We start from the raw sequence: 41452 nt of genomic DNA, 5'->3' as shown, positions 1-41452 counted from the left end.
AAGTGATTATTTTCAGAAGTTTTCAAAGTTTCCTTTGTAACTTCAACCACTTGCGCTTCAGATCTCTCATCAGCGGGAGGCGAATTCTACAGCGTTACACGCTGCTGTCAACACCTCTTTTTCAACTTCTTTTTGGCTTCGATGACCTGAAGCAACCCACTGTCGAAAACTGCGTAACTCATTGTTTACCAAGGAGTTTTCCTTTTCGACTGCGCCGGAAGTGGGGCGAATTATAGACATCTATAATCTGCCGTCAAGCACTGATTCGGGTTTTCTATCAATAACCTGCAGAAAGCAGTAAAACGCCCCAAAGGACGCCTATATAGAAGAGCCAGAACGCCCTTCTATATAGAAGAGCTTCCTCATAGGCAGCCACAGCCCATGCCATAGCCAAAAAGCGGGACCACGCGTACAGACGATTAGCCGGCCGCCAAAAAACAAAAAAGCACCCAAGGTGCTTTTTTGTTATCGCTATCAGCTGGACAAGGCCGCCACCCTCGCCCGCGCCATGTGCAGCTTTTTGTAACTGTCGATCAGGCGAAGGTGCCTGTCGAGCCCTTCGAGTTTCATGCTCGTCGGCGTCAGACCATAGAAACGTACGCTGCCATCCACGGACCCTATCGCCGCGTCCATCCGCTCGTTGCCGAACATCCGGCGGAAGTTGACCTCGTAGTCGCCCAGTTCCAGATCATCGTCCAGCTGCATTTCCAGCACGACGTTCACAGCTTGATAAAACAAGCCGCGTTCGACGGTGTTGTCGTTGTATTGCAAGAAGGCTTCCACCAGATCCTTGGCCTGGTCAAACTTCTGCAAGGCAAGATAAATCAGCAGCCTCAGCTCCAGGATCGTCAACTTGCCCCAAGGCGTGTTGTCATCGAACTCGATGCCGATCAAGGTGGTGATGTCGGTGTAATCATCCAGCTCGCTGTTTTCCAGACCCTGGGCCAGCGATCTCAGGCCGACTTTGCTCAGGCTGTGCAGATTGAGGATGTCAGCGCGGAACTGCAGCGCTTTGTTGGTGTTATCCCAGATCAAGTCTTCTACCGGATAAATTTCCGAGTAATCCGGCACCAGAATGCGGCAGGCCTTGGCGCCAATGTGCTCATAGACCGCCATGTACACTTCTTTGCCCATGTCTTCGAGAATGCCGAACAAGGTCGTGGCCTCTTCGGTATTGGAGTTTTCGCCTTGACCGGAGAAATCCCACTCAACGAATTCGAAATCCGGCTTGGCACTGAAGAAACGCCACGAGACCACACCGCTGGAATCGATAAAGTGCTCGACGAAATTGTTCGGTTCAGTCACCGCCTGACCTTCGAAGGTCGGCTGAGGCAGGTCGTTCAGGCCTTCGAAACTGCGGCCTTGCAGCAGTTCCGTCAGGCTGCGCTCCAGCGCCACTTCCAGGCTTGGGTGCGCGCCGAACGAGGCAAACACGCCACCGGTACGCGGGTTCATCAAGGTCACGCACATCACCGGGAACTCCCCGCCCAGCGATGCATCCTTGACCAGCACCGGAAAGCCCTGCTCTTCCAGGGCCTGGATACCGGCCAGGATGCCCGGGTATTTCGCCAGCACTTCCTGCGGCACATCCGGCAGGGCCATTTCGCCTTCGAGGATTTCGCGCTTGACCGCGCGCTCGAAAATCTCCGACAAGCACTGCACCTGGGCTTCGGCCAGCGTGTTGCCGGCGCTCATGCCATTGCTCAGGAACAGGTTTTCGATCAGGTTGGACGGGAAGTACACCACCTCATTGTCCGACTGGCGCACAAACGGCAGTGAACAAATGCCACGCTGGGTGTTGCCTGAGTTGGTGTCGTACAGATGCGAGCCGCGCAACTCGCCATCACGGTCGTAAACCTTCAGGCAGTACTCGTCGAGAATTTCAGTCGGCAGTTCGTCCTTCGGGCCTGGCTTGAACCAGCGCTCGTCCGGGTAATGCACAAACGCCGCGTTGGCGATGTCCTCGCCCCAGAACTGATCGTTGTAGAAGAAGTTGCAGTTCAGTCGCTCGATAAACTCGCCCAGTGCCGATGCCAGCGCGCCTTCTTTGGTCGCGCCCTTGCCGTTGGTAAAACACATCGGCGAGTGCGCATCGCGGATGTGCAGCGACCACACATTGGGAACGATATTGCGCCACGAAGCGATTTCAATCTTCATGCCCAGGTCGGCCAGGATGCCCGACATGTTGGCGATGGTTTGCTCCAGCGGCAGGTCCTTGCCCACGATGTAGGTGCCCGCTTCGCCAGTCGAGTGCGGCATCAGCAGCGCCTGGGCATCGGCGTCGAGGTTTTCGACCTCTTCAATCACAAACTCAGGCCCGGTTTGCACCACCTTCTTTACCGTGCAACGGTCGATGGAGCGCAAGATCCCCTGACGATCCTTGGCGGAGATGTCCGCCGGCAATTCAACCTGAATCTTGAAAATCTGGTTGTAGCGGTTTTCCGGATCAACAATGTTGTTCTGCGACAGGCGGATATTTTCGGTGGGGATATTGCGAGTCTCGCAATACAACTTCACGAAGTACGCCGCACACAACGCCGACGAAGCCAGAAAGTAATCGAACGGTCCCGGCGCCGAGCCATCGCCCTTGTAGCGAATGGGTTGATCGGCAATCACCGTGAAGTCATCGAACTTGGCTTCAAGTCGAAGGTTGTCGAGAAAGTTGACCTTGATTTCCATGTGCGATTACCAGAATAACGAGCTAAACGATTTGGCCGCCATTATCCGGTTTTTCGGCACGGACCGTTAACTTTCCACTATTTATCGATCAACGCCACACCGCGCTCCTCAAGCAAGCGCACAAACATCGTCAGGCTCCGCGACACCGTCCCCCTGCGCCAAACCAGCCAGGTGCGCAGATAGCGGAACGACTCCGACAACGGCCAGACGCTGACCGTCGTGCATCCAGGCATGCTTTCGAGCATGCTGCGGGGCATCAGCGCCAGGCCGGCACCGGCGCTGACGCAGGCCAGCATGCCGTGATAGGACTCCATTTCGAAAATCTTGCCGGGCACCGCCGCACCATTGGCGAACCAGCTTTCGAAATGATGGCGATAGGAGCAGTTGGAGCGGAAGGCATAGATGTTTTCGCCATTCACATCCTTGGCCCGATGAATCGGCTCATGGTTGAGCGGTGCGATCAGGACCATTTCCTCCTCGAAAGCAGGCACGCCCTCCAGCGCCGGATGCAACACCGGACCATCGACGAATGCAGCGGCCAGCCGCCCCGACAGCACCCCGTCGATCATGGTCCCTGAGGGCCCGGTTGACAGGTCCAGTTCGACCTTGGCGTGCTTCTGGTTATAGGCGGCCAACAGCTCTGGAATACGTACCGCTGCAGTACTTTCCAGCGAACCCAGGGCAAAGGCTCCCTGGGGCTCTTCACCCGCCACGGTGGCGCGCGCCTCCTGAACCAGGTCGAGAATACGTCGAGCGTAATCCAGAAAACTCCAGCCGGCCGGCGACAGGCGCAGTCGACTCTTCTCGCGGATAAACAGGTCCACACCCAGGTCCAGTTCAAGCTGCTTGATTCGGGTGGTGAGATTCGATGGCACCCGGTGGATATGCTGGGCGGCCACGCTGATGCTGCCGTGCTCGGCGACAGCCTTGAAGATTTCGAGCTGAACCAGATCCAAGTCATTCTCCAAACGTGAACGTTATGCTCAGTATTATTCAGTTTCCAGAAAACATACAGCCCCATACCCTGAGCACATTCCTACCTCGCAGGACGGTGCCATGACCAACGTATCCAGCCTTACCCATGCCATTTCGATCAACCCCACTACTGGCGAGCAGATCGGCCACTACCCTTTCGAATCCGATTCGGCATTACAGGCCGCGCTGACGCGGGCCGCTACCGGGTTTCGTGCCTGGCGCGGCAAACCGGTTGAACAACGCGCGCAGCTGTTGATCAACCTCGGCCAGGCCTTGCGCAACAATGCCGAGGCCATGGCGAACATGATCACCCAGGAAATGGGCAAGCCGATTGCCCAGGCCCGCGGCGAAATTGAAAAATGTGCGCAACTCTGCGATTGGTACGCCGAACACGGCCCCGCCATGCTGGGCCCGGAACCAACCTTGGTGGAAGGCGGCAAGGCACGCATTGAATATCGCCCCCTGGGCCCGATTCTCGCCGTGATGCCGTGGAATTTCCCCATCTGGCAAGTCCTGCGCGGCGCGGTCCCCACCCTGCTCGCCGGCAATACCTTCGTGCTCAAGCACGCGCCCAACGTCATGGGCAGCGCCTACCTGCTGCTGGAGGCCTTCAAGCAAGCGGACTTCCCCGAAGGTGTTTTCGAGGTCATCAACGTCACCCCGGAAGGAGTATCCAAGGCTATTGCCGATCCACGCATCGCGGCTGTCACCCTCACCGGCAGCGTGCGTGCGGGCATGGCCATCGGTGCTCAGGCCGGAGCCGCACTGAAGAAATGTGTATTGGAGTTGGGTGGCTCCGACCCATTTATCGTGCTCGACGACGCCGACCTCGATGAGGCGGTGAAAGCCGCCGTGATCGGGCGCTATCAAAACACCGGACAAGTCTGCGCCGCCGCCAAACGCCTGATTGTCGAGCAAGGCGTTGTCGAGGAATTTACCCGCAAGTTCGTCGAGGCCACCCAACAGCTGGTTGTCGGTGATCCACTGGCTACCACCACCTATATCGGCCCGATGGCTCGCTTCGACTTGCGCGACGAACTGGATCAACAGGTGCGCGACACACTGGAAGAAGGTGCGACGCTGCTAATGGGTGGAAAGAAGGTTGAAGGCCCTGGCAACTACTATGAGCCCACCGTACTCGGCGACGTGACCGATCAGATGACATCATTCAAACAGGAGTTGTTTGGTCCTGTGGCCTCAATCATCACGGCCCGAGACGCCGCCCATGCGCTGGCGCTGGCCAATGACAGCGAGTTCGGCCTTACAGCCACCCTCTACACGCGCAATGCCGAACTCGCCCGGCAGATGGCCGACGAACTTGAAACCGGCGGCGTGTTCATCAACGGCTATAGCGCCAGCGATCCGCGTGTCAGTTTTGGTGGCGTGAAGAAGAGTGGCTTTGGCCGGGAGCTCTCGCACTTCGGGGTGCGCGAATTCTGTAATGCACAAACGGTTTGGCTGGATCGGCGTTAAGGGCAGCTTAGTGCTCCGGGGTAAAAGAAACGATCTTGATCTCGCCCTCAACAAACCCAACAAATCACCCACAAACAACAACGCGGCTCAATGAGCGGCGTTGTTGCGTATGACGTGGGAAATGAGACTCGCATCAGGCATTCGACCCATTGAAGTCTAGGTTTTTTTGATTCCTGCGCCCCGACCAACTTACAACTTGTCGGTACTGATTGGAAATAGGCACGCCAAGAGCTTCCCTTGCTGCTCTTGCAAACTAGCGCCCATAACTTGGCACACCCGCGACACCCGTCACCTTAACCGAAAAGGTATTATTTGCCCCCACTATGCCTTCAAATACATCAGTCAACTTATTTAATAAATAACCCGGCATCAAACCATCGAAGGCGATCAACACCCACACTCCATCGTGCCGAAAGTTATTTCGGCACGACATATACACCCATTACCCATCATCATATTACACCTCATTGGACAGTCATTATTGGGCACACTCTAACATTCACACTTTCCACGAATAACACAACACCTCAATAACATTCAGGCCAACATCCATAAACCTCGCTGACTTATTATAACATTCGTTGACACTAAGATGCAGGAACCCTACATTAGTGGCACTCTGCCAATGCCAAGACTATGCATCAACTTTACAAGTTAATGGAATGCTGAGTTTCTGAGTTATTTCATTCCTGGTACAACGCATGAAATATGTAGACGATATTGCGAAACTCTTTACACGTTTTGGCGCCAATGCGGAGAGCTACCAGGAAATACAACCGAACTATAAAGATTTCAAGGACGACCCGGTTACACCTGCGCTGGCAGAGCCAGAACCGTCGGCGGCCTTGCCTCCCCCAACACCAACGCCCCCGGTGTTTCTACTGGACGAGCCACAGCCTTCTTTGTTGATTGGCGCGCCGGTCGAGCCCGTGAAGAATGTTGTCCTCTCTCCACCTCCGTCCAAATCCCCTCCCCTGGCCAAGCCACCTGCGGGCCCTGCTACGGGTGACCGTCAGCGATTGAGCGACCTGTTGCGTGAACTCAACCAGGTTCGTCGAGACGGTCTGCCGGAAACGACTCGCAAGCGGACCAAGGCGAAGGTCATCGCTATCGTTTCGGCGAATGGTGGAGTGGGTAAAAGCACCATCGCCGCGGGCCTCGCAAAAACACTTCGCAGCTCTGGCGGGCGAACCATCGCGATTGATCTGGACCCTCAGAACGCGCTGTCCAGCCACTTGGGCATCACCAGGCAGGCTCCCGGGCTGATCCAGCTCAAAGAGCACAACGCAGACTGGGGCGCTTATCGCCTGCCGGGCTTTGGCGACAGCGAGTGCCTGCCCTTCGGTACTGGCGAGGTGAACGATCGCCGATTGCTCAAGCAGTTGATGCTTGAAGATTCTGACTGGTTGAATCGGCACCTGGCGTCAATGAACCTCAGCGAAAACGATACCGTGATCCTGGACACGCCTTCGGGTGCGACCGTGTATTCGCAACAGGCACTCGATGCCGCCGATCTGGTGTTGGTGATGACGGTGGCCGACGCGGCCTCCTACCTGGCACTGGACACCATGACCCAGTGGCTGGAAACCAGCCGACGACGTGCACAGCGGCACCGGTATGTGCTCAACCAACGGGATGACTCGCGTTCGTTCAGCAGGGACATGGGCGTGCTGTTTTTGCGGCGGCTCGGCGCTAACCTGATCGGGACGATTCGCCTCGATCATCAATTCAACGAGTCGCTGGCCTATGGTCGGGACCTGTTGCAGTTCGCACCTGAGAGCATTGGCTGTCAGGACATCCTCTCGCTGTCAGGCGCGGTTCATGCCCTGCTTTTCGCGGATGCTTACAGCCAGCAGGGCACACCATGACCGCCCAGCTGAATCAGCTACCTGCAAAGACGTGGTGGTTGCAGGGGCTGGTGGATACTTTCCTGGCTCGCGTCAGTCGATGGCCCCTGCGTTGCCGCCAGGGCCTGAAGATCTCGGCCGGGCTGAGCGCAGCATTGTTGGTGCTGGGTATCCTCACTGCGCCGCTGAACCTGTATTCCCAGGCCGCGTTTGCCGCCGTCTGTTTTGCCGCCAGCCTGATCATCCGCAAGCAAGCCGGGCGTCTGGCGATCCTGACCCTGATCACCCTCTCGCTGATCGCTTCGCTGCGCTACATGTACTGGCGCCTGACCGACACCCTGGGCTTCGACAACTGGCAGGATGCCGTATTTGGCTACGGGCTGGTGCTGGCCGAACTGTATGCCTTGCTCGTCCTCGTCTTCGGTTACGTACAGACCGCCTGGCCGCTGCACCGCACACCGCAGTTTCTGCAACAGCCGCCCGCGCAATGGCCGACGGTAGATGTCTTCATTCCCACCTATAACGAAGCGTTGGGCATCGTCAAACTGGTAGTGCTTGCCGCCCAGGCCATCGACTGGCCCGAAGGCAAACTGCGGGTGCACATGCTCGACGACGGACGCAGGGAAGAATTCAAGGTTTTCTGTCAGCAGATCGGGGTCAACTACATCACCCGCGACAACAATCAACATGCCAAGGCCGGCAACCTCAACGAGGCACTCAAAGTCACCGATGGCGAGTTCATCGCCATATTCGACGCCGACCACGTGCCCACCCGCTCCTTCCTGCAGATCACCATGGGCTGGTTTTTAAAGGACCCGAACCTGGCGTTGCTGCAAACGCCGCACTTCTTCTATTCACCCGATCCGTTCGAAAAGAACCTCGATACCTTTCGCTCGGTGCCCAATGAGGGTGAGCTGTTCTACGGCCTGGTGCAGGACGGCAACGACCTGTGGAACGCGGCATTCTTCTGTGGCTCCTGCGCGGTCATCCGGCGCACTCACTTGCTGGAAGTCGGCGGCATCGCCACCGAAACCGTGACGGAGGATGCGCACACGGCACTCAAGCTCAATCGCCGTGGTTTCAATACCGCCTACCTCGCCATTCCACAAGCGGCGGGCCTGGCCACCGAAAGCCTTTCCCGCCACATCAGCCAGCGCATACGCTGGGCACGGGGCATGGCGCAGATTTTTCGCACCGACAATCCGTTGTTTGGCAAAGGACTGAACCTGGGGCAGCGCATCTGCTACCTCAACGCCATGATGCATTTTTTCTACAGCCTGCCGCGCCTGGTGTTCTTGACCGCACCCTTGGCCTACCTGATGTTCGACGCGCAGATTTTCCATGCCTCGGCGTTGATGGTCACGGTCTATGTGCTGCCGCATATTCTCCATTCCAGCCTGACCAACTCCGCCATCCAGGGGCGCTTCCGCCATTCCTTCTGGAACGAAGTGTATGAGTCGGTGTTGGCCTGGTACATCATGCGCCCGGTACTGATGGCCCTGATCAGCCCTTCGCTGGGCAAGTTCAACGTGACCGACAAGGGCGGCACCATCGAAAACGACTATTTCGACTGGAAGCTCGCACGGCCTTACATCGTCCTGCTGACCTTGAACATGATCGGTCTGGTGATCGGCGTGGTGAAACTGATCGGGAGTGATTCGGCCCAGGTCACGACCCTGCTGATCAACCTGGCCTGGACCCTGTACAACATCATCATCGTCAGCGCCGCCGTGGCGGTGGCCACTGAGTCTTCTCAGGTGCGCAACGAACCCAGGGTGCCCGCAGATCTGCCCGTGCGCGTCTATCGCGAAGACGGCACCTGGTTCGATTGCAAAACCCAGGACTTCTCGCAAAACGGCGTGGGTCTGGCACTGCCACCGCAAGTTCAGCTCAGCGTCAATGAGAAGCTGCGGCTCTGCATTCTGCGCACGCCTCCCTCAAGCCTCTTTCCCGCAATAACGATCTTCAGCAACGACAACGGGGCGGGCGTGCAATTCGAGGCTTTGACCCTGCGCCAGCAAAGTGAGCTGGTGCGACTGACCTTTTCACGGGCCGACACCTGGGCCAACACCTGGGGTAACGGCCGCCTCGACGCGCCCATGTCGGCGTTGCGCGAGGTCAGCAGCATTGGCTTACGCGCCATCCTGCGCCTGTTCGTTGCAACCCTGAAGGACAGCCGCGCGCTGCTGCGCAAACGCCCGGTCGCTCCATCACCTATCGACTCCACCGCGGACACGCAACGATCTTGAAGCCTTCCACTCGCCGGACCTTTCTTCCACTCATGCTGATTGCCTGCTCGCTAGTGGGCTGGAGCGGCTGTGCCTTGAGTGCTGCCGCCCAAATCAGCGCCACAGACCCGGCTGTGATGCCGGTCGCATCGTTGCCCGAAACCGATGCCCCGGGTAACAGCTATACCCGCACCCTCAAGGAGCTGGGCAAAAGCTATTCGATGACCCTTAAAGGCGTGGAGGCTACCGACAGTGTGAATTTCGATGTGCGCGCCGATGAAGTCGTCACGGCTGCGCAGGTCACGCTGCAGTACAGCTACTCACCGGCGCTGCTGGCCGATCTTTCGCAAATCAACGTGCTGATCAACGATCAAGTGGCCGCCAGCCTGCCCCTCCCGAAGGAAGAGGCCGGTAAATTGCAGACCCGGACCGTGCAGATTCCGCCGCAGACCATCACCGAGTTCAACCGGCTCAGCCTGCAGTTCATCGGTCATTACACGATGCAATGTGAAGACCCTTTGCACTCCAGCCTGTGGGCCAGGATCGGCAACGAGAGTCAGCTGAGCCTCCAGGTGTCATCGATCAGACAGCCCAACGATCTGTCCGCGCTGCCGCTGCCCCTGTTCGATCGTCGAGACGCCTTGCCCCTGAAGCTGCCCTTCGTGTTCGCCACGCGCCCAAGCGGTCCGGAGCTTGAGGCCGCGGGCATCCTGTCTTCCTGGTTCGGCGCACTGGCCAGCTACCGCGGCGCAACCTTTCCCGCCAGCCTCACCAGCCTGCCGGCCAAAGGCAACGCGGTGGTGTTTGTCAGCGGCAGCGAGTCAACGACCTTGAGTGGCTTGCCGATCAAAGTGGCCACCGGGCCGACATTGACCCTCGTGAGCAACCCGAATGATGCTCAGGGCAAACTGTTGATCGTCTCCGGGCGCGATGGCGCCGACCTCAAAGTCGCCGCGACAGCGCTGGCCCTCGGCGGCTCGGCCTTTTCCGGGCAGAGCGTGGTGATCGACCGGATCGACTCGCTCAAGCCACGCCAACCGTACGACGCGCCAAACTGGCTGCCCTCCGATCGCCCGGTTCGCCTGGGTGAACTGGCGAAGCCCGCAGAACTCAATGTGTCGGGTTATAACCCGGGACAAATGACGGTTGCCCTGCGCTTGCCGCCCGATCTGTTCAACTGGCGTGAGCCCGGTGCGCAACTTGACCTGAAGTACCGCTATACGCCGCAACCGGTCTCCACCAATTCTTCGTTGCTGATCAGTTTCAACGACACCTTCATCAAGTCTATCGACCTGCCTTCGATCGAGAAACTCGGCAACAGCGACAGCCTGCTGTCGATGCTCAAGACCGACGACAGCCTGGCCCGCACGTCGCGCATGCTATTGCCGCTCAATTCAGTCGCACTGCAATCGCGCCTGCAATTTCGTTTCATGTATGACTACATCAAACAGGGCGAATGCCGCGACATCATCATCGACAACATGCGCGGTGTGATCGACCCGGACTCGACCCTGGACCTCAGCCAATACGAACATTTCATGGCCATGCCCAACCTCGGGGTGTTCAAGGACAGTGGCTTCCCGTTCACCCGCATGGCCGACCTGTCTGAAACATCGGTGATCCTGCCCAACGAGCCAGGCCCGGCCGATCTGAGCGCCTATCTGACCCTGCTGGGCCGCTTCGGCGACTCCACCGGTTATCCGGCTACCGGCGTGAAGGTGGTCCGCGCCGACCAGGTCGCCGAGCAACGCGACCGGGATTTGCTGGTGCTCGCCTCGGGCAACAATCAGCCGCTGCTGGAGCAATGGCAAAGCCTGCTGCCGGCCAGGGGCGAAGACGCTGCGCAGTACTTTGAACTGTCTGACCTGCCGTTGCGTCTGCGCAACTGGATCAGCCCGGATACGAAAACCAATCTGCGTGAAGCGCGCAGCAGCTTCAGGTTTAGCGCCGAGGACGGCAGTGCTTATCTGACCGGATTCGAATCGCCGCTCAAGAGTGGGCGTAGCGTAGTGTTTATCGCCGGCACAAGGCCCGGCGGCCTGGCCGACGTGACCAACGCCCTGCTCAGCAGCGAAGAAAATGCCAACGAACTGCAAGGCAGTCTGGTGGTGGTCAGGGGCAAGCATGTCGAATCGCTGGTCGCCGAGCAGGATTACTACGTCGGGCGCTTGGGTCCGTTGCGCTATCTGCAGTGGTACCTCTCGCAGAACGTCATCGCGCTCATGCTGTTCACCCTCATCGGGGTCCTGCTGCTTGCTTGCATGGCCTACCTGGCCCTGCGCCTACGGGCCAAACGTCGTCTTGGCCAATGAGTCGCGCGGGCCAGTGTCGTTCATGCCTGCGACGTCCATGAGCAGCCGGGGTATTTCACTGCGCCAGGGCCTGCGCGGTAACGCGCGCAGGTTGAGCGCTGTGCTTGCGATCGCCCTGCTGGCGCCGGCGATAGCGGCCGCACAATCCTGCGAGCCGCCGGCCTGGCCACTGTGGCAAACCTATGCAACACGCTTCGTCCAGGCCGACGGCCGGGTTCTGGAATCGAGCCTTGAAAACAATCACAGCACCTCTGAAGGGCAGTCCTACGGCATGCTCTTCGCACTGATCGGCAACGATCAGCCACGCTTTGACAAACTCTGGCGCTGGACCTCGGCCAACCTCGCAGGCTCCGCCACCGCCACACGCCTGCCGGGCTGGTTATGGGGGCAAGGCAAGGACGGTCAGTGGCGCCTGCAAGACGCCAATTCGGCCGCCGACGCCGACCTGTGGATCGCCTACGCCCTGCTCGAAGCCGCACGCCTGTGGCATCGGCCGGACTATCACCGGGACGCCCTGCAACTAATGGCGACGATCGAAGCGCAATTGGTGGTCAAACTGCCAGGGCTCGGCCCAATGGTCTTGCCCGGACCACAAGGTTTCGTCCAGCCGGGCGCTCTCTGGCGCCTGAACCCCAGCTACCTGCCACTGCCACTGTTACGGCGCCTGGCCAAGGAAGCACCCTCCGGGCCCTGGCAAGCGATTGCCAACAACACCGCGACGATGATTGCCCAATCCAGCCGCCACGGTTTCATCGCTGACTGGGTCGGTTATCAAGGCACTTCAGCGCAATCGGGGGTCTTCGTGAGCGACCCGATCAACGGCGACACGGGCAGCTACGACGCCATTCGCGTGTACCTCTGGCTGGGCATGAGTGATACCTCCGAACCGCTGGCAGCGCTGCTGCTCAAGCGGCTGGACGGTATGGCCCGCAGCACTGTCGCGACGGGCTCCCCCCCGGAAACGGTCCAGGTTCTGCACGGCAGTGTCCAGGGTCAGAGCCCTTACGGATTCTGGGCTGCACTGATTCCCTACCTTGAGGCCAAGGGGCAACCCAAGTTGGCCGATCAGCAACGACGCCGCGTGGAACTCGCCTTGCACGAGGCGCTGGCCAGGCCCGATGCCGACGCCGGTCCACCGCGTTACTACAACTTCATGCTCAGCCTGTTCGCACTCGGCTGGGCAGATAAACATTATCGATTCCGGGAAGACGGAACGCTGAAACTTTCCTGGGAGACCGCATGCACCCGCACCACCGCACGCTAGCCATCGCCGTCATGAGCGCATGGACGGCCGCTGCTGCCCACGCTCAAAGTCCGACGCCACAGACATTACTCGTCGAGCAAGGGCAGTACTGGCAGTTGCACAACAACCCTCAGCGCGCTACGGAAGTCTGGCTGAAAGTCCTGTTGCTGGACCCGGTCCAGGTTGACGCACTGTATGGCCTGGGCTTGATCGGCGTGCAACAGGCCAAGCCACAACAGGCGCAGCAATACCTCGCCCGCTTGCAGGCCATCCAGCCAGCGCCTCGGCAGGCACTGCAATTGGCGCAGGACATCGCCCTGGCGCAACCGCAGAACCAGCAGCGTCTGGAAGAGGCTCGGCGCCTCGTCGATGCCGGTGAACGTGACAAGGCGACCGTGGTGTTTCGCTCGCTGTTCGATGGCCGTCCACCTCAAGGTACGATCGGCCGCGAGTATTACAACAACCTTGCCTTCAATCAGGCTGACTGGACTGAAGCGCGTGGCGGACTTCAGCGCCTGCAACGTGAGATGCCCAACGACTCGATCGTCGCGCTGTTTTACGCCAAGCATCTGGTGCGCCATGAAGACAGCCGTGCCGAGGGCATCCGCGCCCTGGCCGCGCTGACCCAGCGTACCGACATTGCCGGTGATGCCGACGAAAGCTGGCGCCTGGCGCTGACCTGGATCGGCCCGCCCGATCCGGCACAAGTGCCGTTGTTCGTGGCGTACCTCAATACGCATCCGGATGACGTGGAAATCCGGGCGCAGATGAACAAGGGCAAGCAACAGGCAGCAACGACGGCCAACAAGGAATGGCAGCCGCCCGCCGAAGTCGCGCGCGGCCTGAAGGCACTCAAGGAAGGTGATCAGGCCACCGCCGAACAGGCTTTTGAAGCGCGCTTGAAAAGCCAGCCCGACGATGCCGATGCGCTGGGCGGCCTTGGGGTTGTTCGCCAGCAACAACACCGACTGGCCGAAGCGGAAAAGCTCCTGGGGCAGGCCACGCGTCAACACAACGGCAGCCACTGGCAAGTTGCGCTGAACGAAGTGCGCTACTGGTCGGCGTTGCAGCAGGCCCGCGACGCCCAGGCCAAAGGCCAGACAGCCCAGGCACTGGCCTTGGTAAACCAGGCGCTGCGGCTCAATCCAAACGGGGTGGACGCTCGCCTCGCCCTGGCGGACATTCAGGCCAGCGCGGGCCAGTTCGATGACGCTCAGGGCAACTATCGCCAGGTGCTGAGCCTGCGCCGCGACGACCCTCAAGCACAGGAAGGGCTGGTCAACGTGCTGCTCAAGAGCGGCAAGAACGATGAAGCCCTGCAACTGATCAACAGTCTGCCAGCCACCGGCCAGGCAAAGATCGGCCAGTCCGCACGCCTGCAAGCCTTGCGTGCGACGCAACTGGCCGCCCTCGCCGAACAACGCAACGACCTGCCCGCTGCGCGCAACGCCTTGCAAGACGCGCTGCGCTACGAACCGGACAACATCTGGACGCGTTTCGCCCTGGCCCGCCTGAACCTGGCGATGGGCGAACCGCAAAAGGCTCGGGACCTGATCAACGCCATGCTCCAGGCCCATCCCGCCAATGCCGATGCGCTTTACGTCAGCGCCTTGCTGTCGGTCCAGATGGGTGAGTGGAAAGCCGCCCAGACAACCTTGGCACGCTTGCGCCCCGACCAGCGAACTCCAGACATGGAAGCGTTGGCCGCTGATGTCAGCCTCAACCTGCAACTCAGCCAGGCGATCGAGCTCGGCAAGCGTGGACAGCGCCAGGAAGCCCTCGCCTTGCTCGAACGTATTCAACCGATGGCCAACAACAGTCCAGACCGCACGGTCAGCCTGGCCTCGGCCTATGTCGACCTCGGCGAGCCGACCCGTGCACTGGCCCTCATGCGCAGCCGGTTGCAACAGACCACAGCGCCCTCGGCGGACTTCATCCTGCAATACGCCGCGGTCCTGCTTAAAACCGGAGAAGACGCGCAGGTCAACGAGATTCTGCGCGACCTGCAGAACAGGCCCTTGAACGCGCCGGCTCGCAAGCGCTTCGACGACCTGCTCTATCTCTATCGCATCCGCCAGGCTGACCAGCTGCGTGAGCGCGGCGATCTGGCCAACGCCTATGACACGCTGGCGCCCGCACTGGCGCAACGTCCCGGTGACAGCGCGGCCGTCGCGGCCCTGGCGCGGATGTACTCGGCCAACGGCGACACGGCAAAAGCCCTCGAACTCTACAAACCGCTGTTACAGCGCCAGCCAAACGACCCGCAATTGCTGTTGGGTGCTGCCGACGCGGCGGTGCTGGCACATGACCCGGCCTTTGCCGAACAGGCGCTGCAACAGCTGCTCAAGACCGAATCCGGTAACCCTCAAACGCTGACCGAGGCCGCACGCCTCTACCAGAACATGGGCAAATCCGGCACGGCGACCGATCTGCTGCGCAAAGCCGTGGCCATCGAACAGAGCGAGAAACGTAGAAACCAGGGCGGCCAACTGGCCGGCTCGACGGTGGCGCCCAACCCTTTTGCCGGGGTGTCGGGTTCACGTAGCGAAGTCAGTCGCGACACCCTGCTGGCAGCCATCCCGCCACCGGTTCAGGAGATGCCGGGCAGCGTGACGTCCCGCCCCCCTTTTGGCATCGACGCCCCGCCACGGCCTCAGCAGGCGAGCAATCCATTCGAGTCGCAATTGCCACGCACAGCACTGGTGAGCGAGGACATCAGCCCTGCGCAACTGGCGCTGAATAAAATCCTTCAGGAGCGCAGTGCCTACGTCACCCAGGGCGTGAGCATTCGCAGCAACAACAGTGAGTCGGGGTTGAGCAAACTGACCGACATTGAAACTCCGCTGGAAATCAATATTCCGCTGGATGAAAGCCGCATCGCCCTGCGCGTGACGCCGGTCTCGCTGAACGCCGGCAGCGCCAACAGCGAGGCGCTGTCGCGTTTTGGCAACGGTGCGCAGAGCGGCAGCGCCGGTTCGCAAAAAAACCGAGGGTGTCGGCCTTTCCGTCGGCCTTCAACGGCCCGCCGATGGGCTCAAAGCCGATCTCGGCACCACCCCGCTCGGCTTCAAATACACCACCGCCACGGGCGGCATCAGCGTTGATCGCCCCGTGAGCGACACCTCTAATGTCCGTTACGGCGTGAGCGTTTCCCGGCGTCCGGTGACTGACAGCGTCACCTCGTTTGCCGGCACCACGGACAAACGCAGCGGGCAGTCCTGGGGCGGTGTGACCGCCAACGGCGGGCGTGGCCAGTTGAGCTATGACGACAACGAAGTCGGCGCCTATGGCTACGCCTCCTGGCACCAGCTATTGGGCAACCATGTCGAGTCCAACAACCGCAGTGAGCTGGGCAGCGGTGTGTACTGGTACCTGCAAAATGCAACGGACAGCAAACTGACCGTCGGCTTGAGCATGACCGGCATCAGCTACGCCAACAACCAGGACTTTTTCACCTACGGCCACGGCGGCTATTTCAGCCCGCAGACGTTCTTCGCCCTGGGCGTGCCGGTGACCTGGGCACAACGCACCGGGCGCTTGACGTATCAAGTCAAGGGCTCGGTCGGCGTGCAGCATTTCGAGCAGGACAGCGTCGACTATTTCCCGACCGACAAAGCCATGCAAGCGGCCTCGGGCCTGCGCTACGAAGGGCAAAACAAAACCGGGATCGGCTACAGCGTCGCCGCGGCGGCTGAATACAAGTTCGCTTCGAACTTCCTGCTGGGCGCCAATCTTGGCCTGGACAACGCCCGCGACTACGAACAACTCAGCGGTGCCCTGTCCTTGCGCTACCAGTTCGAGGAGATCAGCGGCCCCATGAGCCTGCCGGTCAGCCCGTACACCTCGCCTTATTCCAACTGATCATTCTGGAGCTTTCGATGCCCACTTCTGCCCTTGCCGGTCTGACTCTCCTTGTCCTTGGGGAGAGCCATATGAGCCTCGCGGACCATTTGCTGGAGCCGCTGCACGACAACCTGACTCGCCAAGGCGCCCAGGTCCACTCCATCGGTGCCTGCGGCGCCAGCGCCGGTGACTGGTTGATCAGCAAGAAGGTCGACTGCGGTGCCGAGCGCAAAGGCAACGACAAGATCGTGATCAAGGGGCGCGAGGCAACCACCACACCGATCCAGGACCTGATCGCCGCCGACAAGCCCGACCTGGTGGTACTGGTCATCGGCGACACCATGGCGTCCTACGACAAGCCAGTGTTTCCAAAGGCCTGGGCATGGCAAAGCGTCACCAGCCTGGCCAAGGCCATCGCCGCCACCGGAACCCGTTGCGCCTGGGTGGGCCCGGCCTGGGGCAAAGCCGGTGGCATGTACCAGAAGAATGATGCCCGCACCCAATTGATGTCGCAGTTTCTGGCCGCGAACGTGGCGCCTTGCACCTACATCGATTCGCTGACGCTCTCCAAACCCGGACAGTGGATCACCACCGATGGGCAGCACTTCACCGTCGCCGGGTATCAATCCTGGGGCAATGCGATTGGTGGTGCGTTGGCCAAACTGCCCGCCGACACCGTCAGCAGCACAGGAGCCGGCAAATGATCCGATCCGCATGTGGCTGGGCGCTGTTCGCGCCCTTGATGCTGAGCCTGCACGCCCAGGCATCCGACATTGCCCTGTACCCGACGGGCCCGGATCAGGACTCGGCCTTCCTGCGCTTTATCAACGCCGCCGACCGCCCCCTGCAACTGCTGGCCGAAGGCTCGCAGGCGAGCCTCAGGCTCGAGGGTTCGAATGCCGTGTCCGACTACCTGCCCGTGCCCGCCAACCAGCCGATCAAGGGCACTCTGGAACTCAACGGCAAAAGCCAGCCGCTGGACATCCAGGTGGCAGCCGGCGAATTCGCCAGCGTGATCGCTTTGCCAGACAGCGCTCAAGGTATCCGCCAGGTCGTCATCCGTGAGCAACCCGACGACTTCAATAGCCTGAGAGCCTCGCTGGCGTTTATCAGCGCCGATCCAGCGTGCACCCAGGCCGGTTTGCGCGCTGCGGGGAAGAACGCCGACCTGTTCAAGGAGGTGGCCGACGGCAGCGTACAACGCCGAGCGATCAACCCGGTCAGCCTGTCGGTGCAATTGGTCTGCGCCCAAACCAACGTCGGTGCGCCGCTTGACCTGGGTCGGCTCAAGGCCGGCGAACGCTACAGCGTTGTGCTGCTACCTGGCGCAAATGGCCCATACCTGCTGCTCGCGACTGACGTCCTGGCTCACTGATCGGATCGCGCCACCACCATGGTTTTTGCCTCTCTCGAGTTTCTGACGTTGTTCCTGCCGCTGTTCCTGTGTGCCTATGCACTGTGCCCGGCGGCCTGGCGCAACATCACGCTACTGATCGGCAGCTGGCTGTTCTATGGCTGGTTGAGCCCACGGTTCCTCGCGGTGCATGTGGTGCTGACGATCATGGCGTGGGTCGGCGGCTTGCTGATTGACGCCCTGCGGGAAGAAGGCAAGGGCCGCGTGCGGCTACTCGCGACGCTGATCGTGCTCAACACCTCGGTGCTGTGCTGGTACAAGTACGCCAACATCGTCGCCGGCACCTTGATCGATGCCGTCACCGGGTACGGCGCCATGCCTCTGGACTGGCAGCGGGTCGTCATGCCGGCCGGGCTGTCGTTTATCGTCTTGCAGGCGATTTCCTATCTGGTGGATGTGCATCGCCGTACCGTGCCGGTTGAACGCAGCTTCATTAACTACGCCACCTATATTTCGATGTTCGGCCATTCGGTCGCCGGCCCCATCATTCGCTATGACTGGGTTCGGCGCGAGCTGAATCAGCGTTACTTCAATCGGCAGAATTTCTCGCTGGGCGCACGCCGGTTCATGGTCGGGATGTGCATGAAGGTCCTGGTGGCCGACACCCTGTCGCCGGTGGTCGACGTTGCGTTCAATGTACAGAACCCCAGCTTCTCTGACGCCTGGATCGGCTGCCTTGCCTATTCGTTGCAACTGTTCTTCGACTTCGCCGGCTACAGCGCCATGGCCATTGGACTGGGCCTGATGCTGGGCTTCCACTTTCCCGAGAACTTCGACCGCCCTTATCTGGCCAACAGCATCCAGGACTTCTGGCGACGCTGGCATCTGTCGCTGTCCAGCTGGTTACGCGACTATCTGTATATTTCGTTGGGCGGCAATCGCAACGGCACCTGGAAAACCTACCGCAACCTGTTCCTGACCATGGCCATTGCCGGCCTCTGGCACGGTGGCGATAGCTGGAACTATCTGCTGTGGGGCTGTGCCCATGGCCTGGCGTTATGCGTTGATCGTGCCTGGAACCGCTCCACCCTGCCCGCTGTACCGCCGGTGCTGTCCCATGGCCTGACTCTGCTGTTTGTGTGCCTGGCCTGGACACTGTTCCGCGCCCCCGACTTACCTAGCGCGCTGAGCCTGTATGCCGGACAGTTCGGGCTGCAGGGCATCGCCCTCGGTGACGAACTGTCCACGACCCTGCGCCCGGTGCACGGCATTGCGGGTTTGCTGGGTGTGTTCGGTGTCGTCGCACCGCTGCTGCGCCCTTACTGTGAGAAACGACTGGGCGGCCTTTTGCTCTACGCCGCCGACCTTTGGCCCATCGCCGGTTTCATGCTGTCGTTCGCACTGATCGCCAGTCGCGAAACCGTCCCCTTCCTGTACTTCCAATTCTGATGACGATCCCCAAGCACACCCCGCCCCCCACTCAGCCAGATGATCTGGCGACACGCAGCAGTCGGTTGGCAGGCGTGGCGCTGCTGATATTCCTGGTCGTCGGGCTGCTGTCCTCTGGCCGTCTGATCGTTTCAGGGCAGATCTCGCTGCTGCCCGATAAAGTGCTGACAACGCAGATTCTTGACGGCGATATCACCCATCGGATCGCCAAGGAACTGTCGAACGCTCACTTTCCCACCACGCTCGCCGAGCTGGAGCGCGGTGCCAGTTGGCTGCTCCTGCGCGACACGGGGCCGAGGGTTCGCCCGGGTTGTCCTGACTGGCTGTTTTTGGCCGATGAACTCAAGATCAATCACCAAGCGCAGCGTAACGCCGATGCCAAGGTCCAGGCAGTGATTGATCTGAAGCAGCAGCTCTCCCAGCGTGACATCAGCCTGCTGGTGGTCATCGTTCCAGACAAAAGCCGCATCGCTTCCGGGCAGCTTTGCGCACTGCACCGCCCAGCCGCTCACGAAGGGCGCATCCAGGCCTGGACCTCGAAGCTGGATGCGGGTGGCGTGTCGAATCTGGACCTCACCGGTGCGCTGGCGCCACTGGGGGCCGGTGCCTGGTTGCGCACCGATACGCACTGGAGCGAATCCGGCGCGAAGGCCGCGGCCGAGGCTATCGCGCAGCGACTGAAGAGCCTGGGCATCAGTGCAACGCCACGCAAGTCGTTCAACGAAAGTCATGCCCCGCTCGCGGTGCGACCTGGCGATCTGGTCCATCTGGCGGGCATCGACTGGCTGCCGCTCAAATGGCAACCCGCAGCTGAAATGGTCGCCCAGACCAGCACCGACGAACTTCCCGTTGCGTCAGCCGCCAGCCCTGACACCGAGGCAGACCTCTTTGGCGATGCCGACCTCCCCGACACCGCGCTCATCGGCACTTCATTCTCACGCAACTCCAACTTCGCAGGGTTTCTGCAGCAGGCACTGGGCGCCCCCGTAGGTAACTTCGCCAAAGACGGCGGCGCGTTCTCTGGCGCTGCAAACAGCTACCTCAACAACCCGGCCTTCAAGGAAACGCCGCCAAGGCAAATCATCTGGGAGATCCCGGAGCGGGACCTGCAGTCGGCTTACATCGACCCCATTGCCTATCGCTCTTTGCGCTAAGCCAATCGCATCCGGCAGTCGCTCCAAACCCCACGGATCAGCGCCTTCAACATCAACGCCTCCTCCCAGCGATCCGTGATGTCACGCCCATCAGCCCCCGTCATCGCATAGGGTGGCGGGCCGAGTTCGCAGGTGAAGGACAGGCTGGCGGGTGTGTTCGGGCGGGCCAGCCAATCCTCGATCCCGTAGCACCACCAGCCGAGGAATCGGTCCAGCCAGGGTCGATGCTGGGCGAAGCTCAAGGGCACCTGAACCTGTTCGCCGTTGGCGACCCGACCGTGAAAGCCCCAACTGTGGCGCAGGATGGTATGGATCTGTTCGTCGTCTTCAGCGGTAGCCGACTCAGGCAATTCCCGGCCCACGACGTAGTGGGACAAGTCGGCCAACAGTTTGAGGTCAGGCATTTGCGCGAGAATGTCGAGGGTGAACAACAGGTCGCTGGTGAGGCGATAACGGTGGGTTTCCAGCAGGATCGGAAAGTCCACCTGCTCGGCCAGACGCTGCCAGCCTTCGATCAGTTCGATGGCTTGCGCCAGCGTACGCGGCCGGACGTCTGCTTGTAGCGTGAGGTGGTGGCAGCCGTAGCGGGAGACGACATCGAGCGCGGCCGCCAGATCATCCACGGTCCGGGGGAACAGTTGACCTTCGATTTGCAGGCCTTGCGCCTTGGCGGCGGCGCTCAGGCGTGCAGCCTGTGGCGCCTTCCAGAAATGGTCGGTGATGCCGTCGAAACCGGCGGCGGCGATTTTCTCCAGTTGCGCGTCAATGGAAAGGTCGCATTGGCCACGGTGATCTTGCATGGCCCACAAGGACTGAAACACCAGGAGTTCGCGCATGTCAGTTCCTCGACAATTGTTTGAGCGATACATCGGCATCGGTCAAAGCGACCACCGAGAGGGGGTTATGGTTGGCGATCAGCCGTTCGCACAACTTGATGTCCTTGGCGACGCTATTGCCCTGGCCCCAGCCGCAAGCCCCTAGCAGACGTTGTTCGGCATCGAGGTAGAACAACAGGAAACCACCACCCGGGATTGTCCGGCTCGCCGTCGGTTCGGTGTTGGCGATGACGCCCACGGTTTGCAGCCCCCAGTCGTATTGATCGGACCAAAAGCCGGGAATGACGTCGAAGGGCTGCTCGCCCCCCAGCAGGTTCAGAGCGGCGTGACGGCCCTGGGTTTCGGCGTTGCGCCAGGTTTCCTGACGCTGGAACCCCCCTTGCGGGTGCAGACGAAACTCACAGACGTCGCCTGCCGCAAAGATATCCGGCGCACTGGTGCGCAACTGCGCATCGACGCGAATGCCCTGGCCAACCTCCAACCCGGCGGCCATGGCCAACTCGGTGTTGGGTTGCATGCCGATGCCCACCACGACCAGGTCGCAGGGCAACAACTGGCCGTCCACCAGTTGCACCGCTTCAGCGTGGGTGGAGCCCTGCACCGTTTCAATAGCCACGTTCAGCCGGACATCCACGCCCTGACGACGATGCAATTCCAGCAGGACACTGGACAATCGCTCCGGCAGGACGCGACCCGCCAGGCGCGGCCCGGCTTCGAGCAAGGTCACTGTGCAACCCAGGGCACGGGCGGTGGCGGCGACTTCGAGGCCGATAAAGCCACCGCCGATGATCACCAATCGGGCGCCTGGCCGCAGCGAATTGCGCAGTGCGACCGCCTCGTCATGGGTTCGCAGATAAAGTACGTTGGGCAGATGCCCGGGTACCGAAGGCAACAGGCGCGCCCTGCCCCCGGTCGCGAGCAACAGACGGGCGTAATGCAACCAACTGCCGTCGGCCAACTGCAATCGATGCTGCTGCGGATCGAGGTTTTTCACCGGGTTAGCGGCCAGGTGTTCGATGTCCAGTGCAGCGAGTTGAGCGCTATCGCACAGACTGCAACCCGCCAGTTCAACCGTGCCCTGTAACAGCCCTTTGGACAGCGGCGGACGTTCGTAGGGCGGGTGGAATTCGTCGCCGATCAGGATCAGGCGACCGCGATAACCTTCGGCCCGCAGGGTCAGGGCCGCGCGGCCACCGGCATGCCCGGCGCCAACGATAACCAGTGGAGCATTGGCAGGATTCATGGCACAGACTCCGAGCAGTTATACCGAAATGGCGAGCAAGACACGCCCCGCCTCGACCCGGACCGGATAGGTCTTGAGGTTGACGCACACCGGCGCACCCAGGGCTTTGCCGGAACGGTAGTCGAAACGTCCGTTGTGCTTGGGGCACTCGATGACATGTTCCATCACCAGGCCGTCCGCGAGGTGGATGGACTCGTGGGTGCACAGGCCTGCGGTGGCGAAGAACTCGTCGTCTGCGGAGCGGTAGACGGCATAGGTGTGCGGGCCATGGTCGAAACGAATGACATCTTCTTCATTTATTTCGCCCACGGCACAGACATCGATCCATTGATCGGTCATGGCGTTTTCTCTTGTAGTGGTACAGCCAGGAAGGTGTCAGGCCGGCGTTGCTTCAGGCTCTACCTGAGCGGTGGCGGCCGGCGCTGCGCGTTGTGGCAAAGGGCGACGGACATAATGGGTCGGGTCTTTGCGCTGCTTCCAGATAGTCGGGAGGATTTCCCGCAAGGCCTCGAAAAGGCTGGCGTATGGCGGCGGGCAGTCGTGACGAATCTCTTCGTGTAGCTGCGCCAACGCGTGAAACGGCACCATCGGATACATGTGATGCTCGAGATGATAATTCATGTCGAGGTACAGAAAGCGCAGCAGCGGGTTCATGTAAATGGTCCGGCAGTTGCTGCGATGATCGAGCACATCCTCGGCCAGGCCGACATGCTGCGTCAGGCCGAACAGGTAGGACAGCCAACCGCCGTACAGGGTCGGCAAACCGATAAACATCAGCGGCAACCAGCTCTGCAGATACAGCGCAGCCGCCAGGGTCAGCCCATAAATCACCAGCCAGATGCGCGCCGCCGTAAAGACCTTGGGCCACTCGGACTCGGGGATGAAGGTCTGCTCTTCTTCAGCCATTCGCCCGGTGGCATGCCGGCAGACCGACCACATCGTCTTGATTGCATAAGGCATCCTGAACAGGCTCAGCACCATCATGATCAGACTTGGCGGGCGCGGCTCGACAATCTCCGGGTCACGCCCGACGATGATGGTGTCGGTGTGGTGCCGGGCGTGGCTCCAGCGCCAGACATGGGGCTCGAACATGAACATGAAGCTCGACAACTGGTAGACCGCATCATTCATCCAGCGGGTTTTGAATGCCGTTCCGTGACCGGTTTCGTGCCAACGTGCATTGGACGCCGTGCCGTAGAGCAGCCCATAGGCGAAGAAGAACGGAATGCACGCCCAGGAGCCCCAGAACCAGTAACCACCGAACCCGGTGACGACCATCGCCAGCAGCCAGATCGCGGTATCGCGCAGGGCCGGGCCATCGCGGCGCTGCATCAGTTCCTTCATGCGTTTACGGGGAATGGGTGATTGATACCAGTTAGCCGAGACCAGGCCTTTTTGCGCTGCTTTAGCGGCTTCGGGACCCGTCAACCGATAATCCCGAGGCACGGGTTTACCGGAGTTTTCAGATGCTGCGTGTTGTTCAGGCATTTTATTGTTCTCCGCAAGCTTGATGGTTTAAGGCACTTGCTTCGATGCGGGATCACATCGCTTACGAAAAGATAGAGAGCGCACTGATTACCCTCAAGCCCTTGAATACATTCCCTATCAAGCTATCATCCAGGCCCATTGCAGCTTGATAGTTTTCTATCAAAGCGCCCGGGGGCTCGCCATGAACAACACTAAACGCCCAACCATCGCCACTGTCGCCGAGCGCGCCGGTTTGAGTGTCGCCACCGTGGACCGGGTACTCAATGCCAGGGCTCCGGTGAACCCGGCTACCGCCGAGCAGGTGTTCCAGGCCGCCGAGGCGGTTGGTTATTTCGCGGCCAGGCTGATCGGCCAGCGGATCCGCGAACGGCGCCCCAGCTATCGTTTCGGCATCCTGTTGCTCGGCACCGCCCAGGCGTTCTATGCCAACGTTGCCGCCGCCATCACCGAGGCGGCACAGCGTCAGGCCGGCGCCAACCTCAGCTGCCAGTTCGAGTACGTCTTCGATCGCTCACCCAGCGCCATCATTGCCCAGATCGAACAACTGGCAGTGCAGTGCGATGGCCTGGCGGTGGTCAGCTTCGCTCACCCGTTGATCAATGCCGCCATCGCTCAGATCAGGGCCGCGGGCGTGCCAGTGATCGCACTGCTGTCCGACATCCACGAGGCGGCAAATGAGCCTTACGTCGGTCAGGATAATCATGTAGTCGGACGCACCATGGGCTGGCTGCTGGCTCATACCTGCGGTGGCCACAAAGGTAGCGTCGGGGTACTGCTGGGCGGCCACCGTTTTCTCGGCCATCAGGCGCGGGTGGAAGGGTTGCGCAGTTATCTGACGGAACACGCACCGGGGTTGCAGCTACTCGAAGCGGTGATCAACCTGGATAACTGTGACGTCACCGAAGAGGCCACTCTGGAACTGCTGGCGCGACATGACGACTTGCGGGGTTTGTGCGTGGTCGGCGGTGGCGGCGACGGCATCATCAGTGCTCTGTCGCAGCTACCAAAGCAGCCGTCGCTGTGCAGCATTCTTCAGGAATCGACCGAGCTGTCGCGCCAAGCCCTGGCCCAGGGACTGATCAGCCTGGTCATCGACTCCCAGCCGCGATTGCTGGCGGCTGCGCTGGTCGACTTGCTGATCGAACTGCAAACCACACCGGACTTCGATCCTGTCCGGCATCGAATTCATATTCCATTGCAGATCATGACTTGCGAGAACGCTCGAGGCTGAACCTGTGGCGAGGGCGTTTTTGATTAACCCCTCAGCGCTCGGGTCCCGAGCGGAACGCATCGGCACTCAACCCAAACCGGTTCATCTTGTTGTACAGCCCGCCACGGGAAACGTTCAGCTGTTTGGCGGCCAGGCGGATGTTGCCGCGGGTATCCCTGAGGGCCGTGATGATCGCGTTCATTTCATGGGTGCCGAGGTCCATGGCCGCCCGAGGCTCAGGCACGTTGCCCGGCGCGGAAGGCCGCAGTCTTTGCTTGATTTCGAGCGGTAGGTCTTCGGATTGAATCAGTTCGGTCACTGCCAGATTGGTCGCCCGTTCAATGGTGTTTTCCAGCTCGCGAACATTGCCTGGCCAGTGGTAGGCGCAAAGAATATCCAGCGCCTGCGGCGAGATGCCCTGCACCGATTTGCGCAGCGAGCGTGCGCAACGACCAACAAAATGTTGCGCCAGCAAGGGCACATCCTCGCGGCGCATCCTCAGGGGTGGAACCGTCAGATTCAGTACGTTGAGCCGGTAGTAAAGATCCTCACGGAACGCACCATCGGCCACTGCCTGACTCAAGTTGCGGTGGGTGGCCGCAATGATGCGGACATTCACCTGCCGGGATTTCTTTGCGCCCACCCGCGTCACCTCGCCTTCTTGCAAGACCCGCAGCAGGCTGACCTGGGCATCAAAAGACATGTCACCGATTTCGTCGAGGAAGATCGTTCCGCCATCGGCCAATTCGAACTTGCCGGCCGAACCGCCGCGGGCCGATCCGGTGAAGGCGCCCTCGACATGCCCGAACAGTTCGCTCTGCACCAAATCTCGCGGAATGGCCCCGCAATTGACCGCCACAAAAGGACCACTGCACCGGTCACTGCCGTTATGTATCGCCTGGGCGAACAACTCCTTGCCGGTGCCGCTTTCGCCCAGGATCAATGTGGTCGAGTCACTGCGACTGGCGATCCGTCCCAAGTGCAACGCGTCCTGAATGGCTCGCGAAGTGCCCTGAATGGTTTCGAAGGTGTAGCTGGCCTGAGTGCCGATGATCCGCCGGGTAATTTCCCGGATGCGTCGGTTCTCCCGCAGCGAGACGATGCGCCCGCCCTGCTCCAGTGAGCACACGGACACCAGGCATGCCAGCTGGCTGCGATCATGCAATTCAAAGGTGCAATCCAGATCTCTTATCCCTTCAGACTGCTGCCCTTCCCCGCCGCGCAGCAGAACCTCATTGGTCAGTTCGCTGCGGCCCAGACGCTGGAACGGACTGCCCAGCAAATCCAGGCCCACGCGAAACAATTGCCGGGCATAGCGGTTGAGCGCCTTGATGCAGCCGCGCTCATCCAGCACCACCAGTCCCTCGTTCAGTACTTCGAGCACGGCTTGTTGTTCTTCCAGCAAGGCCTGCAGCGCCATCTGCCGCGAAACCGCTTCGGCTGCGGCCTGGACGGTGCCCAGAGTATGGAAATGAAACCAGCCGGGCTCTGCGGTCAGGGTCAGCATGGCCAGTGTCCGGCCCTGGGCATCGCGGATCGGCGCGGCGGCACAATGCATGCGCCGCCGACGCAGGTCGACCCCGAAGTTTTCCTCGGCCAGCACATACACCAATCGGTCTTCGGCAAGCGCCAGCCCCGTGCAGTTGGTGCCCTGCACCGACTCCAGCAGTTGGCTGCCCACCGGTGTGAGATCGAGGCCGCAGGAATACAGCATCGTTCCTTGGGCATCGGTCAGATTGATATGACCTCTGGGGTTGTACGCCAGCAATCCGCGCATGACCTCCGCTGCCGCTGCGATCAACGCGCGATTGGCTGCCAGCGTCGCGGCCAGGTCGGCGGGGGCGACAAACCGGTACGCACCATCCTCAGGGTTGAGGCCTGCACTGACGCTGCGCAACCAGGAGTCCCAAATCACCTGCCTGACCCCGGCAGGTCGATCGACACTCCCCCTCAGACACGCCAGCCAGGCCTGTTCCAGCTCAGCGATCGGTCCTGCGTTCAACGACGCCGGTCCGATTGCGGCGATGTAATCGAGGTCTTGCGCGCTGAAGGCCATCGGCTGTGGATTCACTCTGCGTCCCTATGTTCATATTTTCGACATGTCAGTATAGACATGTCATCTGAATGAACACTTAATTCAAACCACTATTATTAAACCCTTAAATATCAATCATTTAAATATTGGCATGGCGCTTGCTCCCGGCTTTGTACCAGCGAGGACATTCCTGCTGTCGAGTCGTTGAACAACAATAAAAGGGAGTCATTTCATGAGTGCATCCAAGATCATCCGCCTGGGTCTCATCGGCGCCGGCCGCATGGGCAGCTTCCACGGTCAGACCGCCGCCCGGAACATTCCCGGTGCCTGCCTGGCCGCCATCGCCGACCCGACACCCGGCCAGGCCGCGCGCCTCGCCGCAGAGTTGGGTGTACAGCGGGTCTACACCGATCCACAGCAATTGCTCGATGACCCGGAAATCGACGGCGTGTTGATCGCCGCCCCGGCCCGCAGCCATGCCGAATTGGTGATTAGTGCGGCACGGGCCGGCAAAGGGGTGTTTTGTGAAAAACCCATGGCCATTACCCTGGACGAAGCCGACCGCGCCATCGCTGCGGCTGCCGATGCGCGAGTGACGCTGCAGGTCGGCTTCAACCGCCGCTTTGCCAAAAGCTTCCGGGCGGCTCACCTGGACGTGGTCGCCGGACGTATCGGTACGCCGCAATTGCTGCGCTCGCTGACTCGCGATCCGGCCCTGAACAATCCCGCCGCCTCGCCGCAGTGGGTGATTTTCCTCGAAACCCTGATCCATGACTTCGATACCCTGCGCTACCTCAATCCCGGCGCCGAAGCGGTCGAGGTGTTTGTCATGGCCGATGCCCTGATCGCTCCGGACTTCAAGGACAAGGGTTTGCTCGACACCGCCGTGGTCACGATCCGTTTCGACAACGGCGCCATCGCCACCGCCGAGGCGAATTTCCAGGCGGTGTATGGCTACGACGTTCGGGGCGAAGTGTTCGGCAGCGCCGGCATGCTGAGCATGGGCAGCGTCAATGACTCTGACCTGGTTCGCTACCTGGCCAATGGCATCCAGGCAGACACCCAGCGTTTGGACACCGACCTGTTGCGTGATGCCTACGTGGCCGAGCTCAATCACTTTGTCGACTGCCTGCGCAGCGGTGAAAAACCACTGGCGAGCGGCGAAGATGCGAAGGCCGCACTGGCCATTGCCCGCGCCTGTATCGAGTCCTTCCAGCAGGGCAAAGCGGTGCGTGTACAAGGAGGCCGTCCATGAGCTTCACTCCGTTCAAACTGGCGATCAGCGCCGAAATGGTGTTCCTCGACCTGCCGTTCACCGAACGGGTCAAACGCATTCATGCACTGGGCTTCAGCGCCGAAATCTGGAGCTGGACGAGCAAAGACATTCCGGCGCTGGTCGCCACCGGCGCGGACTTCACCTCCATGACCGGCTACATCTCGGGCAATTTGACCGACCCCGAGGACATCCGGCACCTGCTCGACAGCGCACGGGAATCGCTGGCCGTTGCCGCCCAATTGAATTGCCCGAGCCTCAACCTGCATGGCACGGGCCTGGGCGATCAAGGTTTGCCAGTCAAACCCGTGGCTCACACCACCGGACGCATGTGGTTGAGCGCCTGCAAGACCCTGGAGAAAATCGCTCGCCTGGGCGAAGACGCCGGCCGGGTGTTCCTGCTGGAAAACCTCAATACCGAGGTGGATCACCCCGGCACGCCGTTCGCTCGCGCCGACGATACCCTGGCGCTGATCGAGGCCGTGGGCAGCCCTCATCTGAAGATGAACCTGGACCTTTACCATGCGCAGATTGGCGAAGGAAACCTGATCGAACTGATCCAGCGCGCCGGCAGCGCCATCGGCGAGATCCAGGTCGCTGACGTCCCTGGACGCATGGAACCGGGCACCGGCGAAATCCATTACCCGGCCATTGCCAAAGCCTTGTTCGGCATGGGATACACCGGTGTCGTCGGGCTTGAGGGCTGGGCCAGCGGCGACAGCGAAGCGGCACTCGAACGTTTCCGGCAAGCGTTCACGCTGGATTGAGGAACCTGCGGCGCGCCCGGATGTTGACTCTACGCGCGCCAGCAACCCTCCCCCCTGATCTTGATGAATGTCGGCTTATAACAACAAAAGGAAAACCATCATGCGTCGCTGCACACTACTTTTTGCCACGCTGCTACTCGTCTTCAGCCAATGGGCCGCCGCCAGCTATCGCATCGGTGTCAGCATTGCCAGGGTCGACGACAACTTCATGACCTATGTGCGCAGCGGCCTGGAGGAAGCCGCCAAAAAGGACAACGTCCAGATCCAGTTCGAGGACGCCCAAGGCGATGTGGTTCGCCAGCTCAATCAGGTCCAGGGCTTTCTCAACCAGAAAGTCGATGCGGTCATCGTCTTGCCCGTGGACACCGCCGCCACCGCCAACATGACCCGCGCCGCCGTCGAAACGCAGACGCCACTGGTCTACGTCAACCGCCACCCGGACGAACGCGTCCTGCCCAAAGGCGTTGTCACCGTGGCGTCGAACGACATTGAGGCCGGGCAACTGCAAATGCGCTACCTGGCTGAAAAACTGGGAGGTAAAGGCACCCTCGCGATCATCATGGGCGACCTCGCGCAAAACTCCACGCACGACCGCACCGAAGGCGTCAAACAGGTGCTCAAGGACTATCCCGGGATCAAGATTGTCGAACAGCAAAGCGCCGAATGGCAGCGCAACAAAGGCATGGACCTGACCAGCAACTGGCTGCTGGCCGGCACGCGTTTTGATGCCATCGTCGCCAACAATGACGAGATGGCCATCGGCGCCGCCATGGCACTGCAGCAGGCCGGCAAAGCCAAGGGTGAAATTGCGATTGTCGGCATCGACGGCCTGCCCGACGGCCTCGCGGCGATCAAGCGCGGGATGCTGGTCGCCTCGGTCTTTCAAGACCCCAAGGCCCAGGCGGCCACCGCGCTGCAAGCGGCCATCAAAATGATCAAGGGTGAGCCGGTCGAGACGGATGTCTGGGTGCCCTTCCAGCTGATCACGCCGGAGCAGGTTGCCGTCTATGAGAAACATTACAAATAGCGCCCAACGCTAACCGTTGACGCCGCTGTCCCGGTCGGGAATCAGCGGCGTTTTTCGTTGAGTGAACAGCGTTGTGCGAAATCGAAAGACCAAGCCGCAGGGCTTGCCACGCCATCACAAAGGAAGCGGCCTATCCTGAACGACCCGTTTCATAACGAGGGTCGAGGTCAACCGCTGTACGTTGGGCAAGGTCGAAAGGCTCTCATCGTATAGCTGCTGGAAGGCTGGCAAATCCTGAGTGATGACGTGCAGCAGGTAGTCCGGCTCCCCGAATAACCTCTGGGCATCGACCACTTGCGGGATCTCGACGAGCGCCGTCTCGAAAGCCTCGACAGCTTGCCTGTCGCCCTCACGAAGCGTGGCAAACACCATCGCTGAAAAATTCAGGCCGAGTGCGCCTGGGTCCAGCTGTGCTCTGTAGCCAAGCAACACACCCGACTCTTCCAGGGCCCGTACTCGCCGATGACAAGGGGAAAGGCTGAGCCCCACTCGCTCAGCGAGTTCAGTGACCGAAAGGCGACCATCCTTTTGCAGCTCAGAAAGAATCTTTCGATCAATTCTGTCCATTTAGAAGAATCTCCCCTTTCAAGTCTTATTAACGATTATTTTTGAAAATTAATTCTAACAACATTTCATTATTCTTCCTCTCACCATTAACACCGCACTCCCTTGACCAAAGATGAGGCGGCCTGTGATTCGCGGAGCGGGACGATGCAGAGAGCGGTGTGTCATCAACGGGAGTGCCTGGCGCCATGACCTTCAGTATTTTTGTTGCTTTCTGGGCGGTGTCGATTCTGTTCATCATCACGCCCGGTGCAGATTGGGCGTACGCGATTTCGGCGGGTTTGAAGGGCCGGGTCGTCCTGCCCGCTGTGGGCGGGCTTTTGTCCGGCCATTTGATTGCAACCGTGATTGTTGCCGCCGGTGTTGGCGCGCTGGTCGCCAACCACCCCGTTGTCTTGACGGTGCTTACGGTTGCCGGGGCGGCTTATCTGTTCTGGTTAGGTATCAACATGCTTGCCCGTCCCTCCACACCCCATGCTGAGGACATCCAGGTGTCGGGCTCCTGGAAGCGCTGGGCGCTCAAGGGGCTTTGCGTCAGCGGGCTGAACCCGAAAGTGTTCCTGCTGTTCCTGGCGCTATTACCACAATTCACCGACGCAACCGCTACCTGGTCTGTCCCAATGCAAATGATTGCGCTGGGGCTCGTCCACACCGTCAGTTGTGGCGTTATCTATCTGCTGGTGGGATTTGGTTCACAAGCCGTTCTCCAGGCACGTCCAGCCGCCGCTCAGTGGGTCAGTCGTTTCTCCGGAGCGGCCATGATCATCATCGCGGTCGTTCTGCTCACCGAGCAGATGTCGGTTTAATCCATTTTTCAGCGAGACAACCATGAGGAGTCGTTTTGAAGAGCCCAAGAGAACGTGCTGCCGAAGGGCTCCAGGTCGGAGACCCCACCAACAGTGCTGCCGGATCCACCAGCTGAAAGCATGGGATCGAGCGGCAAGCAGTTTATGGGTTTATTTCAATACGTGATCGGAGGGGGTATTGCGAAGCGAGAGCCAGAAATGGCCCTCGCTGTTTTTGCAGTCAAATTCAGCGCTTGAGTTTGCGCTTGTTGCGGTATTGGTCGATGACCACCGCGACCACGATGATCAAGCCTTTGATGATGTCCTGGATGTAGGCATCGACCCCGACGAAAGTGAATCCGCTGGCCATCACCCCAAGGATCAGTGCACCGATGACCGTGCCGGTGATGCGCCCCACTCCGCCCGCCAAACTGGTACCACCGATGACCGCTGCGGCAATCGCATCCAGTTCATAGGACATGCCCATCCCGGCCTGGCCGGTGGCGGCACGGGCCGAAGCCACCACGCCCGCCAGACCCGCCAGCAACCCGGCGATGCTGTAGACGATGACCAGATGGCGTTTGACGTTGATCCCGGACGTACGCGCCGCCTGCATGTTGCCGCCGATGGCGTAGGTGTATTTACCGTACTTGGTGTAGCGCAGCGCGATATGGAAGATCACCGCCACCACCAGAAAAATGATCACCGGCATCGCGCCGTGACCGATGGCCGTGTAGGAGTCCGATAGCATGCTCACCGGCTGGCCTTCGGTGTAGTAACGCGCCAGGCCACGGGCCGAGACCATCATGCCCAAGGTGGCAATGAACGGTGGAATCCCGGTAATGGCAATGATGCTGCCGTTGATTGCCCCCGCCAGCAGCCCGACACCGAGCCCGACAATCACTGGAATCCACACCGGCAAGTCAGTCAGCGACGGGAATACCGCACGGGCGAAATCCGAGGTCTGCGCCAGGCTGGCGGCGATCATCGCCGACAACGCCAGCACCGAGCCTGAGGACAGGTCAATGCCGGTGGTGATGATCACCTGGGTCACGCCGATGGCCAGCAGGCCGATGATCGACACTTGCAGGATCATCAGCACCAGGCGCTGGGAGTTCATCAGGAAGCTCTGGTCGCGCACGATCCAGCCGAATACCTCGAACACCAGGCCGATGCCAATCAGCACCAGGAAGATACTCAGTTCAGTCGGAAAGCGCCGGCGACTCTTGACCGGTGCCGTTGCCGGTTTGTTTTCCAGTATCGCGTTCATAACCACTCACCCTTCTATCGCATTGTCGACGCTGGCCGAGCCAGCGCCGGCATCATTAGTGAACCACGGACATGCCCGAGGCCAGTTGCATCACTCGTTCCTGAGTCGCTTCGCTGCGATCGAGGGTGCCCATCAGGTCGCCCTCGTGCATGACCATGACCCGGTCGCTCATGCCGAGCACTTCCGGCAGCTCCGAGGAAATCATGATCACCGCCATGCCTTCGCTGGCGAGGTAGGAGATGAGCCGGTAGATCTCGGCCTTGGCGCCGACATCGATGCCGCGGGTCGGCTCGTCGAGTATCAGGATTCGTGGGTTGGTCATCAGCCAGCGCGCCAGCAAGGCCTTCTGCTGATTACCGCCGGACAGCGTGTCGATGCACTGCTCGAGCGACGGGGTTTTCACCCGCAACTTCTTGCACATGTCTTCGCACAGGGCGCGCAGGGCTTTTTGCTGGATGAAACCGTGGCCGGCGTAGTGCGGCAGCACCGCCATTTCCATGTTCTCCAGCACCGACAGGCACGGGAACAGGCCGCTGAGCTTGCGATCCTCGGTCAACAGGGCGAAGCCCTTCTCGATGGCCATGTGCGGATCGGTAATGCGCACCACTTCACCGTCGAGGCGAATCTCGCCACCGTCGCTCGGGGTGATGCCAAAGATCGCCTCGGCGACGTTGGTCCGCCCCGAGCCCATCAACCCGGCAATGCCGAGGATCTCGCCGGCATGCAGATCGAAGGACACGTCCTTGAAAATGCCATCGAGCTTGAGGTCGCGCACCGACAGCAGCAGATCGCCGATCGGCGTCTCGCGTACCGGGAACAACTGGCTCAGTTCACGCCCGACCATCATCGAAATCAGGCTGTCGCCATCCATGCTGTCGGCCCGCTGCAGGCCGATGTAGGCGCCATCGCGGAACACCGCCACTTCATCGGCGATAGCGAACACTTCGTTCATTTTGTGGGTGATGTAGATGATGCCTTTGCCCTGGCTTTTCAGGTCGGCAATGATCGAAAACAGGTGGGCGACTTCCTTGTCGGTGATGGCCGAGGTCGGTTCGTCCATGATCAGGATGTCGGAATCGTAAGACACCGCCTTGGCGATCTCGACCATCTGCCGTTCGGCGATGCTCAGATTGCCGACATGCTCTTCGGGGTCAAGGTTGATGCGCAGACGCTCCAACAGCTTCGCCGTGCAGCGGTGCATTTCGCGGTGGTCGATCATGTGGAAACCGTTGAGCTGCTCACGGCCGATCCAGATGTTCTCGGCGATGCTCATGTGTGGCATCAGGTTGAGTTCCTGGTGGATCATCGCGATCCCGGCCTGCAGCGCCGCCAGGGGCGTTTCGAAGACCACCGGCTTGCCCCGCAGGCGCAGTTCGCCGGCGTCCGGCTGGTAGATGCCGGCGATGATTTTCATCAAGGTGGATTTGCCCGCGCCGTTTTCGCCCATCAGGGCCAGCACGGAACCGGGGCGTACCCGCAGCTGCACGTCGGACAAGGCCACCACCCCGGGGAAACCCTTGCTGACGTTGACGATCTCCAACAGGTACGGCTCATCGACAGGCGTTACAGTTGGCTGGACACCCATCAATGGGGTGCTCGAAGCAGTCGCTGAAGCGAACATGATCAGGTACTCCATCAGCAAGGTCGCGGTCGCCACCTTGCGTGTTTATTGTTGTTATTGAACGGACGGACTATTTGAACTGGTCAACGTTTTGTAGCGTGATCAAGCGATACGGCACCCACACGGCCGGCTCTACCGGCTCGTTCTTGGCCATTTTCACTGCCGTCTCGATCGAACCGTCTGCCTGACCCTTGGCGTCCTGGAACACCGAGACGACCAGAGAGCCCTTCTTCACTGCGTTCAAACCGTCAGGCGTACCGTCGACACCGGCGATCAGGATGCTGCCCTTTTCCACTCCGGCCTGTTGCAGGGCCATCGCGGCGCCAATGGCCATCTCGTCGTTGTTGGAGACGACCGCGTCGAACTTGCGGCCCTGGGTCAGCCAGTCGTTGACCAGGGTCATGCCCTTGTCCCGCAACCAGATGCCGGTTTGCTCTTGCTCGATCTTGATGTTCGGGTACTTGGCCAGCACCTCTTTGACGCCCTTGGTACGGTTGGTGGTGGAGTTGTTCGCCAGGTCGCCCAGCAGAATCACGATGTCACCCTTGCCGCCCATTTTGTCGGCCAGGTATTGCATCTGCATCTGACCGGCCTCCAGGTCGTTGGAGGCGACAGTGACCACGCCTTTGGGCAGGTTCAGGTCATCGGGACGGCGGTTGACGTACACCAGCGGAATGCCGGCCTTCACCGCAGCTTCAGTGATTTTTTTGGTCGCGGCGGTATCCACCGGGTTGACCACGATGGCGTCGACCTTCTGACTGATGAAGCTTTCTACCTGGCTCAACTGCCGGACCACGTCGCTGCGCGCGTCTTCGAACTGCAGCTTGACGCCATCGGGATAGGATTTGGCTTTTGTGTCCATGGATTCGCGCAGGTAGGTCAGCCAGGTGTCATCGAACTGCGACATGCTGACGCCGATCTTCATGTCAGCGAGTGCAGCGCCGCTGGCGAACATCAGGGACAAGGCGAGTGAGGCGAAACGGATCTTGGTCTTCATGAAAAGTCTTTCTCCACATTCTTGTTGGTTTTATGGATAAGGCGTGACGATTTCAGTAAGCGGACAAGCGGGAAAAGAGTTGGAACCGGGTGCGAGGCAGCTCGCTGGAAATGACTTTATTGGAAAATATTTTCCATATCAACTCATTTTAGAATTTTATTCTAATTTTGTTCCATGACTTTCGAAGGCGCTCAATTGCACTACTTGATGGCGCTCGAAACTCAGCCGCGCAGCGTCTAACACGCGGGTGGTCGCCAATGCATCACGGGCCTCCACAGGCAGTGGGCCACCGCTCTGCACTGCGCCTTGCAGCTGTAAATAGAACTGATTCCAGCAACCACGCTCGGAGGGAACTCTTTCGCGCACTTCGCCCTGTTCGAACCAGCCCCAGCGGCGATGCTCTTCCACGCCCCAGCGTTCACCTTCGGATTTCGGTGTCAGCCCGGCGAGCGCCGATGCCTCCTGCCCGTCCAGGCCGTCGACGCTGTAACAGCCTTGAGTGCCGGTCACGCGAAAGCGCGGGCCGGGGGTGTTTTGCAGACAACTGCCGCCCAGGTGCGAGGTCACACCGCTAGCGTGGGTCAGGGACATAAAGAAGCCGTTATCGAACGTCTGGTCTTTCTCCAGATAATCCAGCTCGGCGTAGACCCGTGTCACCGGACCGAACAGCAGCAGCGCCTGATCCACCAGATGGCTGCCAAGATCGCGCAGGAAACCACCGCCACTGCCGTTGTTCACCGACTGTGGCGAATAGCGTTCGATCCGCGATTCGAAACGGGTGACCTGGCCCAGCGCACCGGACTCGATGAGTTTGCGCACAGTGAGAAAGTCCGAGTCCCAGCGCCGGTTCTGGTAGACGCTCAGTTGCACGCCCTGACGCTCGGCCATGGTGATCAGGGTTTGCGCCTGTTGCGCGTCAGCGGCGAACGGCTTGTCGCTGACCACCGCCACATTGTGTTCGATGGCGTCGAGCACCAGCGCCGGGCGACCTTTGAGCGGTGTGGACACCACCAGCACATCGACCCCGATTTCGACCAGTTGGCCGATGCTGTCGAAGGCCGGCACGCCGGGGTGTTCTGCCGCCAGCAACTGGCGCCGCTCCGTTGAACGGGTAACCACACCGACGAAGGTTGCACCCGGCAAACTGCTGATCAGTGGAGCATGGAAAAACCGGCCGCCATGGCCGTATCCGACAAGTCCGATGCGCATGAAAATATTCTCCTTATAGAACGCGACCTCTGTGGGAGCGGGCTTGCTCGCGAAAGCGGTGGCACATTCAACATTGAAGTCGACTGACACACCGCCTTCGTCGGATCGCCGCCCGGAGCAAGCCCGCTCCCACAGGTTTTGTGTGTACCACTTAGCGGCAGAGTTCGCGGGTCACGCGCTCGAGCATCATCCGGTTGGACTCATCCGGCCGGTCCTCCCAGGCGAACACCGAGACGGTGGCAATGCCATCGAACTTGATCTCGCGCAAGGTGCCGAAGAACGCGTCCCAATCGACCTCGCCCTGGCCGATGTCCAGATGCTGGTGCACGGTGGCGGTGACGCCCGGCGGGTTGACGATGTAGCGCAAGCCCGAGGAAGCCTTGTGGTTGTAGGTGTCGGCGATGATCAGGTGCGTCAGTTTCGACCCGGCGTACTTGAGCATCGAGGCGATATCACCGACGCCATTGTCATAGAAAAACGTGTGCGGCGCAGCGTATAGGTAGTTGATCCAGTCGCGGTCCAGACCACGAATGATGTCCACCGACTCGTTATTGCGCTCGCAGAAATCATACGGGTGAGCCTGGATATCGAGCTTGATGCCTTCGCGTTCGAACTCCGGGATCAGCTCATCCATGGAGAGCATGAACTGGTTCTCGCACACCAGCGGGTTGTCCGACTGGCCAGTGAACTCGGTGTTGACCAGTTCGCAGTCCATCTCAACGGCAATCTGAATCGCGCGCTTCCAGTTGCGCACCGCGGCCACGCGCAAACCTTCGTCGGCAGCGGCCCAGTGGTACATCGGTAATAAAGAAGAGAGTTTGACCCCGGTGTCGCTCAGGGCTTTGCGAAATTCCTTGATCCGCGCCTTGTCGACCCGTGGGGCTTTGTAGAACGGCAGGAAATCTTCCCGGGGCGACAGCTCGATGTGTTCGTAGCCGAGCTCGGCGACCTTGTCGACCATCTTGCCCAGGGGCAGGTTGCGGTACATGTAGGGGTCTAGTGCGATGCGCATGTTCTTATTCTCCTGACCAAGACCTCAGCCTTGACACAACCCCCTGTGGGAGCGGGCTTGCTCGCGAAAGCGGTGTGTCAGACGACATCAATGTTGACTGTTCTGACGCCTTCGCGAGCAAGCCCGCTCCCACATTGGATCGGGGGTTAGCCGTAGAAGTGTGGGCGGTCAGGGAGAGCAACTTTGACGATCTGGCCGCTGTTCTGCGCCTCGATGCACGCATCGGCCGCCACCGCCGCTGCGAAGCCATCCCACGCCGAAGGACCGCCAACCTGCCCGGCGCGCACACCATCGATGAACGCCTGCAACTCGACGTCATACGCGGCGATGAACCGGTCCTTCCAGTCCATCAGAATCGCATTGGACAGCTTCGCGCCACTGCGCAACTGCACCTGGGACGGTTCCGGCAGTTTGGCGATGCCGGTCTCCCCCACCACTTCGCACTGGATGTCGTAGCCATACTGGCAATTGACGAACACCTCCACATCGATGCGCGTGCCCTTGGCGGTTTCCAGCAGCACGATCTGCGGGTCTTTCAAATGGGCGTGGGCCTTGCTGGTCTTGCGCGGGAACACCACCTGTACCGACACGTAGTCGTCATCGAGCAACCAGCGCAGCACATCCAGCTCATGGATCAGGGTGTCGGTGATCGCCATGTCGGTCTTGTAGTTCTCGCCCACGGTCGGGTTGCGGTGAGCGCAATGCAGCATCAACGGCTCGCCGATCTGGCCGCTGTCGATCACTGATTTCAGCGCCCGATACCCCTCGTCGTACGGACGCATGAAACCGACCTGTACCAGCCGCTTGCCGTGAGCCACTTCGGCCTCGACGATCTTGCGGCAGCCTTCGGCAGTGACCGCCAGCGGTTTCTCGCAGAACACCGGCTTACCGGCGGCAATCGCTGCCAGCACGAACTCTTCGTGGCTCGGCCCCCAGGAGGTAACGAGGATCGCCTCGACTTCCGGCGCCTTGATCAGCGCATGGCCGTCGGGATAGACCTCGGCGGTCAGCTTGAGATCGGAAACGACCTTGGCCGCTTGCTGCAAATTGATGTCGGTCACCGCCACGACCTGGCTGTTGAGCAAGGCCTGGCTGCAACGACGGATGTGGTCCTGGCCGATGGCCCCGGTGCCGATGACGCCAATGCGCAGTGAGCTAGAGAGCAATGACATGAAGATTCTCCTGTGAAAATTTGTTGTTGGTTTCAGGGGCAATCAGTATTGACGGGCCTTGGCCAGTCGTTCGTTCAGGGTCTTGGCCACCGCATCGGTACGGGTACTGGTGGAAACCTGCGCCACACCGACCCGCCACCACGACAGGTATTTGTGAATCATGGTCTTGGGCAAAACCTTGATATCGATCAGCGTCGAAACCGTCTGCAAGCGCGCATCCGCCAGTGCAGCCTTCAGCTCTTCAACGGTGTTCACTTTGTAAGTCTTGCAGCCATAGGCCGCCGCGCTCATGGCGAAATCCACCGGCACAAAGCCGCCATCGAGCTTGCCGGTTTGCGGGTTGCGGAAGCGGAACTCGGTGCCGAAGCTGTCCATGCCGTGCTCCATCTGCAGGTTGTTGATGCAGCCAAAAGTCATGTTGTCCAGCAGCACCACGTTGATCTTGCGCCGCTCCTGAATCGAGGTCGCCAGTTCCGAGTGCAGCATCATGTAGGAGCCGTCGCCCACCAGCGCATAGACCTCACGATCCGGCTCGGCGAGTTTCACGCCCAACGCAGCGTTGACCTCGTAACCCATGCAGGAATAGCCGTACTCGACGTGGTAGGTGTTCACGCCCTTGCTGCGCCAGCTGCGCTGCAAGTCGCCAGGCAAGCTGCCGGCGGCGGCGACGATCACTGCGTCGTCCGCGAGGGTTTCATTGAGCACCCCGAGCACGCGGCTCTGGGTCAGGCAGGAGCCGGTCAGCTCGATGAATTCGCGCAGCACCGCCGGGTCCATGTGGTCGTTGATTTCCGGGACGAAGTCCTTGGCCTGGTATTCCACCTGATAGATGCGATCGACTTCCTCATCCAGTTGCGCCTTGGCCTGACGGGGTTGATCGCCCCAGCTCGAGCGATAATCACCCAGCGCTTCGGCCAGCGCCGACAAACCGGCTCTGGCGTCCGCCAGCAATTGCACGCCGTCGAGTTTCAGGGCATCGCAGGGGCTGATATTGAGGTTGAGAAATTGCACCTGCGGGTGCTGAAACAAGGACTTCGACGCGGTGGTGAAGTCGCTGTAACGGGTGCCAATGCCAATGATCAGATCAGCGTCCCTGGCCAGCAGGTTCGCCGCCAGGCAACCGGTTTCGCCGATCCCGCCGACGTTCAGCGGATGGCTGGACACCACCGCGCTCTTGCCGGCCTGGGTTTCGGCGAAGGGAATGTCGAAGCGCTCGGCAAACGCCTGCAATGCGGCGTTGGCACCGGAATAACGAACCCCGCCACCGCAAATGATCAGCGGTTTGCGCTTGCCTTTGAATAACGCCAGTGCATCACCGAGCATGGCTTCGGTAGCCGGACGACGCTCGATGCGGTGCACGCGTTTTTGCAGGAAATAATCGGGATAGTCGTAGGCCTCGGCCTGCACGTCTTGCGGCAAGGCCAGGGTCACGGCGCCGGTTTCCGCAGGGTCGGTGAGCACCCGCATGGCGTGGATCGCCGCCGTCATCAGTTGCTCGGGACGGTTGATGCGGTCCCAGTATTTACTGACAGCCTTGAATGCATCGTTGGTGCTGATGCTCAGGTCGTGGAACTGCTCGATCTGTTGCAACACCGGGTCGGGCTGGCGGCAGGCATACACATCACCGGGCAACAGCAGCAAGGGAATACGGTTGGCCGTCGCCGTGGCGGCAGCGGTCAGCATGTTCGCCGCGCCAGGCCCCACCGACGAAGTGCAGGCGTAGATCTTGCGTCGCAGGTGCTGCTTGGCGAACCCGATGGCGGCATGGGCCATGCCTTGCTCATTGCGGCCCTGATGAACGACCAGGTCGCCGCTGTCCTGCTCCAGAGCCTGGCCCAGGCCCAGCACGTTGCCGTGGCCGAAGATGGTAAAGATCCCGGCGACGAATTTACTCTGGACCCCATCGACCTCGATGTACTGGTTATCGAGGAATTTCACCAGGGCCTGGGCCATGGTCAGTCTTGTTGTGGTCATGCTTGCACCTTTTAGTGAATGCAATCCGATCCCTGTGGGAGCGGGCTTGCTCCGGGCGGCGATCCGACGAAAGCGGTGTGTCAGGCGACATAAATACTGAATGTGCCGCCGCTTTCGCGAGCAAGCCCGCTCCCACATTGGATCTCCATCAGGCTGACGAACGATGTCAGGCCAGGGATTTCTGCAGGTGATCCATACTCGCGCCGATCGCCCGTTCGATATCCGCCAGCCCATGCACGCTGTCGGCGAACGGCTCGAACGACAGGTAGCCGCTGTAGCCGGTCGCGAGCAAGGTGTCGATCTGCGCCGCATTGCCGAGAATGTCGCCCTCGCCCACCAGCACCCGGTGACCATCGCGAATGGTCGCCAGCGGGGCCCCGGCATCCTCGACCCCAGAGATGTGCACCAGCCC

At 60.5% G+C, this 41452-nt stretch carries 31 protein-coding genes and 1 pseudogene (1 of these 32 only partly in view); 15 read left to right on the top strand and 17 right to left on the bottom strand.

What is annotated here, in order from left to right:
- Positions 1-474: 474 nt before the first annotated feature.
- Positions 475-2679, bottom strand: a complete 2205-nt coding sequence (locus KGB28_RS26955) for an OsmC domain/YcaO domain-containing protein (RefSeq protein WP_223448580.1) — start codon at positions 2677-2679, stop codon at positions 475-477.
- A 77-nt stretch (positions 2680-2756) separates the two neighbouring features.
- Positions 2757-3635, bottom strand: coding sequence for a putrescine utilization regulator PtrR (gene ptrR, locus KGB28_RS26950; RefSeq protein WP_046042975.1), 879 nt, complete (start codon positions 3633-3635; stop codon positions 2757-2759).
- A gap of 100 nt (positions 3636-3735) precedes the next feature.
- On the opposite strand from ptrR, the gene KGB28_RS26945 reads away from it, so the two are divergent.
- Positions 3736-5127 (top strand): aldehyde dehydrogenase family protein, encoded by a 1392-nt coding sequence (locus KGB28_RS26945; protein WP_223448579.1) that lies wholly within the window; start codon positions 3736-3738, stop codon positions 5125-5127.
- Positions 5128-5380: 253 nt separating this feature from the next.
- Here KGB28_RS26945 and KGB28_RS26940 read toward each other — a convergent pair whose 3' ends face one another.
- Positions 5381-5521, bottom strand: coding sequence for a hypothetical protein (locus tag KGB28_RS26940; protein ID WP_223448578.1), 141 nt, complete (start codon positions 5519-5521; stop codon positions 5381-5383).
- A 307-nt stretch (positions 5522-5828) separates the two neighbouring features.
- On the opposite strand from KGB28_RS26940, the gene bcsQ reads away from it, so the two are divergent.
- The 9 genes and pseudogenes from bcsQ (at position 5829) to KGB28_RS26895 (ending at position 20557) form a co-directional block, all read left to right on the top strand.
- Positions 5829-6995 carry a cellulose biosynthesis protein BcsQ gene (gene bcsQ, locus KGB28_RS26935; RefSeq protein ID WP_223448577.1) on the top strand — a complete coding sequence of 389 codons (1167 nt, stop codon included), beginning with the start codon at positions 5829-5831 and terminating at the stop codon, positions 6993-6995.
- Entirely contained in the window at positions 6992-9223 is a 2232-nt protein-coding gene (bcsA, locus tag KGB28_RS26930; protein ID WP_223448576.1) for a UDP-forming cellulose synthase catalytic subunit, read from the top strand. Before bcsQ ends, bcsA begins: the two co-directional genes overlap by 4 nt.
- A 32-nt stretch (positions 9224-9255) precedes the next feature.
- Positions 9256-11514, top strand: coding sequence for a cellulose biosynthesis cyclic di-GMP-binding regulatory protein BcsB (gene bcsB / locus KGB28_RS26925; protein WP_223448590.1), 2259 nt, complete (start codon positions 9256-9258; stop codon positions 11512-11514).
- A 22-nt stretch (positions 11515-11536) separates the two neighbouring features.
- A complete protein-coding gene (bcsZ, locus tag KGB28_RS26920; protein ID WP_223448575.1) occupies positions 11537-12778 on the top strand; it encodes a cellulose synthase complex periplasmic endoglucanase BcsZ in 1242 nt (413 codons plus the stop codon).
- Positions 12754-16618, top strand: a pseudogene (locus KGB28_RS26915) (cellulose synthase subunit BcsC-related outer membrane protein). The gene bcsZ and the pseudogene KGB28_RS26915 overlap by 25 nt, the downstream one beginning before the upstream one ends.
- Positions 16619-16635: 17 nt before the next feature.
- Entirely contained in the window at positions 16636-17304 is a 669-nt protein-coding gene (locus KGB28_RS26910) for an SGNH/GDSL hydrolase family protein (RefSeq protein ID WP_223448574.1), read from the top strand.
- A complete protein-coding gene (locus KGB28_RS26905; protein WP_223448573.1) occupies positions 17301-17975 on the top strand; it encodes an alginate O-acetyltransferase AlgF in 675 nt (224 codons plus the stop codon). The genes KGB28_RS26910 and KGB28_RS26905 overlap by 4 nt, the downstream gene beginning before the upstream one ends.
- An 18-nt stretch (positions 17976-17993) precedes the next feature.
- The gene (locus KGB28_RS26900; RefSeq protein ID WP_223448572.1) at positions 17994-19403 is read left to right on the top strand and encodes an MBOAT family O-acyltransferase; all 1410 of its coding nucleotides are present in this window, start codon (positions 17994-17996) and stop codon (positions 19401-19403) included.
- Complete coding sequence (locus KGB28_RS26895) at positions 19403-20557, top strand: alginate O-acetyltransferase AlgX-related protein (RefSeq protein WP_223448571.1); 1155 nt, start codon at positions 19403-19405, stop codon at positions 20555-20557. Before KGB28_RS26900 ends, KGB28_RS26895 begins: the two co-directional genes overlap by 1 nt.
- Here the strand turns inward: KGB28_RS26895 and KGB28_RS26890 are convergent.
- From KGB28_RS26890 to KGB28_RS26875, 4 genes are read right to left on the bottom strand one after another with little or no spacing between them, the layout of a single operon-like run.
- The gene (locus KGB28_RS26890) at positions 20554-21393 is read right to left on the bottom strand and encodes a sugar phosphate isomerase/epimerase (RefSeq protein ID WP_223448570.1); all 840 of its coding nucleotides are present in this window, start codon (positions 21391-21393) and stop codon (positions 20554-20556) included. The genes KGB28_RS26895 and KGB28_RS26890 overlap by 4 nt on opposite strands.
- 1 nt (position 21394) lies before the next feature.
- Positions 21395-22636 carry an NAD(P)/FAD-dependent oxidoreductase gene (locus KGB28_RS26885; protein ID WP_223448569.1) on the bottom strand — a complete coding sequence of 414 codons (1242 nt, stop codon included), beginning with the start codon at positions 22634-22636 and terminating at the stop codon, positions 21395-21397.
- Positions 22637-22654: 18 nt separating this feature from the next.
- Positions 22655-22975, bottom strand: a complete 321-nt coding sequence (locus tag KGB28_RS26880) for a MocE family 2Fe-2S type ferredoxin (RefSeq protein ID WP_007991153.1) — start codon at positions 22973-22975, stop codon at positions 22655-22657.
- 36 nt (positions 22976-23011) lie between these two features.
- Complete coding sequence (locus tag KGB28_RS26875; RefSeq protein ID WP_223448568.1) at positions 23012-24124, bottom strand: fatty acid desaturase family protein; 1113 nt, start codon at positions 24122-24124, stop codon at positions 23012-23014.
- 181 nt (positions 24125-24305) lie between these two features.
- Between KGB28_RS26875 and KGB28_RS26870 the strand changes: the two genes are divergently transcribed.
- On the top strand, positions 24306-25355 hold the full coding sequence (locus KGB28_RS26870; protein ID WP_223448567.1) for a substrate-binding domain-containing protein: 1050 nt from the start codon (positions 24306-24308) through the stop codon (positions 25353-25355).
- Positions 25356-25386: 31 nt separating this feature from the next.
- Here KGB28_RS26870 and KGB28_RS26865 read toward each other — a convergent pair whose 3' ends face one another.
- Positions 25387-27390: a sigma-54 interaction domain-containing protein gene (locus KGB28_RS26865; protein ID WP_223448589.1), complete on the bottom strand. Its 2004-nt coding sequence runs from the start codon at positions 27388-27390 to the stop codon at positions 25387-25389.
- Positions 27391-27601: 211 nt separating this feature from the next.
- Here KGB28_RS26865 and KGB28_RS26860 point away from each other — a divergent pair, with 211 nt between their 5' ends.
- From KGB28_RS26860 to KGB28_RS26850, 3 genes are all read left to right on the top strand, one after another.
- Positions 27602-28624, top strand: coding sequence for a Gfo/Idh/MocA family oxidoreductase (locus KGB28_RS26860; protein ID WP_223448566.1), 1023 nt, complete (start codon positions 27602-27604; stop codon positions 28622-28624).
- Complete coding sequence (locus tag KGB28_RS26855) at positions 28621-29409, top strand: TIM barrel protein (protein WP_223448565.1); 789 nt, start codon at positions 28621-28623, stop codon at positions 29407-29409. Before KGB28_RS26860 ends, KGB28_RS26855 begins: the two co-directional genes overlap by 4 nt.
- A 100-nt stretch (positions 29410-29509) precedes the next feature.
- A complete protein-coding gene (locus KGB28_RS26850; protein ID WP_223448564.1) occupies positions 29510-30436 on the top strand; it encodes a sugar ABC transporter substrate-binding protein in 927 nt (308 codons plus the stop codon).
- Between the two features lie 114 nt (positions 30437-30550).
- Here the strand turns inward: KGB28_RS26850 and KGB28_RS26845 are convergent, their stop codons facing one another.
- The gene (locus tag KGB28_RS26845) at positions 30551-31003 is read right to left on the bottom strand and encodes an Lrp/AsnC family transcriptional regulator (protein WP_151213024.1); all 453 of its coding nucleotides are present in this window, start codon (positions 31001-31003) and stop codon (positions 30551-30553) included.
- Between the two features lie 185 nt (positions 31004-31188).
- On the opposite strand from KGB28_RS26845, the gene KGB28_RS26840 reads away from it, so the two are divergent.
- Positions 31189-31806, top strand: a complete 618-nt coding sequence (locus tag KGB28_RS26840) for a LysE family translocator (protein WP_223448563.1) — start codon at positions 31189-31191, stop codon at positions 31804-31806.
- Between the two features lie 226 nt (positions 31807-32032).
- Here KGB28_RS26840 and KGB28_RS26835 read toward each other — a convergent pair whose 3' ends face one another.
- The 8 genes from KGB28_RS26835 to KGB28_RS26800 form a co-directional block, all read right to left on the bottom strand.
- Positions 32033-33055 (bottom strand): ABC transporter permease, encoded by a 1023-nt coding sequence (locus KGB28_RS26835; RefSeq protein WP_007986627.1) that lies wholly within the window; start codon positions 33053-33055, stop codon positions 32033-32035.
- A gap of 55 nt (positions 33056-33110) precedes the next feature.
- Positions 33111-34676, bottom strand: coding sequence for a sugar ABC transporter ATP-binding protein (locus tag KGB28_RS26830; RefSeq protein ID WP_223448562.1), 1566 nt, complete (start codon positions 34674-34676; stop codon positions 33111-33113).
- Positions 34677-34746: 70 nt separating this feature from the next.
- A complete protein-coding gene (locus KGB28_RS26825; protein ID WP_223448561.1) occupies positions 34747-35673 on the bottom strand; it encodes a sugar ABC transporter substrate-binding protein in 927 nt (308 codons plus the stop codon).
- 156 nt (positions 35674-35829) lie between these two features.
- Positions 35830-36882, bottom strand: coding sequence for a Gfo/Idh/MocA family protein (locus tag KGB28_RS26820; RefSeq protein ID WP_223448560.1), 1053 nt, complete (start codon positions 36880-36882; stop codon positions 35830-35832).
- Positions 36883-37033: 151 nt separating this feature from the next.
- Positions 37034-37894: a sugar phosphate isomerase/epimerase family protein gene (locus tag KGB28_RS26815; RefSeq protein WP_223448559.1), complete on the bottom strand. Its 861-nt coding sequence runs from the start codon at positions 37892-37894 to the stop codon at positions 37034-37036.
- Between the two features lie 146 nt (positions 37895-38040).
- The gene (locus KGB28_RS26810; protein ID WP_223448558.1) at positions 38041-39066 is read right to left on the bottom strand and encodes a Gfo/Idh/MocA family protein; all 1026 of its coding nucleotides are present in this window, start codon (positions 39064-39066) and stop codon (positions 38041-38043) included.
- Positions 39067-39108: 42 nt separating this feature from the next.
- On the bottom strand, positions 39109-41040 hold the full coding sequence (iolD, locus tag KGB28_RS26805; protein ID WP_223448557.1) for a 3D-(3,5/4)-trihydroxycyclohexane-1,2-dione acylhydrolase (decyclizing): 1932 nt from the start codon (positions 41038-41040) through the stop codon (positions 39109-39111).
- Between the two features lie 166 nt (positions 41041-41206).
- Positions 41207-41452, bottom strand: partial view of a TIM barrel protein gene (locus tag KGB28_RS26800; protein ID WP_223448556.1) — the 3' end only. The gene runs 576 nt beyond the window's last position; the window shows 246 of its 822 coding nt (coding positions 577-822); the start codon falls outside the window, past its right edge; its stop codon occupies positions 41207-41209.

Source organism: Pseudomonas sp. BF-R-19 (assembly GCF_019956445.1).
GTDB lineage: Bacteria > Pseudomonadota > Gammaproteobacteria > Pseudomonadales > Pseudomonadaceae > Aquipseudomonas > Aquipseudomonas fluorescens_BH.
The sequence above is the reverse complement of the archived record's forward strand: the minus strand, read 5'-3'. Positions and strand labels throughout refer to the sequence as shown.

Bases quoted from the DNA above. Each gene is read 5' to 3' on its own strand.
- KGB28_RS26860 (WP_223448566.1), top strand. From the start codon at position 27,602: ATGAGTGCATCCAAGATCATCCGCCTGGGTCTCATCGGCGCCGGCCGC.
- KGB28_RS26955 (WP_223448580.1), bottom strand. From the start codon at position 2,679: ATGGAAATCAAGGTCAACTTTCTCGACAACCTTCGACTTGAAGCCAAG.
- KGB28_RS26845 (WP_151213024.1), bottom strand. From the start codon at position 31,003: ATGGACAGAATTGATCGAAAGATTCTTTCTGAGCTGCAAAAGGATGGT.
- KGB28_RS26905 (WP_223448573.1), top strand. From the start codon at position 17,301: ATGATCCGATCCGCATGTGGCTGGGCGCTGTTCGCGCCCTTGATGCTG.
- KGB28_RS26880 (WP_007991153.1), bottom strand. From the start codon at position 22,975: ATGACCGATCAATGGATCGATGTCTGTGCCGTGGGCGAAATAAATGAA.
- KGB28_RS26900 (WP_223448572.1), top strand. From the start codon at position 17,994: ATGGTTTTTGCCTCTCTCGAGTTTCTGACGTTGTTCCTGCCGCTGTTC.
- bcsB (WP_223448590.1), top strand. From the start codon at position 9,256: ATGCTGATTGCCTGCTCGCTAGTGGGCTGGAGCGGCTGTGCCTTGAGT.
- KGB28_RS26850 (WP_223448564.1), top strand. From the start codon at position 29,510: ATGCGTCGCTGCACACTACTTTTTGCCACGCTGCTACTCGTCTTCAGC.
- KGB28_RS26820 (WP_223448560.1), bottom strand. From the start codon at position 36,882: ATGCGCATCGGACTTGTCGGATACGGCCATGGCGGCCGGTTTTTCCAT.
- KGB28_RS26840 (WP_223448563.1), top strand. From the start codon at position 31,189: ATGACCTTCAGTATTTTTGTTGCTTTCTGGGCGGTGTCGATTCTGTTC.
- KGB28_RS26870 (WP_223448567.1), top strand. From the start codon at position 24,306: ATGAACAACACTAAACGCCCAACCATCGCCACTGTCGCCGAGCGCGCC.
- KGB28_RS26855 (WP_223448565.1), top strand. From the start codon at position 28,621: ATGAGCTTCACTCCGTTCAAACTGGCGATCAGCGCCGAAATGGTGTTC.
- bcsA (WP_223448576.1), top strand. From the start codon at position 6,992: ATGACCGCCCAGCTGAATCAGCTACCTGCAAAGACGTGGTGGTTGCAG.
- KGB28_RS26865 (WP_223448589.1), bottom strand. From the start codon at position 27,390: ATGGCCTTCAGCGCGCAAGACCTCGATTACATCGCCGCAATCGGACCG.
- KGB28_RS26810 (WP_223448558.1), bottom strand. From the start codon at position 39,066: ATGTCATTGCTCTCTAGCTCACTGCGCATTGGCGTCATCGGCACCGGG.
- KGB28_RS26890 (WP_223448570.1), bottom strand. From the start codon at position 21,393: ATGCGCGAACTCCTGGTGTTTCAGTCCTTGTGGGCCATGCAAGATCAC.
- KGB28_RS26825 (WP_223448561.1), bottom strand. From the start codon at position 35,673: ATGAAGACCAAGATCCGTTTCGCCTCACTCGCCTTGTCCCTGATGTTC.
- KGB28_RS26910 (WP_223448574.1), top strand. From the start codon at position 16,636: ATGCCCACTTCTGCCCTTGCCGGTCTGACTCTCCTTGTCCTTGGGGAG.
- KGB28_RS26875 (WP_223448568.1), bottom strand. From the start codon at position 24,124: ATGCCTGAACAACACGCAGCATCTGAAAACTCCGGTAAACCCGTGCCT.
- KGB28_RS26835 (WP_007986627.1), bottom strand. From the start codon at position 33,055: ATGAACGCGATACTGGAAAACAAACCGGCAACGGCACCGGTCAAGAGT.
- bcsZ (WP_223448575.1), top strand. From the start codon at position 11,537: ATGCCTGCGACGTCCATGAGCAGCCGGGGTATTTCACTGCGCCAGGGC.
- KGB28_RS26815 (WP_223448559.1), bottom strand. From the start codon at position 37,894: ATGCGCATCGCACTAGACCCCTACATGTACCGCAACCTGCCCCTGGGC.
- bcsQ (WP_223448577.1), top strand. From the start codon at position 5,829: ATGAAATATGTAGACGATATTGCGAAACTCTTTACACGTTTTGGCGCC.
- KGB28_RS26830 (WP_223448562.1), bottom strand. From the start codon at position 34,676: ATGTTCGCTTCAGCGACTGCTTCGAGCACCCCATTGATGGGTGTCCAG.
- KGB28_RS26945 (WP_223448579.1), top strand. From the start codon at position 3,736: ATGACCAACGTATCCAGCCTTACCCATGCCATTTCGATCAACCCCACT.
- KGB28_RS26895 (WP_223448571.1), top strand. From the start codon at position 19,403: ATGACGATCCCCAAGCACACCCCGCCCCCCACTCAGCCAGATGATCTG.
- KGB28_RS26885 (WP_223448569.1), bottom strand. From the start codon at position 22,636: ATGAATCCTGCCAATGCTCCACTGGTTATCGTTGGCGCCGGGCATGCC.
- iolD (WP_223448557.1), bottom strand. From the start codon at position 41,040: ATGACCACAACAAGACTGACCATGGCCCAGGCCCTGGTGAAATTCCTC.